The following is a 57,293-nucleotide window of genomic DNA, read 5'->3' as shown; positions in this document are numbered from 1 at the left end:
CGGCCCCGTTTAACGCGATCTGGCGGCAGGACCGAGAGATCCTTGAATCAGCAGTGGCCTCGAAGGCGGGTGGATCAGCCATGGACACACCGACGAGCATGCCTCGTGACTCCCTCACCTCCGCCGCGGCTCTTGCCGTGGCAGCTCCGGATGGGACGCTGACCAGCTGGAGCACCGGTGCGGAACGGTTGCTCGGGTACTCCGCCGGTGAGGCCGTCGGCCGGCTCGCGGCGGCGCTGCTTGCATCGCCCCTCCCCGTCGGCGTTCGTGAGCGTTTGGGTCGGCAGGAGGACTGGACCGGGCGGGTGGTACTCCGCCACCGGGACGGCAGCTCGGTCGAGTGCCGGTTGCGGGCGCGTCCGCTGCCCACGGGTGACGGGCGAGCCAGTTGGCTACTGGAGGGCGTCCCGGTGGTGGAGGAGGTGGACCGCGCCACGGACCCTCTGCTCTGCTGGTCGTTCGACCAGTCGCCGTTCGCCCTGGCGATCTACGACTCCGAGGGCCGGTTCCTGCGGGTCAACGAGCCCATGAGCAAGCAGCTCGCCGCCTCGGAGCGGGATCTTCGCGGCCTCCGGATCACCGAGCACATGCCCGATCCCGCCTTCCGGGCCTCCGAACAGTCCGTCGATCGCGTGTTGCATTCCGGTGAGCCCGAGCAGATCGAGAACTACGTCAAGGTGCCAGGAGAGACCCAGGCGCACGCCTGGATCATCCACTTCACCCCGCTCAAGGACTCCCTCGGGCTGGTGCACGGCGTGCAGTTGGCCGCCCTCGACTACTCCGAGCAGTACACGGCCCGCGAACGCCTGGCGCTGCTCGATGAGGCCAGCAGGCGTATCGGCAGCAGCCTGGACGTGGTCCGCACCGCCCAGGAACTGGCCGAACTGGCCGTGCCCACCCTCGCGGACGTCGTCTCGGTCGATCTTCTCGACGCCGTGCTGCACGGCGACGAGCCCCCGCCGGTTCCCATCGACGGCCCCTTGGTGCTGCGGCGCGTGGCCATCCGCCCCGACGTAAAGGTTGTCTTCGCGGTCGGCGAATTGTCGCGCTACCCGGAGTTTTCGCCGGTTACCCGCTGCCTGGCCACCGGTCGCGGCACTGTGCACCAGATCGGCGACCCCGAGATCACCCGCTGGCTGGCCCACGACCCGGACCGGACTGCCTGGGTGAGTCGGCACGGCCCGCGCTCGCTGATGATGGTGCCGCTGCGCGGCCGCGGCACCAACCTGGGCGTCGCGCTCTTCGCCCGACTGGATCCGTCCGCCGTGCCGTACGCGCAGGACGACCTGCAGATCGCCGAGGAACTTGCGGCGCGCGCCGCGGTCTGCCTCGACAACGCCCGCCGCTACACCCGCGAACACGCCGCGACTCTGGCCCTCCAGCACAGCCTTCTGCCGCAGGGGACGCCCGAGCAGGCCGCCGTCGACGTAGCCAGCCGCTACTTGCCCGCAGACTCGAAGGCCGGTGTCGGCGGTGACTGGTTCGACGTGATCCCGCTCTCCGGCGCCCGCGTCGCCCTCGTTGTCGGCGATGTGGTCGGTCACGGGATCCATGCCTCCGCCGCCATGGGTCGCCTTCGCACCGCCGTACGCGCCCTCGCCGACGTCGACCTGGCCCCGGACGAGCTGCTTGCGCATCTGGACGACCTGGTCGTCCGGCTCGGATCCGGGCCCGGGTCCGGAGCTGAGGCGCCCTTCGGAGAACTCGGAGCCACCTGCCTGTACGCGGTCTACGACCCCATCTCCCGCAAGTGCTCGCTCGCCAGCGCCGGCCACCTCTGGCCCGTTCTGGTGACCCCTGACGGCGAGGTGGACATCCTCGAACTGCCCACCGGCCCGCCGCTCGGCCTGGGCGGGCTGCCATTCGAATCCGTTGAACGCGAACTGCCCGAAGGCAGCCTCCTGTCCCTCTATACCGACGGCCTTGTCCTGGCGCGCCATCGCGATGTCGACGCCGGCCTGCACGCTCTGCGCACGGCCCTCGCCGACGCGGCTCCGTCGTTGGAGACCACCTGCAACCGCGTGCTCCATGCTCTGCTCTCCGAGCAGCCCGCCGATGATGTCGCGCTGCTCATCGCCCGTACCCGCGCCCTGGACAGCGGGCACGTCGCCGTCTGGGATCTTCCCGCCGATCCGGCCTTTGTGGCCGAAGCCCGCTCTCAGGCGACCACCCAACTCCACGCCTGGGGGCTGGACGACCTGGCCTACGTCACCGAACTCGTGGTCAGCGAGCTGGTGACCAACGCGATCCGCTACGCTACCGCGCCCATTCAGCTGCGGCTGATCAAGGAAAGGACACTGATCTGCGAGGTCTCCGACGCCAGCAGCACCGCACCGCACCTTCGCCGTGCCCGCATCTTTGACGAGGGCGGACGTGGCCTCATGCTGGTCGCCCAGCTCACCGAGCGCTGGGGAATGCGGCATACCGGCACAGGCAAGACCATCTGGGCCGAGCAACCCCTTCTCATGTAGGCGCTCGGGACCAGTGAAGGGGCGCACCGATCGGCCCGGAGACACAGGCCTCGCACACCGGCCGGCCGCAGAGGCAACGGCCTGCCTGGAGCGGACGCGGTGCAGCTTGGCCCGCACTCGTGCTGCGGTCCAGTCGGCACACGAAGCTGCCGGCAGAAACGGGTGATTTTGGTCGAGAATAACTCCTCGGCCACGGCCACGAAGTAGCGCAGCTTGCGCAGGTCGACATCCACGGCATCCCCTCCTGTACGGACGCCCCGCCTGAGAAGATTGTCGGCGTTGAGCTGTTCTGGCGGACCTCTCGAAGCGTCCGCCTCACAGATGCGGGAGCGACGTTCCAGCCACGGGCGAGGGACCTTCTGGGCCGTCTGGCAGCAGACCTCGATGAGGCCGGCCGTGTCGGGCGCGGCGAGGCCGGCCGCTTGGACGTCGCCTTCATCACCTCCGCCACCGCGATCGTCAGCGAACGGCTCCGTGAATTCTCCCGCCGCCGCCCAGACGTCCAAGTCAAGCTGCACGACGGCTTCACCGTCGACGTCCTGGCGGTCCTGGAGCGGGGCACAGCCGACGTCGGGATCGTGCGGGATGCCGAGGAGCAAGACGATATCGACCTTTCCCTGCTGACAACGGAACGGTTCGTCACCGTCATCCCCACAGAGCACCCCGCCGCAAGGGGTGACCATGTCGAAGCAACGGCGCTAGCCGCTGACCCGCTGATCCCGTTCCCGCGTTCAGCAGGAGCTCAAGCGTTCGACGTGAACACACAGCCGTTGCGGAACGCCGGCATCGACGTCCAGGTCGCGCAAGAGTGCTCGAACTGGCACACCATCATCATGTTCGTCGCCGCTGGCCTTCGCGTCACCATGGCCCCTACAGCGTCACGACGCTGCTCCCCGCAGGTGCCCAACGTCTCGAACTCGACGGGCCTCCCACAGTGAGCCGGATCTTCATGGCCACCCGCCGAGGAGACAACCGTTCCCTCGTGCAAGCCTTCATCACAGCATCTGAGTCCGTGACAGGTCGTGGCCACGACCGGACGACGAGAGCACGTTGACCTGCCGGGTGGGCACCTCCAAGTGCAAGGGCCACTTGAAGGCGTACCGTGCGTAGCCTCACCGGCCGCACCTGGAGCACCCACCGCTGGGACAACAGCCCAAGCCGACCACCCCCTGAAACCGCCCCTATCCGCGCAGCCTTTTACTCCTGGTCCGGCGTCGGTCGATGCGGTCGACCTGATAGATCGCGTCCAGGACCTGAACGCCCCCACCAGCGGATCCGTCACCGTTGGCGGGGTCCCCTTCTCGAGCCGCCCGCGCGGACTGCGCCACGTCGGCGCGCTCTTGGACGCCCAAGACATCCACGGCGGGCGCAGCGCCCAGGCGCACCTGTCGGCCCTGGCCCGCAGCAACCGCATCCCGCTCGCCCGCGTGGACGAGGTCCTCCAGGACGTCGGGCCGGCCAAAGCGGCGCGGCGCCGCATCGGAGGGTTCTCGCTGGGGATGAAGCAGCGCCTCGGCATCGCCGGTGCCCTCCTCGGCGACCCGCCTGTGCTCCTGTTCGACGAGCCGCTGAACGGTCTGGACCCCGAAGGAGTGCTGTGGGTACGCGGGCTGTTCCGCCGCGCTGATCGTTCCGGTCTGCGCGCTCATCGGGATGGCGTTCGGCGCCGTCCTGCGACACGCCACGGCAGCGATCGTGGGAGTCGTGGGGCTGCTGTTCATCGTCCCCCTGCTCTTCGGCGGCGAGCGCTACAAGCTCCTGAAGGAGATCGGCAACTATCTGCCTCTCCACGCCGCGGGCCGGCTGACTCTCAATCCAAACTCCCACAGGCCTGGGCAAGTATCCAGGAACGATCACCGGCTCGTGGATCGCGCTCGCGGCCTGGGCACTGGTCTCGGTGATCGTCGCTGTGGTTGTCGTGCGGCGCCGGGACGTGTGAATCCGGCCCTGCGTAGCCGGCAGCCGCAAACTTGTCGGCCCACTTCGGCTCGGCCGACACCTCCTGCAGCAGCAGCGTGTTGACGTGTTCTCTGAACTTCGAAGATCGCGAGCGTGGAAGCCTGAATCCTCATCTGCTACCGCGGATTCACCAATGAGGCGACCTCTAAAATGTGTTGCCGGTGCCGATGACCACCCAGTAGACATCTGATCATGGACGTCACCCGCATATCCGCCGAACCCGATGCCACGTCAGCCGCCGCCGCCGTCATGGCGGAGCTGGCCAGCCTCGGGAGCCGATCCTTCGCGCTGCCCGCTGACGCCGACCTGCGCCCGGTGCTGCCCGAAAGCGGGGGTGTGTCCGCGGTCTGGGTGACGGCGGGTGGGGCGTCGGTCGAGGAAGGTGTGGTGCTCTACGTCCACGGGGGCGGGTTCGAGCACCGCATGCCGGAGTTGATGAACCTGACGGCCCACCGGGTCTCCCGGGTAACCGCCCGTCCCGTGCTCGTCGTGCACTACCGCCTGGCCCCGGCCAACCCCTACCCGGCTCCGCTGGACGACGTCGTCGCCGTCTATCGGAGCCTGCTCGACCAGGGCGTGCCCGCCGCGAAGATCATCGTCTTCTGTGAGTCCTCCGGTGCCACGCTGGCGCTGTCCGCTCTGCTCACCCTCAAGGAGTCCGGCACCGCCCTCCCGGCCGCCGTCATCTCCAACTCCGCGGTCACCGACCTCACCCTGTCCAGCCCGTCCATCGACGCCAACGCCGCCCACGACTCGGGCGTCAACCGCGCGCTGCTCACCCGCCTCATCGGCCAGTACCTGGGCGGCACCCGGCCCGACCAGGCCCCGCAGTCGCCGATCCACGGCGCCCTCGACGGCCTGCCGCCGCTGCTGCTCACGGTCGGCGCGGCGGAGGCGCTCCTGGACGACACACTGCGTTTCGCGCAGGATGCCTCCGATGCCGGGACCAAGGTCTTCGTCGACGTGTACGAGGCGATGCCGCACGCCTTCCAGGTCACGATCTTGTCCGATGAGAATCCGACAGGCAGGAGATTGCTGGAACGCATCGCCGAGTGGGTCGCCGCCGCATAGGCATACAGCGGAGAGGTCTCGGTCACTGCAGCTGCGGCGTACGTCCCCGGAGCAACGATGCTCCGGGGACGTACGCGCCTGTGGCGTGCCGGCACTCGTCAGTGGTCGTGCGGCGCGGGGTAGGCCTTGGGCAGACGCATGCCGCGTTCGGCCATGATCTCCCGTACGTGGTTGGGGTAGTTGGTGATGATGCCGTCGACGCCCATGTCCATCAGCGCCTCGACCGTGGCGTTGTCGTCACAGGTCCACGGGATGACCTTCAGGCCACGGGCGTGGGCCTCGGAGATCATCTTCTCGTCGGGGTAGAAGCGGAAGTTCGGGTCCGCGACGGTGCCGTTCTGCGGGAAGCCGTAATTGGGGGAGAGCGCGGTGACACCTGGGACGGTGGAGGCGGCCTTGACGAAGTCGCCATCGTAGTCGTCCGCGTCGATGCCGCCCAGCCACGGGGAGGCGCCGGGCTTGCCGACCTGGAGGAAGTCGTAGTTGGTCAGTGCCACCAGCGGGTAGGACGGCGCGAGCTTGTGCATCTCCTTCAGCGCGCCCCAGTCGAAGGACTGGATGGTGACCTGCCGCTCGATCCCCGAGCGGTGGATCTCCTCGTGGACGCGGCGGACGAACAGCTCGCGCGGTGCGGTCTGCTCGGGTGCGCCCGCCTCGACCTTGGTCTCGATGTTGAGCTTGACCTGCTTGGCGTCGTAACTCTTGACCAGGTTGAGGACGTCCTTGAGCTCCACCATCCGGAAGCCCTTGACCTGCTCCTGCTCGGGGAAGCCGGGCAGCTGCTGGTAGCCGCAGTCCATTGTCTTGATCTGGGCCAGCGTCAGGTCCTTGATGTACTTCCCGACGTACGGGTACATCGGGTCGCCCGGCGTCACCGGCCCGGTGTCCTTGCACTTCTGGGCGCTGATCTGCCGGTCGTGGTTGACGACGACCTTCTGGTCCTTGGTGATCTGGGTGTCCAACTCCAAGGTGGTCACTCCGAGGCGCAGGGCCTTGCCGAAGCCCTCCAGGGACTCCTCGGTGGTCATGCCGATGCCACCGCGGTGGGCCTGGAGGTCGAAGTGGGTCTGCTGGGGCGGGACGTGGCCGTTGTGAGCCGTGGCCGCCTGGGCCGTCGCGGGGACCACGAGCGCGGGTACGACGGCCAGCGCGGCAACTGCATGCCGGAGGGACATGTGAACCTCATGTGCATCGGACGAACTGGACCCTGCGACACTAAGCCGCAGTTCCAGCCCGTACGAAGCCGAGACGTTAGGGCATCGTGAACGCCCGGGAACTGTTGTTCACCGGGCACCGGAGCGAATCGCCCGGCCGCACGGGAAGTAGCCCACGCCCGTCGAGGCCGCTGTCCGAGCGGCGGCTGACCCACGCCAGACCGTCGGCGACCTGGTGTGGAACCTCGGCAGGTATGCGAGCTCTCCAGGGCCGATGAGACAGTCCCCACTCCCCCGGCCGCCCACCACCCAATCGCTTGCTGGCACAGCTCCATCTCTGCCTTCAGACCCGCGTCCCCTTCGACGAAGGCATCGCTTTACCCCCAGTCGCCAAGCCTGATCGGCCCTTGGGGTCTTGCTGGTCAGGCGCTGAGTCATGAGCGTGCCCCAGGTGGGCTGGGGTCTCGCTGTGCTGGCCAGCCTCATCGCGGGGTCATGAGTCAGCGCGGCCCCAGGGTGAACAGCGCGACTATGAGCAGGACCAACATGGCCCAGCCGAGGACCCCGATTTTCCGGCGCTGCGGGTTGCGCCCCTGGCGCCATGCGTTGACCCCGTGCGGAGCGTCTCCCATAGTCGGCCATCCTACGACCTGACGTCCACGGCGGGGGCGGCTCGTGCCCCCCGTCCATGGGCGGGGTCCTCGTGGGCCCCTTGCGGACCAGGGGCCCCTCTCGGCTGTCGGGCAGTCAGTGGCGCGGCATCGCCACCCGCTACGAATACGCCCCGTCCACCACCGAAAGGCCATCGTCATCGCCGGTACCGCTCGTCCGGCTGACAACATGATCGGAAAGACGCTCTCCAGCCGGAGGGGACGTGGTTGATGAGTTGATGATCTGGGTGAGGAGGTCGTGCCAGTTCTCCATGACGGTGAGAACCGCGCCGGATTTCCATCGGGCGATGGCAGTTGTCCCTCCGGTGCGGGTGACGGGTCCTCCACGATGGCCCAGCCGGTGATCTCAGAGCCACCGCGCCGGTGGCGGGCCAATCCGCGAAAGCGGCCCTTCCCGACCGGGGGCGGCAGCGGCTCAACCCGGCGGTGACTGAGAGAGAAGGGGCACACAACACCCCGAATGGCGCTATACGCGCAGATGGGTGATTTCGACTACCCTCAAAAGGTGTGCAGAGAGCCGCCTGAGCACGAACTCTGGACAGCGAGGCCAGGACATGACCAAACCGCCGAAGCCATCCCAGCCCCCACACGGCGAGGGGCCGAGCAGGCACAAGGGGGGCGGCAGAGCGCGATCTGCGCGCCCGCGAGCCAGGGCACGACGACCTCGACCTGAAGCCGCCGGCCTCGACTGCCCGTCAGCAGTACACGCAGGACCGGAGCAGCGTGCAGAAGCACTCCGTGAACCGTCCGGAAGAGGCGGTCGGTGAGGCGCACCGGCTGGTGTGTCGATACCTCGATGATTGAGGAAGCGGCCACCCGCCGCTCGTGAACTGCAGGCCCGGCCCGCCCGGGCGCTGCCCGATCCGGCCGTTGAGGACCTGGCGAAGCCCTGTCCGTCGGCTGACCGTCCGGCAGCATCACCGCACACAGAGAAGGTGTTCCACCATGGAGCGAGGAAGCAACCAGGTCAGCCCGCACAAGGACGATGCGAGGAAGCATGAACTGCAGGGCTACCTGAGGTCCGGCCACCCCACCCATGCCGAGGAGACCTACGATCCCGAGCCGGCAGCCGACGACGACGTGCGAGTGGACGCGGGTGGCCCCGTCCCCCCACCCGGCAGGGAAAGGGACCGGATGCGTGCCGAGAGGGCGGCCGAAGCCCTGAGGTCCGATCTGGCGCGCCACCTGAATCGCACGGCCTTCCCGGGCGACCGTTCGTCACTCCTGCAGACCTTGTCGAAGGAGCACGCTCCGGACACTCTGGTCGATGCGGTGCGTGAACTGCCCGGCGGCGAGCGCTACCAGAACGCGGGGCAGATCGTCCGGGCGCTGGGCCACCGGCCCCACGCCTGACCACGGGGAATCGTCGCATCGTTGTCCCCGCCCACGCATCGATGTGCCGCCTCCACCCTCAGCGGTGGGAACCGGCCTTCGCCAGCGAGCGGGCAGACCGACCACGGACCCCGGGCGCTTCCTGCGCCTCAACGCCTGGATGCGCCGGAACTCCCCCGTCGACGGCTTCGGCACTGCCCACCCAGCGGCTCGATGCCCCGTGCCCACCGCTGGGAGGAAACGGGGCGGCTCGCTCCTGGCCTGGCTGAACCTGCTGCGGAGAGATCCCGTGCGGTCATCGTGTCCGCAATCCTCTTGAAATTTCATTGAAACTTGAATCATTCCCGCACTGGTTCCGCCGTCGGGGAGGAAACGCAGAAGGGGCGGCGAGGTGAAGCCGTGAGTGCGGCCGCTGCCCTTCGAAGGGACCAGCTCCGAGGCGCCCGGCCCCGCGCAGCAGCGCGCCGTTCTCCAACCACATGGCGCCCTGCTCCAGCTTCCCGACTCGGGTGAGGGCGATGTACGGGGGCGTCCGCACATCGAGAGACGGGTGTCGAGGGCCGGGGCGGAAGAGTCTCGGTGCGCTGGTGAGCGGCGTGTCTTCCTGCAGAGTGAGCGAACCCTGCGCCGGGCCCGGCAAGAATGACGCAGCGCAGCGCAGCACCAGCGGCAGAACCGATACTTCTATTTCGCCTGATGAGTGGTCGAGGTCAGTGCCCAGTCCGCTTCCGGAACTGGTCGGCTGTCTTGTGGGCGATCTCCTGCGCCTTCCCGCGCAGCTGCTCGCCCAGACCATGCCGCTGCACTGATTTATCGCCGATTGCCTTGCCAAGGGTCTCCTTCATCTTGCCCTTGACCTGTTTCGCCTTCGCCGTGCCCTTGGTCATCAGAATCCCTGTCCTTCCGAGAGTTCGGCAGGGGTGAGGTAAGCGGGGCTGTCATCCCACCCTGCCTCCGCCACCGAAGTGCTGCAAACCGGCTCGTTCGGGGCGGGCCCGTCGTCCGGCACGCACGGTCCCCATGAGCCGACCCAATGCTCACCCCGGCCTTCGTCCTGGCTGAGGAAGGCGCCTTCCTCAGCCAGGTCCGTCCGCTGCAGACGACGCCGTGGGCTGACGATGACGGCGGGACGGCCGACCGTGCACTGCTGCACGTCGTCGCGCTCTCTGTCGCAGGGCTGTTCGCGAGCACCGGTCCTCATGCTGACACCCCACACACGCATCCCGGGACCACGCCCGGCCAGAGGACGTCGCGGCCCGTCAGGGTCATGCGTGCAGGTGATCTCGGAAGCGGCCACGCCTGACGCACACCGTCCCGGCGCTGCGGTCACAGCGGCAGACAACCGAGCCGTCGCTTACTGGACATGTGCGGCGATGGCCCGTGCGCACTCCATCGACTCGGCATGCGCGGTGTCCACCTCCAGGTCGTAGACCATGCCCCGGTGGACCACATCGGCCTGGGACACGGCCATACCGGTGACCCGATCTCCTCGTGCGATCTCACGGTCTGCGGCAATCACACTGTCGCACCGGACGCCGACCCACAGCACCCGCAGTTCGCCCAGAGCCTTCTGCCATCGCTGCTGTGAGTCCGCGCCGCCGAGGAAGACCTCATCGATGATGACCCGGGCGCCCGCACGGGCCATCGCGGCGACTCCCTCGATCCAGGCTGCTTCCAGAGTCCGGAACTCCGGCCCGACGATCACCTCGCCGTCTCGAGCGAACTCGATTCCGGCATCCGATGCCCGCATGGACGCGGGCATCGCCTCAACCAGCGTGTCGACCCCGAAGGCCAGCCACGGCCCCGGCAGGACCGCCTGCAGACACCGCACGATCCCGGACTTCCCCGAGCTGGAACCACCATTGAGAAAGATCACCTGAGTCATCACCGCGCCACAGTAGCGGCACCGCAACAACGCTCGAAACGGATTTCAGCGAACGCCGCACCGCCGGCCACAACCCGTGAACCTTCCCGGTCACAACACCAGGAAGATGGAATCGCGAAGAAGCCCCGGGATCACGGTGACCTCCGTTTCGGGGCTTCCTGCTGAGATCTTTATGGCCGGTGCAAGGCGGCATCACTCCGACGCCGGGTCGCTGAATGGTTCCGGTCGCTGGGGCAGCTGACGGACCATGTAAGGGTACGGACTCCGGTCGGCGGCAGTGCGTCGTGTTCCGTCTGCGGGTGATCGCAATGAAGGGTTCGATCCGGATCGGGAGTGTGCGGGGGCTGGAGCTGCGTGCGCATTGGAGCGTGCCGCTGATCATGCTGCTCTTCGCGTACGGTCTGGGCAGCCGCACACTGCCTGCGTACGCGCCGGGCCTGGCGTCGGTGGTGTACGCGGTGGCTGGAGTTATCGGTGCTCTGCTGTTGCTGGTGAGTCTGGTGGTGCATGAGGTGGCGCACGCGCTCACGGCCCGCAGGTCCGCGATCCCCGTGCGGGACATTACGTTGTGGGCGCTGGGTGGAATAACCCGGATGCAGCGGCCTGCGACGGCACGGGCGGCGCTCGCGGTCGCCGTGAGCGGGCCGCTGGCCAGCCTGGTGCTCGGCGGGGCCGCGCTGGGGGCCGCGGCCGGGGCCGGGGCCGGGGCCGGGGGCTGGCGGATACCAGCTGTTGTGCTGGGCTGGCTGGGCGGCACGAACCTGCTGCTGGGCGTCTTTAATCTGCTTCCCGCCGCGCCCTTGGACGGGGGCCGGGTCCTGCAGGCCGCGCTGTGGTGGTGTACGGGTGACGAGGACCGGGCCCAGCGGGTGGCCGGGCGCAGCGGACAAGTCCTCGGCATGGGTCTCGCCGTGGTCGGGTGGCTGGCTTTTGTGAGGGGGGTGTCGGGTGGCTTGTGGCTGATGGTCATCGGCTGGTTCGTAGCGCTCACCGCCGCGGCCGAACGACGGTGGGCCGAGCTCCGCACGGTCCTGCGCGGCGTACGCGTGAGGGAGGCGATGACCAGTCCGGCCGCCACCGGTCCGGACTGGCTGACGGTAAACCGTTTCCTGTCCGACGTGGCCGCACAGGCGGGTCATTCGGTCCTACCATTGGTGGACTTCGAAGGCCGTCCCAGCGGCGTCGTACGGCTGCGCCGACTTGGTGCCGTGCCGTCCCAGCAGCGGGAGACGCTGCGCATACGGGAAGTGGCGACCCCGCTGTCGCAGTGCACGCTCGCAACACCGGACGAGCTCCTCACGGGGGTCCTGGACCGCCTCGGCTCGGGCGGCGGACTGCCCATCCTGGTCACGGACGGCGGCCGACTCGACGGGATCGTCACCGCCCACGACATCAACCGAGTCGCCCACCAGCGGCACACAGCGGGCCCGGATGGCGCTACTCCGGCTCCCGGCGGATGACTTCCAGCACGGCCTGCCGTACGCGGATCAATCCCGGAACGGCCTGCCGCATCGGGACGCGCGAAGAAACGGGTACGTTCGCGCACTGCATCGGGTTCCAGGGCGACCGGGCGGCGCCGACTGCACGTCACCGCCTCCCCCTGCGCCGTGCGCTCGACGATTGGGCGCGGCTCGGCGGGGCGGCGACAGCGGATTCGGCATCGGCGGCTGTCGCGGCGCGGAGGGCAGTCGACGAGCACAGCTCATGGACCTGGTGTTCATGGTGGGGGCGTACGGATTGCTCGTGATGGCGTTCAACACGGGTTCGACGTGCAGCTGCTGGACGGGGAGTTCGACGCCGTGCCCGGACCGGTTAGTGGGCACGCGACCGCCCCGGGACACCGACGTCCCGGAGCGGACGGCCCCTGCCGATACGCCTCCGTCAGGCCTTGACAGCGGGCTCGGCAGTAACAGCGTTCCCCGCCTCACCGTCCTGTGCAGCGGCGGAGTGGGCAACGCCCGGGAGGGCCGTGGCCACCGCGGCTGCCAAGAGCGCGACGCCGCCGCCGATCAGCAGGCCGACGCGGAAGCCGTCCTCGGAGGCGAACGTGAAGCCGCCCATGGTGACCGTCATCTGCGAGAGGACGACACCGATCACGGCGGCGCCGATCGAGGTGCCGAGCGAGCGCATCAGCGTGTTGAAGCCGTTCGCGGCGGCCGTCTCGGACATCGGGACCGCACTCATGATCAGGGCGGGCATCGCGCCGTAGGCGAGACCGACGCCACCGCTGATCACGACGGTGACGATCAGCAGGCCCCAGGTCGAGCCCATCAGCGCCATCGACAGGCCATAGCCGGCCGCGATGACGAGGGAACCGGAGACGAGGGTGAACTTCGGGCCGCGCGCGTTGGTCAGCTTCCCGCCGAACGGCGAGACGACCATCATGACGAGGCCGGCGGGTGCCATCCACAGGCCCATCGCCAGCATCGACTGGCCGAGGCCGTAGCCGGTCGCCTCGGGGAACTGCAGCAGCTGCGGCACGATCAGCATCTGCGCGTACATTCCGACGCCGATCAGGACCGAGGCGGCGTTGGTGAGCAGCACCCGGGGGCGGGCGGTGGTGCGCAGGTCGATCAGCGGGTCGCGGGTGCGCAGCTCCCAGAAACCCCAGGCCAGCAGGACCACGACCGCGGCGGCGAGAAGGCCGAGCGTGCTGCCCGAGCCCCAGCCCCAGTCCGCGCCCTTGGAGATCGCGAGCAGCAGAGAGACCAGGCCCACGCCGAGACCGAGCGCGCCGGCCAGGTCGAAGCGCTGCCCCTTCGCCGCGGCCGGTACGTTGGGAATGAAGGACCAGATCATCACGGCAATCAGTGCGGCGAGGACGGCCGACCCCCAGAACAGTGCCCGCCAGCTCGTGTACTCCGCGACTGCGGCGGCGATCGGCAGGCCGAGGCCGCCGCCGATGCCCATGGAGGCGCTCACCAGTGCAATGGAAGAGCTGAGCTTTTCGGCCGGCAGCAGGTCACGCAGCAGGCTGATGCCGAGCGGCACCACGCCCATGCCCATCCCCTGCAGACCGCGCCCGACGATCATCATGGCGACGGACGAGGTCAGGGCGCACACCACCGAGCCCGCGATCAGCGGCACACAGGAGGCGAGCAGCATCTTGCGCTTACCCAGCAGGTCGCCGAGGCGGCCGGCGACGGGGACGCAGACCGCTGCCGACAGGAGCGTGACGGTGATCACCCACGTGGCATTGGAGGACGTGGTGTGCAGGATCTGCGGCAGATCCGCGATCAGCGGCGTCACCAGGGTCTGCATGATCGCGGCGACAGTGCCGGCCAGCGCGAGCGTGGCGACGACGCCGCCCGATCGGGAGGTCGGCTGGGGGCCGTCCATGAAGGGCTCCTCTACGTGTTCGACATTCGAGGCTGGAAGGGAGTATGCATAATACACATCTCATGCATCAACCATGTTGCATGTATCATGCATGGGGCAGGATCATTGCGACATCGCATGCACCGTCCGGCATGCACGGGACCGTCGAGGAGATCCGATGAACAGGGCCACGCGCCAGGTGGAGTACGAGCAGATGCTGCAGAGCCGCTACCTTCACCTGCACAAGTCGAAGGGGCGGCGCAAGGGCAGCACCCTGGAGCGCAGCGCGTACATCCTGCTCAGCCGCATCCGGGTGCAGGGCCCGATGTCCATCGGTCAGCTCGGTGACGCCTTCGGCCTCGACGCGTCCACCCTGAACCGGCAGACCGCGGCTGCCATGCGCGCCGGACTCGTCGAGCGCATCCCGGACCCCGACGGTGGCATGGCGCGCAAGTTCCGCATCACTGCGGAAGGCGAGCAGCGTCTCGACGAGGAGCGCGAGGGCACCATCCACACCCTGGAACAGATCATGGCCGACTGGTCCGACGAGGACATCGCTGCCTTCGCCGGCTACCTCAAGCGCTTCAACACCGACATCGAGCGCCTGGACGGTAGGCCCTGGCCGCGGCCGCGAGACGGCAGCGCAGGTGCCTGAGAGCTGCGCACGGCGCTCAGTGCCGCCTGAGCCGTTCTACCGGCCACCCGTGCCTTGTTGCCGATGTGTCGGCCGACCGGGAGGGACGCCGTCACCGGCGCCGATGCACACCCACTGGAGGGAGCCGGCTACGCCTGGCGCACCTGGGTGGACGAAACTGTCGTCAGCCGGGCGGCCTACCTGCTGGCCGACGCCGATCTCGCCACCGTGGCAGTGGCCTGCCCGGCCGCAACCCACCATGACGCGGACCGTGTGGGCGATGCGCGTCGGCTGACAATTCCCAGCTCTCGCGATCACCGTGCGGCGCCGCTGTTGCACCACACGGACCTTGTCAGCCCGATCGCAGACCTCCACCGCGATACACTGCTCACCCGAACGAAGGTAACCACGAAGCCTGCGTACCGGTCGCCCAACTGTGCGCGGCCGCGCCGTCAGGCTTACGCGACGCCGACCCGATGCGCACCGCGAATCAAATGCCGGAAACCCTGGCCCGATTCCGGCGGGCCAGGGTTTCCATGCTGTGCGGGCATTGCCATTACCACTTGTCGCGGAAGCGGTCCTCGATCACTCGGAAGCTGCCCACGACACCGTTCTTGACCCACACGCCGCCGTGGACGAAGCGCGGCGTGACACCGTTGCTGGTGCTGAACGGGCCGACCGTGGCAACGGGAGAGCCGTTGTCACAGGTCGCGCCGCGGAAGACCTCAACGGTCCGGCGGCTGTCGTTGCGGACGTTGAGAGTCCTGGAGCCCAGACCGCTCACCACGGTGATGCAGCCGTCGGGGTGGGCGGAGTAGGACCGCTCGTTGAAGAAAATCCTTCCCCTGTCGTAGTCGCCGCCGTAGCCGCCACCTCGGCCGCCGCCACCGTTGCCGCCGTAGCCGCCACCGTTGCCGCCACCCTTGCCACCGTTGCCGCCACCGTTGTCGCCACCTCGGCCGCCACCACCGTTGCCGCCACCCTTGCCGCCGTTGCCGCCACCGTTGTCGCCACCTCGGCCGCCACCACCGTTGCCGCCGTAGCCGCCACCGTTGTCGCCACCACCGTTGCCGCCGTAGCCGCCACCGTTGTCGCCACCTCGGCCGCCACCACCGTTGTCGCCGTAGCCGCCACCGTTGTCGCCACCTCGGCCGCCACCACCGTTGTCGCCGTAGCCGCCACCTCCGTTGCTGTTGCCCTTCCCGCCGCCGCCCTCTTCCAGCGGAGCGGCGGCCTGTTGCTGGACAACGGGCGCGGCTGCGGGGGTATCCGCGGCCGTGGCGTAGTTGATACCGGTTGCCGCCAGGGCCGCGGCGCCTACGACGGCGGCGGTCACGACGACAGTACGCGTGGTCATATCACTTCTCCTGTCTCAGAGACATCGGCTGGTGCCGATACGTGACAAACATACTGAACAATGTTTTTATCTGTCATATCGGACACCTCTAAGGTGTGATGCCCAACGGCCGATCGGGTGAATTTGCGCTGTTTGCGCATATGAGCTTCGTCTATTTGAAAAATAGTCATGTCGACCTCTATCTGAATGGCTGTCATTCTTCTTCTGTCGCAGCGTTCTGAGTGGTGGTCAGTGCCCGATCTGCCGCAGTAGGGGGCGAGGGCAGAGACCGGGGCCGGCTCCAGAGGTGAAGGGGCGCCCTGAACATCGGTTACGGCGTGGATCAGGACGTCATCGCCGAGCAGGACGGGACCCCCCGGCGCTGTACTGCAAGCGGGTGGCGCGTCACGCCCACGGCTGCACCGCCTGCTCGGGGCACGGATCGAGCCTCGTTCCGACAGAGGGCCGACTGGCGGGCTGGCGCTGGTTCCACTCACGGTGGTCGCCACGGGCCGTCCGCCGCAGATGGTCAGCACGGCCACCGAAGCGGACCACGCTGCTCCGGGCCCAGGTCAGGAGCATCCGAAATTGGCGCTTCAGTCGGCAAGTCCCGCCAACCGCGACGTGAGGTTGGCCCTCCCGGCGTTTCTTGTCGTAGTAGGCCCGTGAGGTCGGCTGCCACAGTGAGGCGAAGGCGGCGAGTACGTCTTCGACGACACGTTCGGCCATGCGGGGGGCCTTGGGCCGCAGCAGGGTGACCGGTCCTCGCCGTCCTGCCTTCCTCAACTCGCCGCCTGGGGAGCCGCACGTTCGAGCAGGGCCAGCACGGCCGGATGGTCAGGACGGGGGCCCAGGACCCGCTCAGGGAAGGGGGATCTGGGCGAGAAGCCCGCGCGTCCGGTTCTTGACGCGTGTCACCCCATCGGCCACGTCGCCGCAGCAGCCTTGCCCTGCCAGCCGTCGCGACCTGACAGGCAGTGGCACTGACGAGTCAGAGCTTCTCCTGCGAAGGCTCACTTGGAAGCCGGTCGAGGAGCGACTCGACTCCGTCCAGCATCCGCGCGAGCCCGAATTCGAAGAGGGTGCCGAGGTCGAGTTCGAACCCGTCCTGGTCGAAGAGCGTGGACAGGATCGGATACGACTGGGTGGTCTGGATTGCTTCCATCCGTGGCTCATTGGATGTCATCCACTCCTCAGGTGTCATTCCGGTGTCCTGTCGCGCCTGGGATTCCAGCTCAACGGCCATCGCAACGCCTTGGGCGTATCCGAGAAGAGTGAGGTGGACATGGATCACCTGATCCGGGGTAAGTCCGAGCCCGCTCAAGGCGCTCAGGGCCCGCTCGGTGTACTGCATCGCATGGGGCGAAGCCATCGGCCGAGTGAGGGCGGCCATGGCTCGCGCCAGCCAGGGATGTTGCTCGTACTGACCCCACAACCACCGTGCCTCCCGCTCCAGCCGCGGACGCCAACCAGCCGGTGGTGGGCCGGACGGTCCCCCGCTGAACACCACTTCCGACATCAGCCGTACGAGCTCTCCCTTGTTCGGGACATGACGGTAGAGCGCCATGGTGGAGGTCCCGAACTCGGTTGCGACTCGCCTCATGGAGAGCGCGGCAAGACCCTCCGCGTCGACGAGCGCGATCGCGGTACGGATGATGCGCTCGCGGGTGAGTCGCTGACCGGGGGCCGTGTTGCGCTCTCGCCCTGTCTCCGCAACTACCGTGCCGACACCAGGCACAGCTCGCACCAGTCCTTCCTGGTTCAGCGTGGTGAGCGCCTTTGTCGCGGTCGCCATCGCGACGCCCCACTCCTGCGTGATACGCCGGGTGGAGGGGACTCGGTCGCCAGGGGCGAGCTCGCCCGAGGCGATGCGACGGCGGAGATCCCCGGCGATGCGAAGGTAGGGCGGTTCGGTGGCCATGCCCTCACCGTACTAGTGCACTGGTTGCCCTACCTGCCCCTTTCGACAGGGGGTACGGCAGAGTGCACTAGGCATCTGTTTGCGGCGTACGCGATGACCCGATTCCGTAAGGCCATGGAGAACACACCCGGCCCCCGCGCGGGCCGCAAGGACTGGGTCGCCCTCGGTGTCCTGATGCTGCCACTGCTCCTCGTCTCGATGGACGTCTCGATCCTGTACTTCGCGATCCCGTACATCAGCCAGGACCTGAAGCCCAGCGCCACACAGCAGTTGTGGATTCTCGACATGTACGGCTTCGTACTCGCCGGGCTGCTCATCACGATGGGCGCGCTCGGCGACCGGATCGGGCGGCGCATGCTGGTCCTCACGGGAGCCGCAGTCTTCGGCGCGGCCTCGGTGGCCGCCGCGTACGCACACTCCGCCGACCTGCTCGTCGCCGTGCGCGCGCTGCTCGGACTTGGCGGCGCCGCCCTGATGCCCTCGACCCTCGCCCTGATCCGCAACCTCTTCCGTGACGAGAAGCAGCGCGGGAAGGCGGTGACCATCTGGACGGCCGTCATGACCACCGGTGTCTCACTGGGACCAGTAGTCAGTGGTCTGCTGCTGGAACACTTCTGGTGGGGCTCGGTGTTCTTGATCAACCTGCCTGCCATGGTGTTGCTGCTCGCGCTGGTGCCCTTGTTGGTACCAGAGTCCACACCAGCCGTCCGAGGCCGCTTGGACCCGCTGAGTGCAGCACTCTCACTCGGCGCATTGCTCCCGGTCATCTACGGCATCAAGGAGTGGGCCCGGCACGGCTACGAACCGCTGCCCGCTCTCGGCATCACCGTGGGACTCGTGCTCGGCTTCGCATTCGTACGCCGCCAGAGGCACCTCGCCCACCCCATGATCGACCTCGGCCTCCTGGGCCGGCGCGCCTTCGGCGGCCCGGTGCTCGCCAATCTGCTCGCTATGTTCGCCACGGTGGGCATGGCCGTCTTCCTCACGCAGTATCTGCAGTCCGTGCTCGGCCTGAGCCCGTTGACAGCCGCACTGTGGAGCCTGGTGCCGGCCGCGGGCGTAGCCGTCATGGCCCCGACCGGGGCGGCAGTCGCCCAGCGGTTCGACCGTGCGTACGTCATGGGCGGCGGCTTCCTCGTCTCCGCCTGCGGTTTCCTCTGGCTGACCCAGGTACGTACTGACTCGGCCCTTTGGTTCACCCTCGTCGGCGCCTCCGTCTATGCGGGCGGGCTGGTCGCCGCCATGACCCTCGCCAACGAACTCGCCCTGGGCGCGGCCCCACCGGAGCGCGCGGGGTCGGCCGCGGCCGTACTTGAGTCGGGCCAGGAACTGGGCGGAGCCCTGGGCATGGCCATCCTCGGTTCCATCGGAGCCGCGGTCTACAGCCGGGACATGTCCGACGCCCTGCCATCCGACATGCCGCACGCCGAAGCAGTACGCGAAACCCTGGGCGGCGCGACAGCGGCCAAGCTCCCCGCCCCCATGGCAGACGCCGCATTGGCTGCTGCACGTGACGCATTCACCCACGGAATGGGCGTCGCGTCAGTCGGCGCGGCCGTCGTCATGGCCGGAGCGGGTCTCTTCTCACTCGGCCTCCTGCGAGGCGTAGGCAAGACGAAACGCTCGACGCAATCGCCCACCGAACCGGGACTCACCACGCTCCTCTAAAGCGTGTTGCAGAAGGCTGTGTGTGAGCGGGCTGGCGCTGGACTGCGGTCCTGTTTGATCATGCGGCGAGCGCGTGGTTGTGCATGGTGGCGACTGCCGGGACCGCGTGGTGGAGGCCATCGCCGTGCTGTCGGCAGTCGCGGAAGATCTTGTAGTTCTTCAAGCGGGCGAAGGCGTGCTCGACGCGGGCGCGGACTTTGCGATGGGCGGCGTCGTCCTCTTCCTCACCGGGCGGCAACGCCCGACCGGGGCGTTTTCCATGCGGGACGACGAGGCCGGTGTTGATATACGCGCCGTCGCCAAGGACCGTTACACCATGGCAGTGCTCCGCGAGCCCGGATTCGCGCCAGACGCGGGCATCGGCCCGGTTGCCCGGCACCGGAGGGGACGTGGCGATGATCAGACGTGTGTCCGCGTCGATGATGACCTGCACGTTTGCCGAGAACCGGTAGTTGCGTGAGGAGGCTGCAACCTTCCGGTCCCGGACCGGGATCAAGGTCCCGTCCACGATCCACAGGCGGTCGACCGGCTCGTCCCGACGGGCAACCGGCTCCAGAGCGAGCTGTGGGCCCACCCGCTGAATGACCCGGCACACCGTTGCCGGCGAGACCCCGAACAGTGGCGCAAGCTGCCGCATGGTGAGATTCCACTGCCCGTTCGTCAGATCACCACACAACACGGCGAGTGATCATTTCACGACCTTGATCCACTTTCGCAACAGACCCTCAGCGGTTTCTTACGGATCACCACTTCTCTGAACTACGAGTTGCGAGGGTCGGGCCCGACGCCATGCAGTCGCCGGCCCCGCACGATGATTGTCCCCGCTCTCGGCACCCCGGCACGGCTTGTTCAGCCGACGGTCGTGTTGCTGTAGAGGTTCGTCGTCGCCAGACCGACATGCCCGGTCACCCTCCGATGAAGCTCACTGTTTCTGTCATGTCTGCCCGCCCGGTACGCAGCCGTGGCACGCCCTCCTTCTCGAATCCCACCGCGACACCACAGAACAGCACGAGCCCATCATCGGCTCCGACGATCTGGCCGACAGTCTTGCGATACATCGTCCACATCACCTGAGGGCAGCTGTGCAGCCCTTCCGCCCTCAGTAGCAGCATGACCGTCTGCAAGTGCATCCCCGTGTCCCCCCACTGCCCGGGCCCCATCGTCCGGTCGAGGTAGCAGAACAGCACGACCGGCGCCCCGAACGCCTCCGAGTTCAAGGCGGCGATCTTCATGGGCCTGTCAGGGTCGTCGCGCTCGATCCCCAGCGCCTTGTACCGCTGGGCAGCCGCGGCGGAAAAACGGTCCACATACGGCGAGGTCAGTTCGGCCGGGTACATCGGATACTCCCGCTCATCCCCCGGGTCTCCCGCCAGTGCCCTGGCCGTTGCGCGCCTCTTCAGCTCGGCCAAGGGCTCGCCGGTCACGACATACACATGCCACGGCTGGAGGTTCCCACTCGACGGAGCCCGCGTCGCTGCGGCCAGCACACGTTCGAGTATCTCTTTGGATACCGGATCATCGCTGAACGCCCGCACAGCCCGGCGACTTTCCACAGCTTCATACACATCCACGTCTTCTCGTCCTCTCACTCAACGACAACCACCTCTCTACCGTCTTCAGCACGCACAAGAGGCAACAGGTGAGGGAGTGTAAAACTAACGGCGGATCTGCTGATCAAGGAAGAGACGCCAAGTGACTGTGCAGGGTGCGGAGTTGGATTCGATCGAGGCCACTGGTCCGGCGGTTCCCGGAGGGGTGCCGGATGACCACCTGATCTCGAGGCTGATAGACCGGGCCCGGTCGGAGGGCCTGCAGCTGACTGGGGAGGGCGGGCTGCTGCAGGACCGTGCGGGAGGCGCTGCAGCGCCCTGACAGGTCGGGGGCGGTTCTTCGTCCTGGCCCGTGGGGAGAGAACGAGGACACGTTCGCGGCCCCTCAGTCGAGACAGAACTCGTTGCCCTCGATGTCTTGCATCCCGAGGCACGACTCGTTGTCGTCATCGGCAAGCAGTAGTCGCCCGCGTACCGCGCCGAGCGGGACCAGTCGTGCGCACTCGGCCTCGAGTGCGGCGAGGCGCTCTTCACCCACGAGCCCGGTGCCGACCCGCACGTCAAGATGCAGCCGATTCTTGACAGCCTTGCCTTCGGGAACGCGCTGGAAGTACAGTCGCGGGCCCACGCCCAAGGGATCAACGCAGGCGAACGCTGAACCCTGCCGCTCAGGTGGCAGAGAGCGATCGAAATCGTCCCAAGTAGCAAACCCCTCCGGTGGCGGCGGTACGACGTACCCCAACACCTCGCACCAGAAACGAGCGACCCGCTCAGGTTCTGCGCAGTCGAAGGTGACTTGGAACTGCTTGATCGATGCCATCAGTCCTCCATAACGCGTACTGTTCACCGAAACCCCGGATGTCATCGCCGCGTGGAGAGCAGACGCGCCACCAGGGATGCATCGATGTCCACCCCGTCGTCTGGCAACTTGGTGATCTCGGTCAAGGCTGGCGAGCCTGCCACATGATCACCCGAGGCTCAACCAATTTTCCACCCGCTGACCGGGGTCGTGCCTAACGTGCCTGGGGGCAGCCGTGCCATCCGACGCGGACAGATATGACAGCTATAGATAACGCTCGACCCCGAAGCAGAGATCGCCGCCTTCAACCGCATCCGCCAACTCGCCGGGCCACACCGGGCCGTGGTCCTGGTCACCCACCGCATGTCCGGTGTCCGCCACGCCGACACCATCTACGTCCTCACCCAGGGACGCCTGCGCGAGCACAGCACCCACGATGAACTGATCGCCGCAGACGGACGGTAAGCAGCCATGTTCCACACCCAGGCCGCCCAGTACGCACCGGATTCCCGCGCCCAGGTACCGAACCCCAGCACCCCGCCCGTCCCGGACCACTCCTGACCCCGCAGACCGGCTGACCGCCCAGGCGCCCTCCCCCGGTACTCGGCAGGACTGCGCCGCTGCCTCATGCTGCGGCGCGCCGCAGCATGAGGCATTCGGGCCGACCAGGGCCGGTGGCGCTCCCGGGACGCGGGCGATCGCGCCCTCGCCGGTGTCGTCCGGACCCGCTTCGGTGGCCAGGCGGCGGACGTGTTGAGGGGGCCCTCGGCCAGGGGCGCGGGCCGGGAGCCGGGTATCACCGCATGGACGCGGTGGGCGGACGTTCGCGTACCGCGCCGTAGGCGATGAAGTACGCCGGCACTCGCTTGAGCCACCGCGAGGTGGTGAACAGTTCAGTAATCCGCTGTGACCGCTTGGGGCTACCGAAGGGCGGGCGTCCCGCCAGTACGGGTGCGATGACCCGCGCATGGGCGAAACGCTGCAGCGCCTGCGTCGCGGCTGTGGTCGGCCACCGGCGGCGCTGAACGGCGCGGACGTCCCCCAGGCCGACCGCACCCCTGCGCAGCGGCTCGACGAGATACCGGGCGGTGGCGACCGCGTCTTCGACAGCAAGGTTGATGCCGATACCGAAGACCGGCGACATCGCGTGCGCCGCGTCACCGATGCACAGCAGTCCCGGGCGGTGCCAGCGCCGGAGGCGGTCGAGCCGTACCTCGAGCATCTTCACCTCGTCCCACGACCGCAGCGCGTGCACCCGGTCCGCGAGCCAGGGGACGGCGGCCGAGAAGTCGGCCATGAACCGCTCAAGACCGGCGGCACGGCGCTCGGCATCGGTCCCCTTGGGGATCAGCACCGCGCACTGCCAGTAGTCCCCGCGGTCGATCATGGCGGTGAGGAACCGGTCGCCGACGCCTCCCACGAGCCCGTGCGGATCGCCCTCCCGCCGCGGCAGCCGGAACCACCAGGCGTCCATGGGGCAGGCGAATCTCCGCAGGGCCAGTTCGGGCCGAGACCGGGCCAGCGAGCCCCGGCCGTCGCAGGCCACCGTGAGGGTGGCCCGCAGTTCACCGGTGCGGCCGTCGGGCGTGCGGTACCGCACCCCCATGACCCGTCCGCGCTCCACCAGGAAGGAAGTCGCCTCGGTGCTCATCCGCACGGAGAACGACGGCTCTCGACCGGCCTCGTCCACGAGGAGGTCGAGCAGGTCCCACTGCGGCACCATCGCCACGTAGTTGTACGGGCCCCGCAGCGCGCCGATGTCTCCGACGGTGACCAGCGAACGGTCAGGGCCGAGCGGCAACTGCACCGTCGTCACCCGCCGCTGCGGCAGACGGGCAAACCGCTCCGCCAGGCCGAGGTCGTCCAGCAGCGCCAGGGTAGACGGATGCACCGTGTCGCCGCGGAAGTCGCGCAGGAAGTCGCCGTGCTTCTCCAGGACCGTGACCGCCACTCCGGCCCGCGCCAGCAGCAGGCCGAGGACCATTCCGGCGGGGCCGCCGCCCACAACACAGCACGTGGTCCGTTCCATCGCAGCCCCTGCCCTCGGTGAAATCCCTGCATCCGTCACGATGGGACATATACCATCAAAACCTGCAAATCTGCCGCAAAGATTTGCGGATCCTTCTGGGAGGCATGATGAGCCAGCAGCCAGTCCTTCTGCCCTACGCCGACCCGGCCTTCGTAGCAGACCCCTTCCCGCTCTACCGATGGCTGCGCGAGGACGGCCCGGTACGGCGCGCCGTCATCGCCGGCGGCCTGGAAGCCTGGCTCGTCACGCGCTACGAAGACGGCATCGTGGCCCTGTCCGACCCCCGGTTCAGCAGCGACGTCCGTGACGCGTCGGATCCACGGCTCATGCAGCGGCTGCCCGCGACGGAACGCGAGTCCATGCTGCGCAACATGCTCCGCTCCGACCCGCCCGACCACACCCGCCTACGCCGCCTGGTCTCCAAAGCGTTCACAGCGCGGAGGGTGGCCGAGCTGCGGCCTCGCGTCCAGGCCATCACCGACCGACTGCTCGACGCGATCGTGCCGGTCGGCCGCGCCGACCTCGTCGAGGACTTCGCGCTGCCGCTTCCGGTCACGGTGATCAGCGAATTGCTCGGGGTGCCTGTGGCCGACCGGCACGACTTCCAGCGGTGGACCGACGACATGATCCTCCAGGGAGTGGAGCCGCCGGATCCGGCCCAGGTGGACGCGGTGTGGCGGCAGATGCGCTCGTACCTGACCAGGCTCCTGGAGGCCAAACGGGCCCGGCCCGGGGACGACCTGCTCAGTGCGCTGATCACCACCCGGGACGAGGAGCACCGGCTGGACGAGGACGAGCTGATCGCCATGGCCTTCCTGCTGCTGGTGGCCGGATACATCACCACGGTCAACCTGATCGGCAGCGGCATCGCCGCGCTGCTCGCCCACCCGGACCAGCTTCAGATGCTGCGGGAAGATCCGGCGCTTCTGCCGGGCGCGATCGAGGAGTTCCTCCGCTACGACGGACCGGTCAACCCCGGGATCGCGCGGTTCGCGCGCGAGGACGTCTCCATCGCGGGCGTGACCGTCCCACGCGGCGCAACCGTGCTGGTCGCCTCCGCCATCGCCGACCGCGACCCGGCACGGTTCTCCGACCCCGATCGTCTGGACATCACCCGACAGGACAACACCCACCTCGGGTTCGGGCACGGCATCCATTACTGCCTGGGGGCGCCGCTGGCCCGGCTCGAGGGCCAGATCGCCATCGGAACCGCCCTGCGCCGCCTTCCCCACCTCGCCCTGGCCGTGCCGCCCGGCGAGCTGCAATGGCGGCCGGGCGGGCTGCGCGGCCCCGAGCGGCTGCCCGTCACCTTCACGTCGGCCGACCCGAACTGAACAAGCGAACGCCGGCCTGGCGCGAGTAACGGGCGGAACGCCGCCGGCTGCGACCCCACCCGGAGCTACTCCGCCGATGACGTCAGCGCAGGCTGAAGGCCCGGGTGATCATCCGGAAGACGCTGTTGTCGGCGCTGTGCCGGGCAGTGCCCCGGAGCGTGACGAAGCCCGCGGACTTCGACGCCTTCAGGGCCGTCCGCCATGCGCCGCCGTCCCGGTCCAGCCCGGGCCGCCGCCAGGTGGTCCTGCACACCGGGATCACGGCCCGGGGTCTGGGGTTCAGGTGTGGGTGTCGTCGCCGGGGACGATGCGGCGCCAGATCTCGCGTTGGAATTGTTGGGCGGTCATGTCGATGTGTTCGGTCATCAGGGCTTCGGCGCGGCTGGTGTCTCCGGCGGCGATGGCTTCGGCGATGGCCTCGTGCTGTTCGGCGGCCACGTGCAGGGATCCGCCTGCGATGCCAGCCAGTCCTATGGTGGTGACCTGGCGCTGCAGACGTCGCATCGCGTCGAGGGTGGAGGCGAAGAACATGTTGGCGGCGGCGGCCGCGATGCCGGTGTGGAAGGCCTCGTCGGCGAGGGTGAAGGCGTCGATGTCGCCGTGCTGTGCTGCTTGCGTGGACTGTTGTGCGGCTTCGCGTACCGCCTTGACCTGTGCGGGGGTGGCTCGCTGCGCGGCCAGGTTGGTGGTGGTGGTCTCCAGGTGGCGGCGGAATTCGAAGAGTTCGTCGACCTGGCGCAGGTCCGCGGGCAGGAAGTTGGCGAGCGACTGCTGCCAGGAGGACTGCTCGGGCTCGGCCACGAAGATGCCGCGGCCCTTCTGCACGGACAGCCGCCCCAGGGCGGAGAGGATCTTCACCGCTTCCCGGACCACGGTCCGGCTCATCTGCACCTCGTCGGCCAGGTCCTTCTCCGTGGGCAGCCGGTCGCCGGGCTGAAGTCCTCCCCGGACGACGTACTCGAGGATGCGTTCGGCCGCGACCTCGTACCCGGGGCGGTAACCGCGGCCCGTGCCCGCAGGCACGGGCGCGGAGGTCTTCTCTGAGTGGGTCAACGACTCTCCCTCGCTTCCCTCTTGGGCCGCTGGTCGGCACACCCTAGCCTCAACGCCCGCAAGTATTTCCGATACATCATGTGATCTGCGCTCAGTGAATCACATCCACCCCCTTGACGCCAGGATCCGCTAACCCCAGACTCTTCCCTGCCCCACTCAGGCCGTTCCACCTCGCTCAACGAGGTTGTTCCACCCCCGTCCAGTCGCGGCGCACCCCTGGATAGCCTGCCCTCGAACCCCCATAACCGCGACAGACCCCCACAGGAGAGCCAGCACAGTTCAGTCTCGCGAATCTGTCATGTATCAGATCTATCTCCAATGCATCGTAGCGCAGATGGCAACGGCTAAGGGCTTCCCGTAATCCCTGGCGGGACAGCGCGCGGCGTCGGATGCGGTGCATCGCAAGGCGGAGAGGCGTCCACATACTGGATGTATTCGGACGTTCCGACAACGCGGCGAGGTGCCGTAGCTGTCGTCGTACGCCCGTCAGGGGTTACGGGACAGCCCTTAGCTCATCGAAATCCCCTGAAAGGACAAACGCATTGGACGACATCACGCTCGGCGTCATCGGCCTTGGCAACCGCAGCGACCTGGTCGAGCTGGCCCACCTGCCCGGCTCGGGCTCGCTGGTGGCCGCCGTCTGCGACCACGACCCGCGGATCCTGGCACGCGCCGAGGAGCGCTTCGGCACCCAGGTGAGGACCACCGCGGACCACCACGAGCTGCTCGATGCCGGGATTGACGGCGTGTTCGTGCTGACCCCGGACCACACGCACGAGCAGATCGGCCTGGACTTCCTCACGGCCGGAATCCCGGTCTTCCTGGACAAGCCGATGGCGATCACCACCGAGGGCTGCGACCGGCTGCTCGCGGCGGCCCGCGAGCACCGGACCCCGTTGTACGTCGGCCACAACATGCGGCACATGCCGGTCGTGGTGGCCATCCGCGAGCTGATCACCAGCGGCGCCATCGGCGAGGTCAAGGCCATCTGGTGCCGCCACTTCGTCGGCCACGGCGGGGACTTCTACTTCAAGGACTGGCATGCCGATCGGCGCAACACCACCGGTCTGCTGCTGCAGAAGGGGGCCCACGACATCGATGTCATCCACTGGCTGGCCGGCGGCTACACCCGGCGGGTGAACGCCATGGGCGGACTGACAGTCTACGGCGGCATCAGCTCGCGCCGCGACCGCAGCGGGGAGCGGATGACCGAGTGGCTGTCGACGGAGAACTGGCCGCCACTCAGCCTCACCGGTCTCAACCCGGTGGTGGACGTGGAGGACCTGAGCATGATGCAGATGCAGCTGGACAACGGCGTTTTCGCGAGCTACCAGCAGTGCCACTACACACCTGACTACTGGCGCAACTACATGGTGATCGGCACCGAGGGGCGGCTGGAGAACTTCGGCGACTCCGAGGGGGCGGAGGTCCGGGTGTGGAACCGCCGTTCCGACTACCGCGCCGAGGCGGACCTGGTGGTGCCCGTCCACACCCCGCCCGGCACGCACGGTGGCGCCGACCCGGTGCTGGTCGCGGAGTTCCTGCGGTTCGTGCGGGAGGGCGGGGCCACCGTCACCTCGCCGCTGGCGGCCCGCGAAGCGGTGGCCGCCGGGTACGCGGCGACCATGTCGCTGCGAGACGGGGGAAGGGCCATCGACGTCGCTCCCGTGGAGCCGGAAATGGCCGCATACTTCGCACACGGTCAGAAGTGAGCCCGCCGGAGGGCGAGTAGGGACTCGGGTTCGCTCCCTTGAGTCGTTCACCCCCCAACACCTTCGGCGCCGCCCAGGGCTGGGGCGGCGGTCGATGCCCCGCGCGCGCGGTCCGGGGCCGACGACCTCCTCGGCCGCACCGAAGGGGCGCTACTGACCGGTTCTACGTGGACCGTGGTCGGTGAGGTCCGCAGGTCGCGGACGCCTCGGCGTCTCCGCGTTGAGGCGTCCGCGACTGAGACCTCAGGAGGCCGTTGCCATTCCGAAGATGTGGAGGTAGCCCGACGCCGGCTTGGGTAGCTGGACCATCTCAATCGTCTTGCTCGGGTCGATCGGAACCGACGTCGAGAAGACGTAGGTCTTGATGTTTTCCGGGCCGGACGCCTTGTTGCGGTAGGCCGTCTTCGCTACGACGCTGTTGGTCGGCAGCACGCTGCCGCTACCGCCGCCCAGGGTCCAGTCGCTGAAGCCCGCCGAGAACGTCTGCGTCGTGCCGTCGGTGTACGTCACCGTGCCCGTGCCGGTCAGCGGCCCGTACACGCCGGAACCCAGGAACGCGAGCTTCGAACCCTTGCCGGAGAACTCGATCTTCTGCCCGGTGGAGTTGACGTTGTCCGCGACACCGGCCGGCACATTTGGCCAGGTGAACGTGGCACCCTCTGCCGTGACGGTGGCTCCCGGGGTCAGGTTCTGCGCCGCGAGCGCCTGCGCGGAGTAGCTGTGACCGGTGATGTCGAAGCCTCCCGCGGACGCGTTCTTATCGTCGCTGATACCACGGCTGTTGAACGCGGCCGCGAGGGACGTGTACGGAACGTCGACCGAGGCGGTGCCGTTGTCGCTGCTCTTGGCGTTCTTGAAGGTGGCCTGCGCGGACAGTGCGTAGGGACCGGGCTTTGCGTCCGCGGGGGCGGTGGCCGTCCAGGTGGTCTTCACCGACTGGCCGGGCTTGACCGTGGTGAACGTGGTGGGCGAGGTGGCTTCGGCCGTCCAGCCGCTGGGCACGGTGAGGTTGACGGAGGCGTCCGAAAGCGCAACGGGGCTGCCGTCGTTGGTGTAGGTGGTCGTCACCGTGGCGGTGGAGCCGGGCTTGACGGTCGTGGGCGTGTCGACCGTAAGCGAGTGGTGCGCGTTGTAGCTGGGCACGATCCACTTCTGGTGGAGCTTGCCGTCGCAGTTCTGGAGTTCGGCCGGGGTACCGTTGGCGACGTTAGCGCCGGGGACGGTCAGGCAGCGGCCGGAAGCCGGGTTGAGCAGGGAACCATCGGCTTTGGGCTGCCAGTTCTGCGCGGGGGTGCCGTCGCAGTCGGCGAGCTCGGTCCCCTTCCCGTCCGCGGTCGCGGCAAGGCACTTGTCGGAGTGGTGGATCGTGCCGTCCGCGTGCCGGATCCACTGCTGGTTGGCGGCGGCTTCGCAGTGCCACAGGCCGAGCGAGCCCGGCTCCGCCGGATCGGTCTGGTGGTTCTCCAGGCAGCGCCCGGCCATGCCGCGCAGGCGCGCGGTCTTCGACATGTCCCACACGTCGGTGATCGTCGAGACGTCCGCGTCGGCCGTGTGGTTGATGTGGTCCAGGCCGTACATGTCCAGCATCGTGCGCAGGACGTTGTAGTGGTTGATCTTCTGGTCGTACTCGCCGGCCTTGGCCATCGGCCCGACCATGATCGTCGGGATGTGGTTGGCCGGGGTGAAGTCGTCCTCGTCCCAGGTCAGCACGAAGAGGCTGTTGTGCGTCTTGGCCCACTGGATGTACGAGTCGAAGGTGTTCTTGACGAAGGCGTCGCCCTGCGCGAGGGTGCCGTCATGCATGCTCTGCTGGCCGTTGCCCACGTAGAAGGAGACGGTGGGCAGCTTGGCGAAACCGTCCGGCGTGGTCGGGAATTCCTCCTGCCGCTTGTCCATCGGGTTCAGGTTGCCCGGGGTGCCCGGGATGTTCTTGTAGCGGAGCCACTGCGTGGGCAGGCCCTGGTTGGCGTAGTTCGCGAAGCTGTACCCGTGGGTCACGAGCTGGTTGGGCAGGTTGTCGGTGTCGACGGACTGCGGATCGGGCCAGGCGCTGGACTTCACGATGTCCGAGGCGGACAGCAGCGCGTAGTAGTTGGGCAGGCTCGGGTGCGTGACACCGTACGAATTGGTGAACGACGCGCCCTGGGCCTCCAGGGACTTGATGTACGGCACCTGGTCCTGAGGCCTGGTGGACGGGTTCCGGAGGATGTCGTCGTAGCCCTTGTTCTCCATCATGACCATGACCACGTGGTCCGGCTTGGGAACCGCGGTGGATCCCACGACAACCGAAGAGCGGGCGTCCGAAGACCCGGCGTCCGCAGTTGCCGCGGTCGCGGAAACCGTACCCGGAAGGGCGATGCATGCCAGCAGGGCCGAGGCCATCACGCCTCGGATGCTTGGGCGAGGTATGCGCATCCCGATGCTTCCTTATCACTTGATTTAAGATTCTTCGAAATGGCCTGCGAAATCGCCTGCGCGCCGGTTCGTGAACCAGCCAGGCGACAGCACAAGGTCAAAGCTGGAGCGAAGACCACCATGGATTACAAGCCGCTGTGGTTTTTGTGACGCTTTTCGCGTCAATCGCGACCGTCGGCCAGCCTAGTTGTGATCTATTTTGGGCGCCTTAACGATCAGTGAACTTCCCTCAAACATGCCTGGACATGCTCTGTTTAACCTCGATCGTTCATGAACCCGCGTCAGCTTTCTGGCGACAACGTCACGCTTTACGGATGGCGTTCTAAAACAGGAACATCAGCAACCCTTGCTCTCACAGGTCAAAAGACCTCTTCTGTATCGCCGACCGTCTGCCAGACAGCCCGCTTCGCGAAACGAGCGGTTTGTCGTCGGACCGAACACCGGCCTACTCGCGCGGTACAGGCAGTCCTGTACAGACCCGCCCGTCGGGCAGGGTGGACGCGCGTCAGTCGACACTCAGTTCGCGATGGCCACCGCGCACCCCGAGCACTTGGTCGTGCTCGGGGCATCGCGCGGTCAGTGAGGCCGCCGTCCGATGGGAAGAGGCTCAGCTTCCGGCCTCAGTGGGATTGGGGTCCGTCCAATAGACGGCGGGAGCGGAGGACCGTTACGCGGCCGCCGACCCTGACACCCGGCGCCACGCGCGTTCCCGGGCCGATCGCCTCCACCACGCCGGTGGACTCCAGGCCGGCCGGAACCGGCTGTGCAGCCTTCCCTGGGTAGGCATCGATGGCCTGGAGATCACCAGGGTGCACCGTGAAGGCTGTGGTCCGGATGAGGACCTGGCCGCGCTCGGGCGCTGCCAGCTCCGGCTCGTCGATGATGGTCAGGACGTCTGCGGGTGACCCGCCACGGGTGTAGACGACACGACGGTTCTCCTGGGCGTTGGTGTGTGCGGAGCTTGGCCGGGGCGTCAGCCGGGGATCTGCAGCAGCAGGTGCTTTCCGCTGAGCGCACTGTCCAACTGCATCGGCCGCCCGCCCTCACGCAGACCGTCAAGGTCCAGGGCGGCGAATCCGTATTGGTTCGGCAAGCCGGCCGCGGCTGCCTTCGCATCGGCGTCGTCGCCCGCTCTCAAGGGGCGGGCGGAACCGCGCGTCCTCGGCGCAGGGTGCTGCGGCCGGTGACACCCGGGCCTGAAGGCGTTCCCCGACTCGTCACCGAGGGCAAACCGGGGGGAAGGGCATCAGACGGATCGGTTTTCCGCGCTGACCATCCAGGCGTGCTTCTCCAGGGAGTCGATGATCGCGTGCAGCAGGTCGGCCGTGGAGGGATCCTCGCTGTCGACCTGGTCATGGAGGGTGCGCAGGGTATCGACGGTGGCGCGCAGCCCCACGGCGACAAGGTCGACAACGGCGCTCACACTCAGCTCGCCCTCCGGGAACGGGGGGAGAGTGGTGGTTGCTGCCACGGTGTTGGAGCGGCCGTCCGGGCAGGTCGTGAGAGCGCGCATGCGTTCGGCGATGGTGTCGGCCGCCTCCCGGGCGTCGTCGACGATCTCGTCCAGTTGCAGGTGCAGGTCCCGGAAGTTGTGGCCGACCACGTTCCAGTGGGCCTGTTTCCCCTGGAGGTGCAGTTCGACGAGGTCCACCACGATCTGTTGCAAGGCTTGGGCAAGCTGCGGCGAGGCCGTGAACCCGGCGACATCGGACTCCGAACGTCGTGCAGAGGAAGCGGTCATGGCGTCTTTTCCTTTGAGAGCACAAGAGAGCGGGCGGAACAGGAAGCCTGTTGGCCGACCCCATCAAGCCTACGAAGGTCTCTCTCTGTCGCCGCCGGGCGTTTGTCGGTCCGCATGGCCGAATGCGTCTGTCCGGCGCTGCCCCGCCAGTTGGCGCGCACTCACCCGAGCTCTCTGGACCGCGGAACGGTCGCCCGCTCGGACGCACCCATCGGGACCGTGCGGCGTGGTGCCGTCCGAGACACCGGGGCAAGCGCTGACGGAACTTCATTGCTTGGGCGGCAGACGGCGCCCGAAGACTTGCAGCTGGGCGTAGCCATGGCTCGTGATGCCGTAGAAGAGCGGTAGAAGCACGAAGATCGCGAGCGCGAGGGCAGGGATGGTCAGCACGCCGACAAGGCCGGCGGCCGCGTAAAGCAGGGCCCCGGCGAAGGCTCGAAGGCGTTCGCCGAGGAAGAAGGTCTCCTCCACGCTGTCCTCGAGGAGCTCGGGGTGGCGGAAGAGCACATGGAAGAAGACCATCCAGCTCACCCACAGCATCGCGCCGATGAGCGCATAGAGCCCGACGGCTACACGGTCGTCCGGGGGGGTTGCCCTCCGCGATGGCTTCAGAGACGAGCGCGGTGGGCCAGGGCAGCAGCGCAGTGGAAAACAGCACACCGAGGTTGGCCCAGTGCAGGCCACGGGTCATGACCTTGATGCGCTGGAATGCCGCCTTGTGGTTGAGCCATACGACAGCGATGTAGAGGTACGAGGCGACATAGGCCAGATAGGTCGGCCACTGGTTGAGCAGCTGGGCCAGCAGGCCACCCGAAGCGATTGAGGGAGGCTTCAGATGGAGCACCAGAAGCGTGATGACGATCGCCAGGACGCCGTCACTGAAGGCCTCGGCGCGCCCTGTGTCCGAATGCGGAACTTCCTCACCGAGTTGCGCCTCCAGCCGCAACTATCGCTTCTCGGCAAACGTGCAGGTCATCCTCGATGCCGATACGAAGCTGGTCGTGGCTACCGCCCGGCCGGCCCCGGGCAACAAGGCCGACGCTCACGTCTGGCGGAACTCCAGCCTGCCGGCCCAGGGCCAGGGCGTCACCGTGCTCGGTGACGGCGCCTACATCAACACCGGCCTGGTGGTACCGCATCGCAAACGCCCAGGCGGCCACTCCTCCCGGGTGAGGAAGCGGACAATTTCGAGCATCGCAAAGTCCGAGCCCGCGTGGAACATGCCTTCTCCCGCATGAAGAATTACAAGTCCGCGACTGCCGGCAGCATGGCGACGGCGTCCACCATGCAGTCCGGGCCGTCGCACACATGCACAACCTTGCCCTGGGCATGATCAGAACCGTCGAAACCGGGCACTGCCCTGCCAGATCACAGCCTTCTGCAACACGCTTTAGTTTAGGTGGACCATTTTCTTGGGGTCGACGATGCGGTCGAAGTCCTGTGCTGCGATGTAGCCGGTGGCGAGGGCGGCTTCGCGCAGGGTGGTCCCTTCGTGGTCCGCCTTGTGTGCGATCTGGCTGGCTTTGTCGTAGCCGATCTCCGGCGAGAGCGCGGTGACGAGCATCAAGGAGCGGGAGAGGTAGTCGTCGATCTGCTGGCGCTGCAGTTCGGCGCCTTCGATGCAGTAGGTGCGCAGCTTCTCGCTGGCGTCTCCGAGAATGCGGGCGGAGTGGAGGAAGTTGTTGATGATGACGGGCCGCATGGCGTTGAGTTCGAAGTTGCCCTGGGTGCCGGCGAACGCAATGGCGGTGTCCTCGGCCAGGACTTGGATGCAGACCATGACCATCGCTTCGCACTGGGTCGGGTTGACCTTGCCGGGCATGATGGAGCTGCCTGGTTCGTTGGCGGGCAGGGCGAGTTCGCTGATGCCGCAGCGGGGGCCGGAGGCCAGCCAGCGGATGTCGTTGGCGATCTTCATCAGCGGCACGGCGAGAGCCCTCAGTCCGGCCGAGGCCGCCACCATGGCATCCAGGCTGCCTTGGGCGGCGAAGGAGTTGGAGGTCGTGTGGAACGGTTGGTCGGTCAGCTGTGCGATCTCCTGCGCCACCTGGGCACCGAAGCCCTCGGGGGCGTTGAGACCGGTGCCGACCGCGGTCCCTCCTACGGCCAGTTCGTACAGGGCCGGCAGGGTGGCCTCGATGCGGTCGTTGGCGTCGGAGATCTGGGCAGCGTAGCCAGACCACTCCTGGCCTACGGACAGCGGGACGGCGTCCTCCAAGTGAGTGCGCCCGATCTTGACGATGTCCCACCACGCTTGGGACTTGGCGTCCAGAGCGTGCTGAAGTTCCCTCACCTTCGGGAGCATGTGCTCGTAGATCTGGCGGACGGCGGCGATGTGCATTGCGGTGGGGAAGGTGTCGTTGGAGGACTGGCCCATGTTGACGTGATCGTTGGGATGGACCGGTGTCTTGGATCCCAGCGTGCCATCGACCAGCTGGACTGCCCGGTTGCCAATGACTTCGTTGACGTTCATGTTGCTCTGCGTGCCGGACCCGGTCTGCCACACGTACAGCGGGAAGTGATCGTCCAGCGCGCCGGAGATCACCTCGTCGGCAACGCGGGCGATCAGATCGGCCTTCCACCCGGGCAGGCGGCCCTCGCGCCCGTTGACCAGCGCGGCGGCCTTCTTGACGTAGCCGTACGCGTGGTAGACGGCTTTCGGCATGCGGTCGTCGCCGATGGAGAAGTGGATCAGGGACCGCTGCGTCTGGGCACCCCAGTACCGGTCGGCGGGCACTTCGATGGCGCCCATCGAGTCTGTTTCGCGGCGGGTGCCAGTGGCGTCGATGCCGATCGGGACGTCTCGCACCTTCGGTGGCTGCTCGGTGGCGGCGTGCTGGTGCCCGGAGGTCATGGCGACGCCTCTTTCTCGGAGAGCGGTCCATAGACCGGCTGCCGCATGGCGTCCTGCACGGCCTGGACCAGATCGGCCGGCTGGCGGGTGGCGACCTTGTCCTCGACAGCAGCGCGTACTACCGCCACCGCTACCGTCGCCGAGGAAGCGCGCAGATTCGCCACCGGGGGCAGCAGTGGCGCGCCGGGGGCCCTGGCATCGACCTGCCCGGCGACCGCCTCCGCGGCGGCGAGCAGCATCCCGGCGGTGAGCCGTTCAGCGCCGGCGACGACGGTGCCCAGGCCCAGACCGGGGTAGAGCAGTGCGTTGTTGGCCTGCCCGATGACGTGGCGGACTCCGCCGTATTCGACCGGGTCGACCGGGATGCCCGTCGCCGTGAGCACCTTGCCGTCGGTCCAGGCCAGGAGGTCGGCCGGCATGGCCTCGATCTTCTCGGTGGGGTTGGACAGCGGGAAGATGATCGGCCGGTCAACGTGCTCGGCCATTGCGCTGACGACCTGCTGGTCGAAGGCGCCCGGCGAGGTGGAGGTGCCTATCAGCATGGTGGGATGGACGTGCCGGACGGTGGCCAGGAGGTCGATCCTTCCGTCCGCCCAGCCCTGCACCTCCGCGGCGGGCCGGGCGTAGGGGGCCTGGTAGTCGCGTAGGTCCGGCATACCCTCGACGAGCAGCCCCTGCTTGTCGACCAGCCACACCCGACGGGTGGCCTCCTTGGGGTCCAGTCCGTCGCGGACCATCGCGTCACGCAGCTGGTCGGCAATGCCCACCCCGGCGGTTCCGGCGCCGAAGACCACGAGACGCTGGTCGCGGAAGGACTGGCCGGTGATCTTCAAGGCCGACACCGCGGCGGCCAGGGTGATGGCGCCGGTGCCCTGCATGTCGTCGTTGAACATGCGGTAGCGATCCCCGTAGGTCTCGAGGATGCGGCGGGCATTGCCCGGCCCGAAGTCCTCGAAGTGCAGCAGCGCATTGGGATACAGCTCCGACACCGTCTCCAGGTAAGTCTCGATGAATGCGTCGTACTGCTGCCCGCGGACCCGGCTGTGGCGCACGCCCAAGTAGAGGGGATCGTTGAGCAGGTTCTCGTTGTCGGTTCCGACGTCCATGACCACCGGCAGGCAGCGGGCGGGATGCAGCCCTGCCGCAGCGGTGTAGACGGCGAGCTTGCCCACCGAGATCTGGATACCCTGCACACCCCAGTCACCGATCCCCAGGATCTCCTCGGCATCGCTGACCACCACCAGGTCGACCTCATCCCGGTGGAGCTGAAGTGCCTCGAACGAGCGGCGCACATCCTGCGGCCGGTCGATGGACAAGAAAACCCCGCGCGGGCGCCGGTACTCGTGGCTGTACTGCTCGATCGCCTCACCCACGGTCGGGTCATAGACGACCGGCAGCAACTCGGCAAGGTGATCTTGCAGCAGCCGGTAGTACAGCACCTCATTGCGGTCGTGCACTTGCTCAAGGTTGATGAACTTCGCCAGATCGGTCGGCTCTTGCTGCAACTGTTCGTACGCACGAATCGCCTGCTGGTCAAGGGTGAGCACGGCATCGGGCAGCCGACCCACCAGGCCGAGGCACTCACGCTCCTCGGCCGTGAAAGCGGTGCCATGATCGGCCAGAGGATCCAACAGGACAGAACGTACATGTATGGGCATGAGAACCCCTCAAGTGGGTATGACTCCGCCGGTCCAGCCCCTTGTTCCCATGCTTGACCCGCTCGCTGGGCGTCGCCACTGGAGGAGCGGCATTCCTCCGCCCCGTTCCCACGCGATGGGCGAGCAGACCGCGAACGCGGAACGCGGTCCGGAGTGGCTGAGTCGCCGCACGGGAGAGGGCAACGGGAAGGAACGGGACCAGGGAACGTGTCGGTCTCAGCCGCGCTCGGGCCGCACCTGTCACCCGAGTGCCACGTCCGCTCGTACGCCGACGAGTATGCGACGCCGCGGGATCGATCGCAGATGACCAACCACCAGCGTCGACGGGCGCAGCGCCAGCGCCTGGGACCGGAATGTCCGGCTGGCGCAGGCGATGGACGCGCTGCGCTGCCCACCGCCGGAGGGCTCCTTGCCAGGAATGGCTCGGGTTGCCGGCGGAACATGGGCATGGGGGAAACAGAGAAGAGGTGTTTTTCATGTCTCACGCTTCCACCGTCGCTGTTCTCGGAGCAGGCGCACTCGGCGCCGCGATGGCGATGCGTCTCGGAGATACCGGCCACGAGGTACGACTGTGGAACCGTACGGAGGAGAGGGCCCGTGCGGTGGCTGAGCACGCTGCCGGGGTCACGGCAGTGAGGGCGGTGGGAGATGCGGTCTCCGGCGCGTCCGTCGTCGTCACTGTGCTCCGTGACGGCGATGCGGTCGCGCAGGTCATGTCAGATGCCATCGGTCGGCTCGACAACGATGCCGTCTGGGTGCAGGCGAGCACGGTAGGGCCACGGTACGCCGGCGCGCTGGCCGGTCTGGCTCGTGATCACGGTGTTGCGTACCTCGACGCGCCGGTCTCGGGAAGCACCGCTCCCGCTCGGCAGGGCAAGCTTGTCTGGCTGGTTGCCGGCGCCGAGGACGTCCTTTCGCGGGCGCGTCCGCTGCTCGACGATCTCGGCTCGTCCGTGCTCCACGTCGGGACGGGGGTCGAGGGCAGCGCCGTCAAGCTCGTGGTCAACGCTTGGATGGCTGCCTCGACGGTCGCCATGAGCGACGTCCTTGCGCTGTGCGACGCTCTCGGCGTCGACCACGCGACGTTTGTCCGGGTGCTTGAGGCGGGCCCTCTCGCCATGCCGTACGAGTTGCAGAAAGTAGGCGTCATGGACGACGCCTCGTACGCGCCGGGATTTGCGGTGCAACTCGCCCTGAAGGACATCGAACTGGCCGCGGCAGCCGCCACCCCCACCCCTCTGCTCCAGGCCGTCCGGGACCGCCTGCAAGCGACCGTCGCGGCCGGCCACGACCACGACGACCTCGCTGCCGTCGACTATCTGAGGAGGCCGCCGTCGTAGCCTGTATGGGGGCGTCGTTCCGGTCCGGGCCGCCTGGGGTCCCCCCGAGCGACAGCAGGGCGGTAGTTGGTGCGACGGTCAGTATGACGCCTGCTGCCAGTGGTCCTCCGGTCCGGCCGACGGCGCGCAGCCGTTCCTGTCGGCTGCGGCGTTCCGGCAGCGCACTGGGCGTAGGCCGGCCCGGCCTCTCCGACCGCCATCGACAGAGCTCCTGCGGCCAGTGACCGGGTATGGCCGTATTCGATGAACTTGGCCACGGCCAGCCCGAGCGCCGTAGCGCGGGAACGCGGGCCAGGCCCGTGTCGGGCATTCTTCGGTCGAAGGTCTCCGTCAGGGTGCTGTCTGCGCACCACGATCCAGTCACTCCGCAGGCCGGCCAACGGATCGTCATACCGGCTGTCCAGAGCCTCGCTGTCGGGCCAACTGCAGGCATTTGCTGACGTCTACGGCGAGCATGATCCGCTCACCCGCCGCAACGCGGCAGAATGGCTCCACCGGCTACAAATCGGTGGGCGATGCGGCTGGGGTTCTGAGTCTGTGTGCCACCGGAGTGGACCGGACCAGCTGCGCCACCGCTGAATCTTGCTTGTACGGAATTCCTCGCCAGCCACCCGTCGACCTGAACGGACCACTGGATCGTGACCACCTCGATCATCGTCGGAGGAAGCAGCGGACTGGGCCGCGCCGTAGCCCAGCGATTTGCCGACCGCGGCGACACCGTCCTCATCACCAGCCGCGCCGCGGCGCACGCCGACACCGTGGCCGGCGAAATCGGCGGCCTGACCAGAGGCCTGACCGTTGACCTGTCGCAGCCGGAGACGATCGCCGCCGCGCTCGACGATGTGCGCGAGGTCGACAACCTGGTGATCACCGCCATCAAACAGGGCGTCAACTCCCTCGCTGACTTCGATATCGCCGCAGCCATCGAGTCCGTGACCACCAAACTGGTGGGCTACACCGAGACCGTGCGAGCCCTGCGTGACCGGTTCAACCCCGGTGCTTCGGTCGTGCTCTTCGGTGGCCTGGCCAAGGAACGCCCCTACCCCGGTTCCACCATGGTGACCGCCTTCAACGGCGGCATCACCGGCCTGGTGAAAACCCTGGCCGTGGAAATCGCACCCCACCGCATCAATGCGATCCATCCGGGCGTGGTGGGAGACAGCGCCAAGTGGCGCGACGCGCCCGAGCACCCCCACCTGGCGCGGACCCCTATCGGACGCCTCGTGACCACGGCGGAGGTCGTCGATGCCACCGACTTCGTCCTTCGCAACACCGGCGTCAACGCCCTCGACCTGTTCGTCGACGGCGGACTGCGCGTCACCTGACACGACTGTCCTGTCCGACGGTTTGAGTGCGATCACTGGAGGTGGGCTCCAAACAACGGCCCGGGGCCGCACCTCGCCCTGTCGTCGGCTGTCAGTTTTGCGAATCCTGACCTTTGCGGACGATGTCGAGGACGGCCATCATGGGGTCTGTACGGTGACCGGCTCTGTCTCACATCCGGTGGTGACGCCGAGTAGCCATCCGCGATCATGATCTTGTGATGGATGTCAACTCCCTTGTCGGGACGGTGTTTCCGGGATGTCGGTGCTCGTCGTCGAGGACGTGGTGGACGGTGGTGACGCAGTGGTGGTCACGGCCCGCACGCGGGATGTGGCGGTGCCGTGTCCGGCGTGCCGGACGCCGACGGCGAAGGTGCACGGGTATCACCGCCGGACGGTGACGGACGTGCCGGTCGACGGCCGCCCGGTCGTCGTCCACCTGCGGGTACGGCGGCTGGTCTGTCCAGCCCTGGGCTGCCGGAGACAGACCTTCCGCGAGCAGATTTCCGGACTGCTGGAGCGCCATCAGCGCCGCACGGTGCGGCTTGCCTGGCAGATATCCCAGGTGGCGCGCGAGTTATGCGGCCGGGCGGCCGCACGCCTCGCCGGTCTAATGGCCGTGCCCGTTTCCCGCAGCACCGCGCTGCGCCATCTGCGGCGCCTGCCGCTGCCGCAGCAGGCGGTCCCGCGGGTGATCGGCGTGGACGATTTCGCCCTGCGCCGCCGCCACCGCTACGCCACGATCATCACGGATGCCGAAACCAGCAGACGCGTCGAAGTCCTGCCCGACCGCGAGATGGCCACCCTCGAGTCCTGGCTGCGCGAACATCCTGGTGTCGAGGTCGTGTGCCGGGACGACTCGGCCACCTACGCCGAGGCAGTCCGCCGCACCCTGCCCGACGCGGTGCAGGTCAGCGACCGATGGCAGTGCGCCATGAGGCGCCGCCGGGCAGCGCGCGCAGTTCGGCCAGGACGTCGGTGACTGCGGGAGAGGTCAGGTCCGTCCAGCCGACGACGCCGGCCACCAGCGGGTCGCCGGCGGCCAGGGCCAGGTACTCGGGCGTCTCCTCGGGTACGCAGATTGTCTGCACGAGCACGGTGGCGTCGACTCCGGCGGCCGCGGCTGGGGATGCAGGTCATCGAGAGTGAAGTCGCGGCGTAGCGGCGCGAGTTCGGGGCCAGTGAGCCAGTCCTGATCGCGGACCGACAGGTCCCAGACGTGCTGGTGGGCGTCGATGGTGGTCATGGACGCCTTCCCTCTCCAGGTATGCGGGTCCGTGCCGCAGGTGAGGACAGTGCAATCCACATCAGGGGCGTCTTTCGTCATGACGTCGGGCGGGCACCGGCACGTCATAGGGCAGCAGGCCCGGGGAACGCAGTGCGAGCCACATGTCCGGGGGGATGGGATGGCTGATCATTGCAGCGGCGTCCGCCACCTCGGCGGCGCTGCGCGCCCCGAGCAGGACACCGGCGACCGCCGGATGGCCGAGCGGGAACTGCAGTACGGCTGCCCGCAGCGGGACCTCGAAGCTCTCGCACAGGGTTCCCAGGGCCAGGGCTCGGTCCAGCATTCGTGCTGAGGCCGGGGCGTAGTCAAAGGTCGCGCCCGGCTTGGGATCGGCCAGGAGGCCCGAGTTGAACACTCCGCCGACCAACACGGACACCCGGCGCTGCGCGGCCTGTGGCAGGAGCGAGGCCAGCCCACTCTGGTCGAGCAGGGAGTAGCGGCCGGCCAGCAGGACCACATCGACGTCGGTGTCACGGATGAACCGTGCCGGCATCGCAGTCTGGTCAGCTTCGCCTTGCCGGTGACAGTTTGACCATCGCCCAGTGCGGGGGGACTTGCTCGATGGGGACGCGGCACAGCGGGGCGGGGGTTTCAATGGTCCCCGCCCCGCAGCCACCTGCTCAGCCCTTCGTCGCTCCACCAGTGAGGCCTTTGACGAATTGCTTCTGGAAGGCCAGGTAGAAGACGAGGATGGGCAGCGTTGCCAGGAACATGAGGGCGAAGACCGAGCCGAAGTCCGCTTGGTGTTCGCCGATGGCGCGATAGATTCCGACAGTTACCGTGGTGCCGGTGGCCGGCCCCAAGATGATCAGCGGGTTGAGAAAGTCATTCCAGATCCACACGCCGAGGAAGATCAGCACGCTGGCCGATGCCGGTCGCATCAGGGGAAACACCACTTGCCAGAAGACACGGAATGCACCGGCGCCGTCGAGCGCCGCTGCCTCTTCGAGTTCACGTGGGATCGTCTTGACGAATCCGGCGAAGACGAGGACTCCGAACGGCATGTAATAGCCGACGTACGCCAGAATCAGACCCGGCACAGTGCTCATGAGACCAAGAGCCCGGAGTACTTCGGTGATCGGGGTGAGGATGACCGCCGGCGGCACCATGAGGCCACACAACAGCGCGACCATGGCGACCTTGGCCAGGATGCCGGTCGACCGCGCGAGGTAGTGGCCGAGCATGGCCGAGATCGCGGTAATGATGAGGATGGAGATCACGGTGACCTCCGTGCTGTTGATCAGCCCGTACCAGAAGAGATGGTCTGGTCTGGAGAGCACGCTTTGAATGTTGTCCAAGGTGGGTGGGATCGGGAGCCCCACCGGGTTCGACACGATCGCTGAACCGTCCTTGAACACGTTGACCAGCACGAGGTAGATCGGCAGGAAGAAAAGGAAGCCTGCGAGCAACGCGGCAAGCGGACGACGGGTCGGTCCATGGCCTTCGGCCTCGCCGACGCTTCACCTCGGGGAAACTCTGTCCGGCGACACTCGGGATCATGTCGTATCCGAGCCGCCGGGGGAAGATGCGGTTCCGGATCTCCCACTGAACTTGCACGTCCGTCATGTCGATGTGTCTGACCATGAGGGGGCGGCCTGCTGCTGCTCACCGGCCCCGATCGCTTCTGCGATCGGCATGGCCGGCCTGGGGCATCCTCGTACATAAATAGATCCTAACTAAGTCTTGACTCGCTGAGCTGCCAGCTGCACGCTAGATCGCATCTGCGCTGAGCGTCTACCCGGGAGAGGCAAGGGATTTCCGTCCTGGCGGGGCTGCGGGAGTGCCGGCCCACCGTCACCCTTGTTCCCCATCCCATGGAAGAGTATGAACTATTTGGGTGACATCGCTCGTCACCTACTTCCCCTCGGTCTCGAGCGGAGCGGACGGCGACGGGACCCGGCGCGAGATCCCGCCCTCGCGGCTCCAGGGCAGACGATCAGCAATCACATGCTTCGTTGAGATTCGCCTCACTGAGGAGGAGCTATGGACAGACGTCGCTTTCTGGTCGCCAGCGGCCTGAGTTCGATCACGGCGATGGGGCTTACCGCCACCCCCGCTCAGGCGGTGCAAGCGACCAACGACGGGGCGTCCCAGCCACGGCGGATCATCGCGGGCTTCCTGTCGGTGGGTGTGAGCGGCTCTGGTCAGGTGAGCAGCCTGGTGGATCTGCGGAATGGCACCGACTATCTCGCGACGGGCACATCGGTGCCGCTGGTCAGTGTGGTGGCCGATGGCACGCATGAGGTTCCTGCCGAGGTGAGGGTCTCGTCGAGCGACCGGCGGGTCCTGGAATTCGGCAGCGACAAGGTGACGATCGAAGTGAAGGTCGTCACGCTCCCGACTCACTCCACACTTGAGGTCGTCGGTCTGACGGCCGCTCCGGGCGTGGATGTGCAGACGTTGCTATGGGGCCCGCTGCCGACGAAGATCACCCAGACGATCGGTGAGACAGCCGGTGTGGTCGGTAACGGCGATTTCGTCTTGGGGGTTCGTCCGCTCAACGACAAGACCGTGGGTGGGTGGCCGAACGAGCACTTGGCCTACGGGTTCGGCCCGGATCTCATCTGGAATCCCTATGGCCTGCAGACCGGCGAGAAGGATGAGTGGCTGGCGAGCAACGTTGCGGCGAAGACGACATGGGGCAGCATCCTGCGCGCCACCACCTACGACTACAGCCGGGAGCGGGTCCGGCAACGCACCAACGGGTACAAGATCCCGCTCGGGCCACTGCCGGCGCCGGAGGGCCGGATCGTCGGGTCGAAGATCGCGCTCTTCGGCAGTGCTCCGGATCTCGCACTTACCGTGCTCAGTCAGATCGCCAAGCAGCACGGTCAGGCATACCCGACCCTCGACGGCCAGTGGCAGAAGGCGGCCCAGCGCACTTCGCAATCCCACTTCTGGATCTACGACCTCAACACGAGCAACGTCACCGCCGCCAGCCAGTACGCCAAGCAGGCCGGGATCAGGAACATCTATGCGATCGCCGGCGACGGACCATGGGTATCGCACGGGCACTACCAGTTCAGAGACGTGTTCGGCGGATCCGACGCGGCGGCGGCCCAGTTGGTGGCTACGGCGAGGAAGGAGGGAATCGAGGTCGGTGTACACACCCTCTCCAGCTTCATCGACGCCCACGACCCGTATGTGAAGGCGCCGGCTGATCCGCGGCTGGCCCTGGGAGGGAAAGCCAAGCTGACCCGCCCGCTCGGCCAGTCGGACACCACGCTGTACCTGGACGCCGAGGCCCCGCTGGAGCCCGGCGTTGACGGACAGCGGCTGCGTATCGGCGACGAGTTCATCACCTACGGCACCGTCACGAAGGTGAGCGACAGCGAATGGCAGGTCAGCGGCCTGAAGCGGGCGCAGTGGGGATCAGCCGCGCAGTCCTACCCGGCCGGCACCAGCTCCGCCCGGCTCATCCAGAACGGCTACGGCGGCGCGCTGGGCAGTCTGCCGATCATCGACGAGATCGCGACCCGGCTGGCCACCGCGTACAACGACACCAGTATCCGGGCCACGTCCTACGACGGGTTGGAGTCGGCGGGCTACAACGGCTGGGGCGGCTATGGTTTCGCGCACCTGGTCAACGGCGTCTACCGGCAGCTCGACTCCAAGGAGTTCGTCACCGAGTGCAGCAACCTCGCGTCCAACACCTGGGACGCCCAGTCCCGAGCCAGTTGGGGCGAGATCGGCAGGACGGACTACGCGCAGCTCCTTCGGAGCAACACGTTCTACCGCGCCAACTATCTGCCCGGCATGATGGGCCAGCAGGGGTTGTCCGGCAACGACAGCCTTCAGAAGATCGAATCCACCATGGCGCGCGCGGCCTCCCTCAACGCCGGCATCAACTTCGAGACCAGCGTGAACAGCCTCGCATCCGGATCGAACTCCGCCGCGTTGCTGCAAGCGATCACGACGTGGGAGTCCGCACGCGCCATGGGTGCGTTCGCACCCGATCAGAAGAAGCAGTTGGGCGACCCGAGCAAGTTCTGGCATTTGAGTACCGTCACGCCGAATCAGGAGTGGACGCTGCGGCAGGTGGACTCGTCCGGTCAGCCAATCGGCGAGCCGCAGCAGGTCAAGGCTCCCACGCCGGGCTTCACCACGCCGGAACCGTCTGATGCTCAGGTCGGTGTGTTGTACGAGTTCAAGGTGACCTCGAGTACTCCACAGACCACCCAATACGAAGTCACGTCCGGCAGCCTTCCGCCGGGACTGACCCTCAACAAGGACACCGGCGGCATCACGGGCATTCCCGCCACCGAGGGCGCCAGCCAGTTCACCATCACCGCCCGCAACGGTGGGAGCATCGCCGACGCCGAGATCAGCTACAAGGTGATCACCAGGCCGGGAAAGAGGCCCTGATGGTACTTCTTGAAAGTACCTCTGCCCGCAGTTCCGGATGCTGTTGGTGATCTTCACTCGGGACGGTGACGTCGGGCGGGTGGGCCTGCGTTGATGTCTCGGCAGTGCTCGATTGGTGGGTGCGGACGGTTTCGGCGGTTGGCGGAGTGGCCACGGTGCCGATGCCGTCCGTGCGGCCCGCGCTCAGGGCAACACCCGCGCGGCCGGCGGATCGTCCGTCACTGCTCCCCCTGAGACATCCACTCCCGGCTCCATCATCGAGTTCGGGAGCGGCTGCCTGCCTGTCGCGGGGCCAACCAGGGCAAGGAAGTTCTGATGCGCCGGCGAGACGCTCGGGGCACGACTGCCGACACCCTGGGCTCCTGTTCGCGGACATGGGTGTAGCCCCGCGTGGGCGTCGCGCCGCTATGTGGACATCTGCGACCTGTTGATCAGGTGTGGGTGATACAGGGGCGGGTGGTGCTGGCCGATCGCGCCGAGCGGCTGCGCAAGGAGCTCGCCGAGATCGATGCCGAGGCGGTCCGGCTGGAGGCCGCGAAAGTCGTGGTCGGGCAGTTCATCGACGTCGAGCGGTCCGGGCAGGCGGATGATCCGGCCTTGGCCGAGGAGTTGGAGCGGATCTCAGCCTGGAGGCGCTGACCGATCTCGGCTTCGCCGGCCTGGACGACGACCCCGACGACCCGGTGATCGTCACCCGCCGCCGGGCGACTCGTGGCCATCCGCTCACCGCCGCCCAGAAGCAGGCGAACCGGCTGGTCAGCCGCGAGCGCGCGGCAAACGAGCGCGCTACTTCCTCTGGAACCTCATGTCCCAGTCTCCAGGTGTCCTCGAGCAAGGGGAAGCTTCAGAGCGGTAGTTTCCCCAGCTCGACCTCGTGAAGCCTGATACGCCGTGACGAGAGCCTTCTGCTTCTGGGCAGAGTGCGGAGGGCTGCCCCGCGGCCGGAGGTGTGGGCGCTCACTTCTGGCCGAGCTTGATGCGTTCGGTCAGGTCACCGACCTCGCTGCCGAGTTTCTGCACAGGGGCGGCGAGGGAGGCCAGCGCGGACTCGATATCGACTGCTGCGGCCGTGTACTTGTCCATGCTGGCTGCGTGCTCCAGCCGTGCCCACACGGCGGCTTCGGCCACCAGGGCGTCGCGCTGGGGGCTGGCGATCGGGTGCTGGGATGCCTTGGTGAGCAATTCGCGGGCCTGCTGGCCCGGGGCGCTGTCAGTCATGGCCGGAATCCTTCCAGCGGGCCTGAGTCGATGGGCGGATTTCGGACGGTGGAATGCAGCGAAGAAGTACGACCTGCCCGCCTATCTGCTCGCAGGGGTGGCGTACAACGAGGTCGGAGGCGATCCGCCGAGCACGGACGACACCCAAGAACATCCTCACCAACGACCCCAACACCTCGTGCGCGGTAGGCGTTCCTTGGCTTCGACATCGATGTTCCGACGTCAGCGCAGTTCCGAACGTGAACTCGTGATGTCGGTCGGAGCAGGGCGTCGTCTCGATCGGAGCTCACCGCCCGATGCCAACTGATCGCGCCCGAAGCGTTGTCCCGTAAGTGATCTCCGTGCTCGTGCGGACAGCAACATGTCCTGCTGCTGGTCAGAGATGTGGGGCAGACTTCGGTGAACAGGCGTGGCTGAGCGTGCAGGGAGGGCGCATGGAACGCATCGGTGGGTCGCTGAGGGGCTGCGAGCCCTCGGTGCTGGACGCGCTCAGCGTTGCCGGGTGGACAGCGGGTCGCCGGATCGCCACTGCGGACTGGACACAGGAACTGACAGCGGCGGGGTTCGAGCTCAACGAAGTGGCGCTGGGGGTTTGGGCGGAGTTCGGCGGGCTGAGGATCGCGAGCTCCCCGACCCGCGTCCCCGGCTCGTCACTGGACATAGACCCCGTTGACGCCTGAGTGACGGCCACGTCCACACCGGCCCAGAGATCATTTACGGGACAGCCCTTAGCTGCGCATCATCGACATCAGCAGCCCGTGAGTCTCCGCGTCGGCGGCCACCAACAGTCCGCGGCCTGCCGGCCCGATCGGGGCGCCGTCGATCCCGGTGACTACACAGCCGGCGGCCCGGCACACAGCGATGCCGGCGGCGAAATGCACGCTCCCAGACAGGTCACCGCCATCAGTGACGTACGCGGCCCGCTTGCCGGCCGCGACCCAGGCCAACGCCAGCGTCGTGGACACGACACGCGGCCGGAACCGCTCGACGAACTCGGGGTGGGCCAACAGGTCCACGGCCCGGAAGCCGGGCGCGCTCGGGAACGGCGGATCCAGGTTGACGTCCACCAGCCGGGTAGCAGGCGTGGGCGCCAGCTGCGCATCGGCCCCGTCGTGCCGCACCCAGGCGGTCTCACCGTCGGTGAAGAAGACCTCGCCGCTGAACGGGTCGGCCACCGCCGCCGCCCCGTTGCGCAGCGCCACGTTGACGGCGGCCAGCATGTTGCCCACGGCGTAGTTCAGCGTGCCGCACAAGGGATCCACCAACCACTGGCGCACGGCGTCGGCCGCACCGTGCCGCCCACCTTCCTCGCCGAGCACCGCATCATCGGGCCGAGCGGCACGGATGACGCCGAGGATCGTCTTCTCAGCCTCCACATCGGCGGCGGTGGCGAAGTCCCCAGCACCCTTGTCGATGCGGGTGAGCCGCTGTCCGTACATGGTGCGCACCACATCCGCGCCGGCACGTGCCCCAGCTATCGCAACCCCGGCATCGTCAAAACTCGCGTATGAGTTGATCACGCTGTGCAGAATATCGAGACGGAGTCATGCGCTGGCCGGGGTCAGTACCCAGGGGGCCTGACCGCGACGATGTCGCCCGGGCCGATTCCCCGGTCGTCGAAGTGACGGGCATACCGGTCGATCAGCTCCGCGAAGGCGGCAGACCGCCGCGCCCGCGAGTCGGGGAACGGCGGGAGGCATCAGCCAGTGGTTCATGGGGCCTCGAGAGTGATGCGTCGGCAGCTCGGTGAAAGGTCTCAGGCTTCCAGTACGACGACGGCCTCGTCCGTGTACGTCGGGAACGTCCGCGTCTCGTGGACGTACAGCTCGATACCACTCGCGTCGTGCCCGGTGCAGCCGATCCTGCGCGCGCAGGCCGAGAGCGCGGCCGCCGACGCTTCCGTACCCGTAGAGGTCCGCGCCGGTCGGGCCGAGGAACTGCCCGTTGCCGACAGCTCCACCGACGGGATGGTGGCCTCGCTCATGCCGTGCACCGTCACAGCCCATCGCGCCACCGCCAGGGGCGCAGATGGATGAGCCGATCACCAGCGCAGCGCCCTGCCGCCATCAATCCCGCCGGTGGCATAGCCGACGGGACGCACCGATCGCCGCGGTCTGTGATCGTCGGCCCGAACCGCCGATACTGCTGAAGGCGCTGTGGCTGCACCTGCAAACCGGTCGAACCCGGCCGGCGACCTGACAATCCGTCATGAAAGTCAGTATTAGGTCAGCATCAGTACCGCCACCCACCGCTGCCGACGGCCAACAACCGCCAAGATCTACAACTGACGTCACTCACTCCGACCAGGAAAGACACCGGTCAGAGCCACATCTGCCAGCGTTGCCAGGAGACACGTATGAGAATGCTGATCAACGTCCCCGAGACCGTCGTCGCGGACGCCCTGCGCGGCATCGCCGCCGCCCATCCCGAGCTGACTGTGGATGTGGACAACCGTGTCGTCGTACGGCGTGACGCACCCGTCGCCGGAAAGGTGGGGCTCGTCTCCGGGGGCGGGTCCGGGCATGAGCCGTTGCATGCCGGGTTCGTCGGGCCCGGGATGCTGTCCGCCGCCTGTCCCGGGGAAGTGTTCACGTCGCCCGTTCCGGACCAGATGGTGCGCGCCGCCGCCGCCGTCGACAGTGGTGCGGGGGTGCTGTTCGTCGTCAAGAACTACACCGGCGATGTGCTGAACTTCGAAATGGCCGCCGAACTCGCCGAGGACGAGGGCGTGCAGATCGCGAAGGTGCTCGTCAACGACGACGTGGCCGTGACGGACAGCCTGTTCACGGCGGGGCGGCGGGGCACTGGGGCGACCCTGTTCGTCGAGAAGATCGCCGGGGCGGCGGCCGAGGAGGGTGCTCCGCTGGAGCGGGTGGAGGCCATCGGCCGGCGGGTGAACGAGGCGTCGCGGAGTTTCGGGGTGGCGCTGAGCTCCGTCACCACCCCGGCCAAGGGCTCTCCCACTTTCGATCTGCCGCCGGGCGAGCTCGAACTGGGCATCGGCATCCACGGCGAGCCGGGGCGGGAGCGGCGTCCGATGATGACGTCGGGGGAGATCGCGGACTTCGCAGTGGACGCGATTCTGGAGGATCTGCGGCCGGACAATCCGGTGCTCCTGCTGGTCAACGGGATGGGGGCGACGCCGCTGCTGGAGCTGTACGGGTTCAATGCCGAGGTGCAGCGGGTGCTGTCCGAGCGGCATGTCGTCGTGGCTCGTACGCTCGTGGGGAACTACGTGACCTCGCTCGACATGGCGGGCTGTTCGGTGACGCTCTGCCAGGTGGACGAGGAGCTGCTGCGGCTCTGGGACGCGCCGGTCGAGACGCCCGCGCTTCGCTGGGGCCGTTGAGGAGCGGCCGTGCTCCCATGACATTGTTCCAGGGACAAGGAGATCCATGTGCTCGACGTTGACTTCTTCCGCCGGTGGATGGCCGCCGCCGCGGCCGCTGTGGACCGTGAGGCGGACCGCCTCACCGAACTCGACTCGGCGATCGGGGACGCCGATCACGGCACCAATATGCAGCGCGGATTCGCCGCGGTGACCGCGGTACTGGAGAAGGAGGACCCGCAGACGCCGGGGGCCGTACTGATGCTTGCGGGGCGGCAGTTGATCTCGACTGTCGGCGGGGCGTCGGGGCCGTTGTACGGGACGCTGCTGCGACGTACGGGGAAGGCGCTGGGCGATGCGCCCGCCGTGACGGATCAGCAATTGGCCGAGGCGTTCGCCGCGGGTGTCGCCGCCGTGGGACAGCTGGGCGGTGCGCGGGCCGGGGACAAGACGATGCTCGACGCGCTGCTGCCGGGCGTGGAAGCGCTCGGTACGTCGTACGCCGCTGCCCGGGACGCGGCCGATGCGGGTGCGACCGCGACCGTGCCGATGCGGGCGCGCAAGGGCCGGGCCAGCTATCTGGGTGAGCGCAGCATCGGGCATCAGGATCCGGGTGCGACGTCGTCCGCACTGCTGATCGCCACGCTGGCGGAGTCGTACGAGCGCAGTGGAGGCGGCTCGTGAGCGAGGAGAAGCAGGTAGGAATCGTGCTGGTGTCGCACAGCGGGCCGGTGGCCGAGGCGGTGGCCGAGCTGGCCAAGGGGCTGGCAGCCGGTGGTGCGACGGCGCCCGTGGCCGCAGCCGGCGGTACGCCGTCGGGTGCGCTCGGAACCAGTGCGGAGCTCATCGCCGAGGCGGCCCGGAAGGTCGACGGCGGCGTGGGCATCGCGGTGCTGGTCGACCTGGGCAGTGCGGTGCTCACGGTGAAAGCGATGCTGGCCGAGGGGGACGAACTGCCGGACGGGGCACGGCTGGTGGACGCGCCGTTCGTGGAGGGCGCGGTCGCCGCACTCGTCACGGCGTCGGCGGGCGGTGATCTTGCCGCCGTGGAGGCCGCGGCGACGGAGGCGTACGGCTACCGCAAGGTGTGAGGGACCGGAAGTACGGGGTCCCGCACCCGGTTCGTGGAACCGGGTGCGGGACCGCCGTGTGGTGCGCGTGTTCCGTCAGGCTGCCGAGGCGGTGCCTGCCGCGGCGATCCGGATCCGGGTCAGCTGCGTCGTGCCGTTGACCGTCACCGCGAGCGTGATCGTGCCCGGCCGAAGCGCCGTGAGGGTGCCGGTGGACGGGTCGAAGACCGCCGTGTGCCGGTGCCGGGCACTGTCCCGGTCGCCGATGTGGACGTTCGTCGACCCGGTCCAGTCGGCGGCCAGCGGGAACGCGACCGGGACGCTGCGGGCGCCCTGGGTGACGGTCGCCGCGATCTTCGCAGTGTGTCCCGCGCCGAGCGCGGACGGGGCGTCCAGTGTCAGTGTGTCGACATGCGCCCGGGTCTGCACCGAGACCCAGTCGGGCGCGCCCTTCCACGGCTTCTCCCGCGCGGTGGCCTGTTCGCCGGGCGAGACGTGGTCCGCGCCGACGAGGGACCAGCCGGTGAAGCCTCCCTCGTCCGCCGGTCCGGCCGGTGCCTTCCCGGAGTTGCCGTTGATCAGATACGGCACGCCGTCGACGTGCGAGGCGTGGAAGACCCCGACATGGCTGCCGATGAATGCGGCGCCCTTGCCCGTCGTACGGCGGAAGTCGGCGAGCCACTGTTCGACCAGGGCCGCCTCCTTGCGGTCCCCGAGCTGGCTGCCCTTCTGAACGGTCGGATCGCGCGGCGGAACGTGCTCGATCATCATCACCGAGTCGACGTCAGGGTCCTTCGCCACCGCGTCGAGCTGGGCGCGCACCTCCTTGATCTGGGCGAAGCCTCCGCCGCGCAGGGTGAGGCCGGAGGTGTCGAGCGTGATGATCCGGGTGCCCTTGTGGTCGAACGTCCGCTGGGCGGGTCCGAATTGGGTGATGAAGTTGTCGATCTTCCCGCCCATCACTTCATGGTTGCCGGGCACGTAGTACCAGGGCAGGAAGTCGCCGAGTTCCTCGGTCAGGATCTGGCGCGCGAAGGCGAGGTCCGCGGGTGATCCCTCGTCGACGAGGTCGCCGTTGATGACCAGGAAGTCGGGCCGTGCCGCTTTGATCTCGCGCAGGGTGCGCCGCGCCTGGGTGACGATGGCGCTGTCGGGGTCGCGGGCGACGAACTGGGCGTCCGACATCACCGCGAACTGCCAGTCCCGGGCTTCGGTGACCGCGGCCGGATCGATCAACGGGTCAGTGGTCACGGCCTGTTCGGGCAGGTCGACGGCGGGCGGCACCTGGGCGGTGAGGTCGTCGATGACGATCCCACCGGTGTACTGCTGGGCGGCCGCCGTCTCGGCGAGGTAGAAGCGGTACACGCTGAGCGGCATGGCCGCGCCCGCCGGCACGGCGAAGGTGACCTGCCGCCAGCCGGTCCAGGTGACGTACGGTCCGCGGAGCAACTGGTCGGAGCCCGCAGCGTCCTTGAGGTGCAGCGTCGGCCAGGCGCCCTTGCCGTCGCCCTTGATCCAGAGCTTGAACGACTGGGGCTGTCCGGGCACGGTGACCGGCTGGGGCGGGGCGGCGTACGCGGCGCGCGTCGCGGTCGACTGGGTGAAGTCGTACGTGAGTCCGAGTCCGGTGCCGCTGTGGCCTTCGGGGGTGGCGGAGAGGGATCCGCTCGCCCGCGCCTGGCTGAACTTCCAGGACCCGGCGTCGTCGAAGTCGGAGACGGCCTGCTCGGCGAGGCCGACGCTGACGGCGAGGACGGTGGTGGTGCCCGCGACGGTCGCCCTGATCTGTCCGGCGCCGCCGCCGGTGCGTGAGGTGACGGTGAAGTTGCCCTTGCCGCCGTCGCGGATGTCGAAGAGCGCGTGGTCGTAGTCGAGGGTGACGTCGCGGGGTTCGACGGGGGCGCTGGTGCCGTGCGCGTCGAGTCCGACGATGCCGAAGGTACCGGTGGCTTCGGCGTTCGCGAGACCCACCCGCTGTGTGGTCGGCTCGATCCGGGCCAGACTGTCAAGGACGGTCAGCGCGGTGCTGCCGCGGGCGGATCCCAGTTCGGCGCGCGCCTCCGTGGTGCCGCTGTGGCGTGCGGTGAAGAGCCCGTTGCCGTCGACTGTACCGACGTTGTTGCGGGCGGTGCGCCAGTGCGGGATGCCGGTGGCCGGGCCGTACGTCTCGTCGTATCCGATCGCGGTGAGGCGGCGGGTGAGTCCGGGGAAGACCCGCTCGGGGTGGCCGCCCTTGACGGGGTCGACGCCCGGTGCGGTACCGGCCGGGGTGCGGGTCTCGACCCAGAAGCCCTTGAGGCGGCCGCTGCCGTCGGGGGCGGTGAGGGCGAGGCCGTTGGGGACGGTGCGCTCGGTGCCGTCGGACGGGCTGTTCTCCACCTGCAGGGCGTCGCTGCCGGGCACGCGGGCGACGAGGGTCGAGGAGCCGCCGCCGTCCAGGTTGAGTGCGCTGTACGAGCCTGCCCGCCGCATCATCTGGCCGAGTTCGGTGAGTGTGACACCGCCGCTGTCGGCCTGCCGGCCGTCGATGGTGAGGATCTGCATCGTGCTGCCGTCCCGGGAGAAGCCGACGGCGGTGCGCGGGGCGGCGGTGTTGTTGCCCTCTCCGTCGTGGTTCTGTGCGACGCCGTCGACGACGAGGAGTTCCCGGCCGCCGACGGCGGTGCGGGGTACGTCTCCGCTGTCGGTGCGTGCCCGGTAGGTCAGCGACACGGGGTCGCCCGGCCGGAGCGACGTGAGTGCGGCGGCTCCGGCCTCGCGCCCGACGAGGACCGTGGTGTCGTCGGGGACGGCGCCGGAGCCGGGGGTGTGCGACACGGAGACGACCTTGCCGTCGCGTACGACCGCTTCGGCGACGGGAGTCGCCTTGTCGACAGTGAGTGCACGGTCGGCGGTTCCCCAGGCCGGGGTGTAGGCGCCCACTCCCCCGCTCGGCACATTGGCGGCGTTGTACGCGGCGAGCGGCCGCTGCCCGGAGTGCAGGGTGAGTGTCCCCTCGAAGTACAGGTTCAGGATGCGGCCCGCGCTGCCCGGGCCGATGCCGACCGCCCGGTTGACTCCGGGGGCGGGTGACTGGACGGGCACGCCGTCCTTGATTCCGACGCCTTCGGGCGCACCCGTCTGGTTGATGTCGAAGAAGTCGGCGTTGATCGCGGCGACGGTCCGGCGGCCGGGGCCCGCGTCGTGCCCGGCGGCGAGTTGTGAGACCGTGCGCCGGTCGGAGACCTTTCCGGTGGAGAGGTAGTCGGCCTGCACGCCACTGCCGTCGAGGTCGACGGAGAGGGAGTCGACCCGCAGCCACTTGTCGGATTCGAGCCGGTCGTACGAGCTGAGGCGGACTCCGGGGGCGATCGGGCGCGAGGTCCGGGCGGTCTCGATGCCGTCGCCGTCCACGACGGATCGGGATTGGCCTGCCGCATGGCTCGCCGCCGGCGGGGCGACGGGTCTGAGTACTTCGGCGGAGTTACGGGGACGGGGGTCGGGAGTCGAATCGGCGACGGCAGGGGCGATGGCTCCCACCGTCATCGCGGACACCGTCGCGAGGATCACGAGCGGACGCGTTGCTTTGCCGACTGTGCCAGGGCCCACAAATCCTCCTGGAATGGCGATGGTTGCACGGGCAGTAAGCGCTGTCGGCGGACAGCATGGCCGCGCGTACCGCCGCGCACCAGGGGGCCTCGGGAACCTCGGGGGAAACAGGGTGCGGCGAGTCGATGACACCCGTGATCATTGGGAAGACTTGACGGCATGTCATCTCAAAAGCGCAGTGCGGGACTTCTCCTGTTCCGGTCGGCGGGCGGGGGCGTCGGGTTCGAGGTGTTCCTCGGGCACATGGGCGGCCCCTTCTGGGCGGGCCGCGAGGCTGCCTCGTGGTCCGTCCCCAAGGGTGAGTACGGGCCCGGCGAGGAACCCGAGGCCGCTGCCCGCCGTGAGTTCGAGGAGGAGTTCGGCCATCCGGCGCCGGACGGGGAGTGGGTGCCGCTCGGTGAGTCCCGCCAGGCCGGAGGCAAGACGGTGGTGGTGTGGGCTCTGGAGGGTGATGCCGATCCGGCCCGGGCCGAGCCGGGGACGTTCACCATGGAGTGGCCCCGGGGGTCGGGCGTGCAGCGGGAGTTCCCGGAGATCGACCGGTTCGCCTGGTGCACACCGGAGGAGGCGGCGGAGCGTCTCGTCGCGGGCCAACGAGTCTTTGTCGACCGGTTGCGGGACCATGTGCGAGGTGGGTCGGCGCAGGACGGGCCCTGAGCCGCTCAGTCTCGATCCACCGATCAACAGCCGGTCCAGGGGCTGAACATGAAGGCGCGAATGCCCACTGAGCTGGCACGATGAGGGCTTCCTACGGTCCGACATACGCAGATCGAGAGAGCATCCGCGAGATGCCACCCTTCCCAAGCTGCTTCCGCGATCTCCGTCGGGTTCGGCGAGCCGAACCCAGTGGGGGATGCGGGGCTGCTGCTGGCAGTGCGCCTGGCAGAGCGTGGGCGGCTGCCGCAAAATGACCGTAAGCGCGATCACCCCCTACCCTGCAACGACCGACAATTCACCTATACGTCACGGGCGATGGCGATAAAGCGTTCGAGCTCGCCGGGGATGTCGGGGCCGGTGGGCTGGTAGACCATTTCGGTGACGCCGTCTCGTGCGTAGGCGCTGAGCTGGTCGCGGATACGGTCGGGGGTTCCGGTGACGGTGGTGGAGGTGATTGCCTGCCAGCCTCCCGCGCTCCAGGCGGCGTTGTCCGCTGCGTTGAGGTCGGTGAGGTGCTGATCGTGTACGGCGAGGTGGCGTTCGGTGCGGGGGTGGGCGGTGACGGCGTCGAGCCAGGCTTGTCCGCCGGGCAGGGTGGTGGGGTCGCCGCCGAATTCGTAGGCGGCATGATAGGCCAGAGCGTTACCGGGGCCGGCGGCGGCGCGGACGCGGGGGGAGTCGAGTGGTTCGTCCTCGCTCAGGACGGTGCCGTGGACGCCCAGGGCGGCCCAGGTGAATTCGTGGGCGTGGGCGGTTTCGCCGTTGACGCTGAAGAGGCCGTCAGCGATCTCAAGGGTGACAGCGAGACCTTTGGGGCCGAGAGCGGATACCAACGCAGGGATGTCGATGGGTCGCTGCGGCGCGTTCGTGCCGGGATGCATCATGCGCATGGGGGCGCCGTCCCATTCCACGGTGTCACCGCGCAGCAGACCGCGTACCGTCCGGACGTACGTGCTGAGGTAGGACCAGGTGGCCGGGGGTGAGCCGAGGGCGCGCGTGCCGTTGAACCCGGTGCCGAAGGCGAGGGCCACTCGGCCGGGTGCGAGAGCGGCGAGGGTGGCGGCGCCGGAGGCGTTGACCATCGGATGGCGCAGCGTCGGGACGAGGACACCGGGGGCAAGACCGATGCGGTGGGTGCGTTCGGCTGCCAGCGCAAGCATCGCCCAGACGTCGGGGCTCTGGGCGGGGGTGTCGTGGAGCCAGGCGCGATGGTAGCCCAACTGCTCTGCGATGGCGATGTGTTCGGGAGAGTGCAGAGATGTGGCGAACTGGCAGGACACGTCCATTGGTCAGGCTCCTCGGGGAGGAAGGAAGTCCCCACCCCCCAGGTTCACGTCTGGGACTCCGAGCTGGGCGGGAACTTGGCGTTCACGAAAACGCTGTCGCTGTGGCAGGTTCGCGGACGTCCACGGCAACCCGCACGTGGCCGGGGCCTGGCTGTGGCATCTCACGATCGATGATCTCGAACGGCCCGCCGATGGCGGTCACCTGCGCGAATCGAGAGGCACTCGCCTGTATCCCTGTCCTTGGGAGTGGCTCTGAATCTGAAGTTCTACGCCGGCATGTGGTCACGACGGGCCCCGCGACCAGAACAACACTGTCGATGCGCCGTTGCAGTATTAGATTTGCGCTCTGCCGCCATCGACGAACAGTTCGATTCCCGTGACGAAGCTGGAGTCATCTGAGGCCAGAAAAAGCGCCGCCTTGGCAACTTCGTCGGGCTCCCCTATGCGGCCCATCGGAATGGTGGACGCAATTTTCGTGATGGCGTCTTGAGGCTGCCTCGCCGCAAGCGACGTTTCGATCGGGCCAGGGCTGAGGACGTTGGACCGGATGCGGCGATCCTTCAGCTCCACCGTCCACCCTCGAACGAAATTTCGGATGGCAGCCTTGCTCGCACCGTAGACCGAGAACGCGGGGGTTCCCTTGACACTCGCAACGGAGCCCGTGAGAATGATGGAGGCGCCATCATTCAATAGCGGTAGGGCCTTTTGTACCGTGAAGAGCGCCCCCTTCACGTTGATGTTGAAAATTTTGTCGAAATGCTCTTCCGTGACGTCTCCCAACGAAGCGAACTCAGCTAGACCGGCGTTGGCGAAAACGATATCGATTCGCCCCTTCGTCCTGACGGTCTCGTAGAGGCGGTCAAGGTCTGCCAGTTCGGCGACGTCCCCCTGAACGCCGGACACGTTGCCACCGATTGCCTTCACACCTTCATCGAGTTCTTTCCGGCGGCGGCCCGTGATGAAGACATATGCCCCCTCTCTGACGAAGAGCCTTGCTGTGGCCAGTCCGATCCCCGTGGTGCCGCCGGTGATGACCGCCACTTTTCCCTGCAACTTGCCCATAGTCACCACAACATTCTCAAAATATGATTGGCCGGATGGTCTGGGTTCATCCCGGATGTCGCAGACATCTTAGTCCGGAAAGGTCAGCTCAAGCCGATATACCCACGCCCAATGGCGAATTAAAGCGCCAATCGGTGGTCCTGTGCCTTAGTCTCGCCGTTTCGGTTGAGGCTGGTCCGGATGCTGGCCGGATACGCGAAAGTG

General features: G+C 67.8%; 44 protein-coding genes and 9 pseudogenes. 22 read left to right on the top strand and 31 right to left on the bottom strand.

Annotated elements, in window-relative coordinates; translation table 11 throughout:
- The first annotated feature begins 98 nt into the window (after positions 1-98).
- From OH809_RS40070 to OH809_RS40055, 4 genes and pseudogenes are all read left to right on the top strand, one after another.
- Complete coding sequence (locus OH809_RS40070; protein ID WP_406416144.1) at positions 99-2,471, top strand: SpoIIE family protein phosphatase; 2,373 nt, start codon at positions 99-101, stop codon at positions 2,469-2,471.
- A gap of 227 nt (positions 2,472-2,698) precedes the next feature.
- Positions 2,699-3,409, top strand: coding sequence for a LysR substrate-binding domain-containing protein (locus tag OH809_RS40065; protein WP_406516323.1), 711 nt, complete (start codon positions 2,699-2,701; stop codon positions 3,407-3,409).
- A gap of 294 nt (positions 3,410-3,703) precedes the next feature.
- Positions 3,704-4,108: pseudogene (locus tag OH809_RS40060) on the top strand (ATP-binding cassette domain-containing protein); the annotation flags it as partial.
- Positions 4,109-4,622: 514 nt separating this feature from the next.
- The gene (locus OH809_RS40055; RefSeq protein WP_406416146.1) at positions 4,623-5,501 is read left to right on the top strand and encodes an alpha/beta hydrolase fold domain-containing protein; all 879 of its coding nucleotides are present in this window, start codon (positions 4,623-4,625) and stop codon (positions 5,499-5,501) included.
- Positions 5,502-5,599: 98 nt separating this feature from the next.
- Here the strand turns inward: OH809_RS40055 and OH809_RS40050 are convergent, their stop codons facing one another.
- The gene (locus OH809_RS40050; RefSeq protein ID WP_406416148.1) at positions 5,600-6,676 is read right to left on the bottom strand and encodes a glycerophosphodiester phosphodiesterase family protein; all 1,077 of its coding nucleotides are present in this window, start codon (positions 6,674-6,676) and stop codon (positions 5,600-5,602) included.
- A 479-nt stretch (positions 6,677-7,155) separates the two neighbouring features.
- Positions 7,156-7,287, bottom strand: coding sequence for a hypothetical protein (locus OH809_RS40045; RefSeq protein ID WP_406416149.1), 132 nt, complete (start codon positions 7,285-7,287; stop codon positions 7,156-7,158).
- A gap of 984 nt (positions 7,288-8,271) precedes the next feature.
- On the opposite strand from OH809_RS40045, the gene OH809_RS40040 reads away from it, so the two are divergent.
- Positions 8,272-8,679, top strand: coding sequence for a DUF2795 domain-containing protein (locus OH809_RS40040; RefSeq protein ID WP_406416150.1), 408 nt, complete (start codon positions 8,272-8,274; stop codon positions 8,677-8,679).
- Between the two features lie 689 nt (positions 8,680-9,368).
- On the opposite strand, the gene OH809_RS40035 is transcribed toward OH809_RS40040, so the two are convergent.
- Positions 9,369-9,545, bottom strand: a complete 177-nt coding sequence (locus tag OH809_RS40035) for a CsbD family protein (RefSeq protein WP_406416152.1) — start codon at positions 9,543-9,545, stop codon at positions 9,369-9,371.
- Between the two features lie 467 nt (positions 9,546-10,012).
- On the bottom strand, positions 10,013-10,543 hold the full coding sequence (cpt, locus tag OH809_RS40030; protein WP_406416153.1) for a chloramphenicol phosphotransferase CPT: 531 nt from the start codon (positions 10,541-10,543) through the stop codon (positions 10,013-10,015).
- A 308-nt stretch (positions 10,544-10,851) separates the two neighbouring features.
- Here cpt and OH809_RS40025 point away from each other — a divergent pair, with 308 nt between their 5' ends.
- Entirely contained in the window at positions 10,852-12,003 is a 1,152-nt protein-coding gene (locus tag OH809_RS40025) for a site-2 protease family protein (protein WP_406424710.1), read from the top strand.
- Positions 12,004-12,424: 421 nt separating this feature from the next.
- Here the strand turns inward: OH809_RS40025 and OH809_RS40020 are convergent, their stop codons facing one another.
- Complete coding sequence (locus OH809_RS40020) at positions 12,425-13,882, bottom strand: MFS transporter (RefSeq protein WP_406416155.1); 1,458 nt, start codon at positions 13,880-13,882, stop codon at positions 12,425-12,427.
- 157 nt (positions 13,883-14,039) lie between these two features.
- Here OH809_RS40020 and OH809_RS40015 point away from each other — a divergent pair, with 157 nt between their 5' ends.
- Complete coding sequence (locus OH809_RS40015; RefSeq protein WP_406416157.1) at positions 14,040-14,516, top strand: MarR family winged helix-turn-helix transcriptional regulator; 477 nt, start codon at positions 14,040-14,042, stop codon at positions 14,514-14,516.
- A 535-nt stretch (positions 14,517-15,051) separates the two neighbouring features.
- On the opposite strand, the gene OH809_RS40010 is transcribed toward OH809_RS40015, so the two are convergent.
- The 3 genes and pseudogenes from OH809_RS40010 to OH809_RS40000 all read right to left on the bottom strand — a co-directional run bounded on the left by OH809_RS40010 (position 15,052) and on the right by OH809_RS40000 (position 17,752).
- Entirely contained in the window at positions 15,052-15,852 is an 801-nt protein-coding gene (locus tag OH809_RS40010; protein ID WP_406516171.1) for a hypothetical protein, read from the bottom strand.
- Positions 15,853-16,524: 672 nt separating this feature from the next.
- Positions 16,525-16,764 (bottom strand): annotated as a pseudogene (locus OH809_RS40005) (IS110 family transposase); the annotation flags it as partial.
- A 58-nt stretch (positions 16,765-16,822) separates the two neighbouring features.
- Positions 16,823-17,752: a TetR/AcrR family transcriptional regulator C-terminal domain-containing protein gene (locus OH809_RS40000; RefSeq protein WP_406416161.1), complete on the bottom strand. Its 930-nt coding sequence runs from the start codon at positions 17,750-17,752 to the stop codon at positions 16,823-16,825.
- A 114-nt stretch (positions 17,753-17,866) separates the two neighbouring features.
- Here OH809_RS40000 and OH809_RS39995 point away from each other — a divergent pair, with 114 nt between their 5' ends.
- Positions 17,867-19,420 carry an MFS transporter gene (locus OH809_RS39995; RefSeq protein ID WP_406416162.1) on the top strand — a complete coding sequence of 518 codons (1,554 nt, stop codon included), beginning with the start codon at positions 17,867-17,869 and terminating at the stop codon, positions 19,418-19,420.
- A gap of 58 nt (positions 19,421-19,478) precedes the next feature.
- Here the strand turns inward: OH809_RS39995 and OH809_RS39990 are convergent.
- The 3 genes and pseudogenes from OH809_RS39990 to OH809_RS39980 all read right to left on the bottom strand — a co-directional run.
- Positions 19,479-20,066, bottom strand: a pseudogene (locus tag OH809_RS39990) (transposase family protein); the annotation flags it as partial.
- Positions 20,067-20,325: 259 nt separating this feature from the next.
- Positions 20,326-20,991: a nitroreductase gene (locus OH809_RS39985; RefSeq protein ID WP_406416164.1), complete on the bottom strand. Its 666-nt coding sequence runs from the start codon at positions 20,989-20,991 to the stop codon at positions 20,326-20,328.
- A 364-nt stretch (positions 20,992-21,355) separates the two neighbouring features.
- On the bottom strand, positions 21,356-21,790 hold the full coding sequence (locus OH809_RS39980; protein WP_406516170.1) for a VOC family protein: 435 nt from the start codon (positions 21,788-21,790) through the stop codon (positions 21,356-21,358).
- Positions 21,791-22,045: 255 nt separating this feature from the next.
- Here OH809_RS39980 and OH809_RS39975 point away from each other — a divergent pair.
- Positions 22,046-22,330 (top strand): annotated as a pseudogene (locus OH809_RS39975) (ABC transporter ATP-binding protein); the annotation flags it as partial.
- Between the two features lie 235 nt (positions 22,331-22,565).
- Here OH809_RS39975 and OH809_RS39970 read toward each other — a convergent pair.
- Positions 22,566-23,798, bottom strand: coding sequence for an FAD-dependent oxidoreductase (locus tag OH809_RS39970; RefSeq protein WP_406416165.1), 1,233 nt, complete (start codon positions 23,796-23,798; stop codon positions 22,566-22,568).
- Positions 23,799-23,905: 107 nt separating this feature from the next.
- Between OH809_RS39970 and OH809_RS39965 the strand changes: the two genes are divergently transcribed.
- Complete coding sequence (locus tag OH809_RS39965; RefSeq protein ID WP_406416166.1) at positions 23,906-25,132, top strand: cytochrome P450; 1,227 nt, start codon at positions 23,906-23,908, stop codon at positions 25,130-25,132.
- Positions 25,133-25,214: 82 nt separating this feature from the next.
- Here the strand turns inward: OH809_RS39965 and OH809_RS39960 are convergent, their stop codons facing one another.
- Complete coding sequence (locus OH809_RS39960) at positions 25,215-25,394, bottom strand: hypothetical protein (protein ID WP_406416167.1); 180 nt, start codon at positions 25,392-25,394, stop codon at positions 25,215-25,217.
- A gap of 17 nt (positions 25,395-25,411) precedes the next feature.
- Positions 25,412-26,185, bottom strand: a complete 774-nt coding sequence (locus OH809_RS39955; RefSeq protein WP_406416169.1) for a FadR/GntR family transcriptional regulator — start codon at positions 26,183-26,185, stop codon at positions 25,412-25,414.
- Positions 26,186-26,727: 542 nt separating this feature from the next.
- Between OH809_RS39955 and OH809_RS39950 the strand changes: the two genes are divergently transcribed.
- Positions 26,728-27,897 carry a Gfo/Idh/MocA family protein gene (locus tag OH809_RS39950; RefSeq protein WP_406516169.1) on the top strand — a complete coding sequence of 390 codons (1,170 nt, stop codon included), beginning with the start codon at positions 26,728-26,730 and terminating at the stop codon, positions 27,895-27,897.
- 243 nt (positions 27,898-28,140) lie between these two features.
- On the opposite strand, the gene OH809_RS39945 is transcribed toward OH809_RS39950, so the two are convergent.
- The 6 genes and pseudogenes from OH809_RS39945 to OH809_RS39920 all read right to left on the bottom strand — a co-directional run.
- A complete protein-coding gene (locus OH809_RS39945; protein ID WP_406416173.1) occupies positions 28,141-30,177 on the bottom strand; it encodes an alkaline phosphatase family protein in 2,037 nt (678 codons plus the stop codon).
- A gap of 755 nt (positions 30,178-30,932) precedes the next feature.
- Complete coding sequence (locus OH809_RS39940) at positions 30,933-31,178, bottom strand: alcohol dehydrogenase catalytic domain-containing protein (RefSeq protein WP_406516322.1); 246 nt, start codon at positions 31,176-31,178, stop codon at positions 30,933-30,935.
- A gap of 107 nt (positions 31,179-31,285) precedes the next feature.
- Complete coding sequence (locus OH809_RS39935) at positions 31,286-31,450, bottom strand: hypothetical protein (RefSeq protein WP_406416175.1); 165 nt, start codon at positions 31,448-31,450, stop codon at positions 31,286-31,288.
- A 108-nt stretch (positions 31,451-31,558) separates the two neighbouring features.
- Complete coding sequence (locus tag OH809_RS39930) at positions 31,559-32,053, bottom strand: Dps family protein (RefSeq protein ID WP_406416177.1); 495 nt, start codon at positions 32,051-32,053, stop codon at positions 31,559-31,561.
- 267 nt (positions 32,054-32,320) lie between these two features.
- Positions 32,321-32,593 (bottom strand): hypothetical protein, encoded by a 273-nt coding sequence (locus OH809_RS39925; protein ID WP_406416179.1) that lies wholly within the window; start codon positions 32,591-32,593, stop codon positions 32,321-32,323.
- Positions 32,594-32,744: 151 nt separating this feature from the next.
- Positions 32,745-32,897: pseudogene (locus tag OH809_RS39920) on the bottom strand (TMEM175 family protein); the annotation flags it as partial.
- Between the two features lie 88 nt (positions 32,898-32,985).
- Here OH809_RS39920 and OH809_RS39915 point away from each other — a divergent pair.
- Positions 32,986-33,379 (top strand): annotated as a pseudogene (locus tag OH809_RS39915) (transposase family protein); the annotation flags it as partial.
- 64 nt (positions 33,380-33,443) lie between these two features.
- Here the strand turns inward: OH809_RS39915 and fumC are convergent.
- On the bottom strand, positions 33,444-34,907 hold the full coding sequence (fumC, locus tag OH809_RS39910; protein ID WP_406416181.1) for a class II fumarate hydratase: 1,464 nt from the start codon (positions 34,905-34,907) through the stop codon (positions 33,444-33,446).
- Complete coding sequence (locus OH809_RS39905; RefSeq protein WP_406416182.1) at positions 34,904-36,565, bottom strand: NAD-dependent malic enzyme; 1,662 nt, start codon at positions 36,563-36,565, stop codon at positions 34,904-34,906. The genes fumC and OH809_RS39905 overlap by 4 nt, the downstream gene beginning before the upstream one ends.
- A 476-nt stretch (positions 36,566-37,041) precedes the next feature.
- Here OH809_RS39905 and OH809_RS39900 point away from each other — a divergent pair, with 476 nt between their 5' ends.
- The 3 genes and pseudogenes from OH809_RS39900 to OH809_RS39890 all read left to right on the top strand — a co-directional run.
- Positions 37,042-37,905 (top strand): NAD(P)-dependent oxidoreductase, encoded by an 864-nt coding sequence (locus OH809_RS39900; RefSeq protein ID WP_406516168.1) that lies wholly within the window; start codon positions 37,042-37,044, stop codon positions 37,903-37,905.
- A 638-nt stretch (positions 37,906-38,543) separates the two neighbouring features.
- Positions 38,544-39,230: an SDR family oxidoreductase gene (locus tag OH809_RS39895; protein ID WP_406516167.1), complete on the top strand. Its 687-nt coding sequence runs from the start codon at positions 38,544-38,546 to the stop codon at positions 39,228-39,230.
- A gap of 256 nt (positions 39,231-39,486) precedes the next feature.
- Positions 39,487-40,152, top strand: a pseudogene (locus tag OH809_RS39890) (ISL3 family transposase); the annotation flags it as partial.
- Between the two features lie 16 nt (positions 40,153-40,168).
- Here OH809_RS39890 and OH809_RS39885 read toward each other — a convergent pair.
- The 3 genes and pseudogenes from OH809_RS39885 to OH809_RS39875 form a co-directional block, all read right to left on the bottom strand.
- Positions 40,169-40,473 (bottom strand): annotated as a pseudogene (locus OH809_RS39885) (amidohydrolase family protein); the annotation flags it as partial.
- A gap of 61 nt (positions 40,474-40,534) precedes the next feature.
- Positions 40,535-41,020: pseudogene (locus tag OH809_RS39880) on the bottom strand (aldo/keto reductase); the annotation flags it as partial.
- A 115-nt stretch (positions 41,021-41,135) separates the two neighbouring features.
- Positions 41,136-41,924 (bottom strand): carbohydrate ABC transporter permease, encoded by a 789-nt coding sequence (locus OH809_RS39875; protein ID WP_406516166.1) that lies wholly within the window; start codon positions 41,922-41,924, stop codon positions 41,136-41,138.
- A 574-nt stretch (positions 41,925-42,498) separates the two neighbouring features.
- Between OH809_RS39875 and OH809_RS39870 the strand changes: the two genes are divergently transcribed.
- Entirely contained in the window at positions 42,499-44,880 is a 2,382-nt protein-coding gene (locus OH809_RS39870; RefSeq protein ID WP_406416188.1) for an Ig domain-containing protein, read from the top strand.
- Positions 44,881-45,336: 456 nt separating this feature from the next.
- Complete coding sequence (locus OH809_RS39865; RefSeq protein ID WP_406416190.1) at positions 45,337-45,519, top strand: hypothetical protein; 183 nt, start codon at positions 45,337-45,339, stop codon at positions 45,517-45,519.
- A gap of 318 nt (positions 45,520-45,837) precedes the next feature.
- On the opposite strand, the gene OH809_RS39860 is transcribed toward OH809_RS39865, so the two are convergent.
- A complete protein-coding gene (locus OH809_RS39860) occupies positions 45,838-46,098 on the bottom strand; it encodes a hypothetical protein (RefSeq protein WP_406416192.1) in 261 nt (86 codons plus the stop codon).
- Positions 46,099-46,532: 434 nt separating this feature from the next.
- On the opposite strand from OH809_RS39860, the gene OH809_RS39855 reads away from it, so the two are divergent.
- Complete coding sequence (locus OH809_RS39855) at positions 46,533-46,778, top strand: SUKH-3 domain-containing protein (protein ID WP_406516165.1); 246 nt, start codon at positions 46,533-46,535, stop codon at positions 46,776-46,778.
- Positions 46,779-46,826: 48 nt separating this feature from the next.
- On the opposite strand, the gene OH809_RS39850 is transcribed toward OH809_RS39855, so the two are convergent.
- Complete coding sequence (locus tag OH809_RS39850; protein WP_406516164.1) at positions 46,827-47,618, bottom strand: inositol monophosphatase family protein; 792 nt, start codon at positions 47,616-47,618, stop codon at positions 46,827-46,829.
- A gap of 236 nt (positions 47,619-47,854) precedes the next feature.
- Positions 47,855-48,082, bottom strand: a complete 228-nt coding sequence (locus OH809_RS39845) for a hypothetical protein (protein ID WP_406416196.1) — start codon at positions 48,080-48,082, stop codon at positions 47,855-47,857.
- A 372-nt stretch (positions 48,083-48,454) separates the two neighbouring features.
- Here OH809_RS39845 and dhaK point away from each other — a divergent pair, with 372 nt between their 5' ends.
- From dhaK to OH809_RS39830, 3 genes are read left to right on the top strand one after another with little or no spacing between them, the layout of a single operon-like run.
- Positions 48,455-49,447, top strand: a complete 993-nt coding sequence (gene dhaK / locus OH809_RS39840; RefSeq protein ID WP_266989266.1) for a dihydroxyacetone kinase subunit DhaK — start codon at positions 48,455-48,457, stop codon at positions 49,445-49,447.
- 48 nt (positions 49,448-49,495) lie between these two features.
- Complete coding sequence (gene dhaL / locus OH809_RS39835; protein ID WP_406416198.1) at positions 49,496-50,110, top strand: dihydroxyacetone kinase subunit DhaL; 615 nt, start codon at positions 49,496-49,498, stop codon at positions 50,108-50,110.
- Positions 50,107-50,517: a PTS-dependent dihydroxyacetone kinase phosphotransferase subunit DhaM gene (locus OH809_RS39830; RefSeq protein WP_406416200.1), complete on the top strand. Its 411-nt coding sequence runs from the start codon at positions 50,107-50,109 to the stop codon at positions 50,515-50,517. The genes dhaL and OH809_RS39830 overlap by 4 nt, the downstream gene beginning before the upstream one ends.
- Positions 50,518-50,592: 75 nt before the next feature.
- Here the strand turns inward: OH809_RS39830 and OH809_RS39825 are convergent, their stop codons facing one another.
- Positions 50,593-54,021, bottom strand: a complete 3,429-nt coding sequence (locus OH809_RS39825) for a phosphodiester glycosidase family protein (RefSeq protein WP_406516163.1) — start codon at positions 54,019-54,021, stop codon at positions 50,593-50,595.
- A gap of 222 nt (positions 54,022-54,243) precedes the next feature.
- Between OH809_RS39825 and OH809_RS39820 the strand changes: the two genes are divergently transcribed.
- Positions 54,244-54,741, top strand: coding sequence for an NUDIX domain-containing protein (locus OH809_RS39820; RefSeq protein WP_406516162.1), 498 nt, complete (start codon positions 54,244-54,246; stop codon positions 54,739-54,741).
- 299 nt (positions 54,742-55,040) lie between these two features.
- Here OH809_RS39820 and OH809_RS39815 read toward each other — a convergent pair whose 3' ends face one another.
- Together OH809_RS39815 and OH809_RS39810 are read right to left on the bottom strand one after the other, a co-directional pair.
- Positions 55,041-56,027, bottom strand: coding sequence for an LLM class flavin-dependent oxidoreductase (locus OH809_RS39815; protein WP_406516161.1), 987 nt, complete (start codon positions 56,025-56,027; stop codon positions 55,041-55,043).
- A 333-nt stretch (positions 56,028-56,360) separates the two neighbouring features.
- Positions 56,361-57,089: an SDR family NAD(P)-dependent oxidoreductase gene (locus tag OH809_RS39810; RefSeq protein WP_406424714.1), complete on the bottom strand. Its 729-nt coding sequence runs from the start codon at positions 57,087-57,089 to the stop codon at positions 56,361-56,363.
- Positions 57,090-57,293 lie beyond the last annotated feature (204 nt).

This window comes from Streptomyces sp. NBC_00873 (assembly GCF_045207415.1).
Taxonomy (GTDB): domain Bacteria; phylum Actinomycetota; class Actinomycetes; order Streptomycetales; family Streptomycetaceae; genus Streptomyces.
The sequence above is the reverse complement of the archived record's forward strand: the minus strand, read 5'-3'. Positions and strand labels throughout refer to the sequence as shown.

Excerpts from the sequence above, each read along its gene's own strand:
- OH809_RS39825 (WP_406516163.1), bottom strand. The coding sequence starts at position 54,021 with ATGACGGTGGGAGCCATCGCCCCTGCCGTCGCCGATTCGACTCCCGAC.
- OH809_RS39810 (WP_406424714.1), bottom strand. The coding sequence starts at position 57,089 with ATGGGCAAGTTGCAGGGAAAAGTGGCGGTCATCACCGGCGGCACCACG.
- OH809_RS40010 (WP_406516171.1), bottom strand. The coding sequence starts at position 15,852 with ATGACCACGCGTACTGTCGTCGTGACCGCCGCCGTCGTAGGCGCCGCG.
- OH809_RS39870 (WP_406416188.1), top strand. The coding sequence starts at position 42,499 with ATGGACAGACGTCGCTTTCTGGTCGCCAGCGGCCTGAGTTCGATCACG.
- OH809_RS39980 (WP_406516170.1), bottom strand. The coding sequence starts at position 21,790 with ATGGCATCGATCAAGCAGTTCCAAGTCACCTTCGACTGCGCAGAACCT.
- OH809_RS39860 (WP_406416192.1), bottom strand. The coding sequence starts at position 46,098 with ATGACTGACAGCGCCCCGGGCCAGCAGGCCCGCGAATTGCTCACCAAG.
- OH809_RS40055 (WP_406416146.1), top strand. The coding sequence starts at position 4,623 with ATGGACGTCACCCGCATATCCGCCGAACCCGATGCCACGTCAGCCGCC.
- OH809_RS39815 (WP_406516161.1), bottom strand. The coding sequence starts at position 56,027 with ATGGACGTGTCCTGCCAGTTCGCCACATCTCTGCACTCTCCCGAACAC.
- OH809_RS39925 (WP_406416179.1), bottom strand. The coding sequence starts at position 32,593 with ATGCTGTGGGTGAGCTGGATGGTCTTCTTCCATGTGCTCTTCCGCCAC.
- OH809_RS39965 (WP_406416166.1), top strand. The coding sequence starts at position 23,906 with ATGAGCCAGCAGCCAGTCCTTCTGCCCTACGCCGACCCGGCCTTCGTA.
- OH809_RS40000 (WP_406416161.1), bottom strand. The coding sequence starts at position 17,752 with ATGGCCACCGAACCGCCCTACCTTCGCATCGCCGGGGATCTCCGCCGT.
- OH809_RS40035 (WP_406416152.1), bottom strand. The coding sequence starts at position 9,545 with ATGACCAAGGGCACGGCGAAGGCGAAACAGGTCAAGGGCAAGATGAAG.
- OH809_RS40025 (WP_406424710.1), top strand. The coding sequence starts at position 10,852 with ATGAAGGGTTCGATCCGGATCGGGAGTGTGCGGGGGCTGGAGCTGCGT.
- OH809_RS40015 (WP_406416157.1), top strand. The coding sequence starts at position 14,040 with ATGAACAGGGCCACGCGCCAGGTGGAGTACGAGCAGATGCTGCAGAGC.
- OH809_RS39900 (WP_406516168.1), top strand. The coding sequence starts at position 37,042 with ATGTCTCACGCTTCCACCGTCGCTGTTCTCGGAGCAGGCGCACTCGGC.
- OH809_RS40040 (WP_406416150.1), top strand. The coding sequence starts at position 8,272 with ATGGAGCGAGGAAGCAACCAGGTCAGCCCGCACAAGGACGATGCGAGG.
- cpt (WP_406416153.1), bottom strand. The coding sequence starts at position 10,543 with ATGACTCAGGTGATCTTTCTCAATGGTGGTTCCAGCTCGGGGAAGTCC.
- OH809_RS39995 (WP_406416162.1), top strand. The coding sequence starts at position 17,867 with ATGGAGAACACACCCGGCCCCCGCGCGGGCCGCAAGGACTGGGTCGCC.
- OH809_RS40050 (WP_406416148.1), bottom strand. The coding sequence starts at position 6,676 with ATGTCCCTCCGGCATGCAGTTGCCGCGCTGGCCGTCGTACCCGCGCTC.
- OH809_RS40045 (WP_406416149.1), bottom strand. The coding sequence starts at position 7,287 with ATGGGAGACGCTCCGCACGGGGTCAACGCATGGCGCCAGGGGCGCAAC.
- OH809_RS39855 (WP_406516165.1), top strand. The coding sequence starts at position 46,533 with ATGGAACGCATCGGTGGGTCGCTGAGGGGCTGCGAGCCCTCGGTGCTG.
- OH809_RS39905 (WP_406416182.1), bottom strand. The coding sequence starts at position 36,565 with ATGCCCATACATGTACGTTCTGTCCTGTTGGATCCTCTGGCCGATCAT.
- dhaK (WP_266989266.1), top strand. The coding sequence starts at position 48,455 with ATGAGAATGCTGATCAACGTCCCCGAGACCGTCGTCGCGGACGCCCTG.
- fumC (WP_406416181.1), bottom strand. The coding sequence starts at position 34,907 with ATGACCTCCGGGCACCAGCACGCCGCCACCGAGCAGCCACCGAAGGTG.
- OH809_RS39970 (WP_406416165.1), bottom strand. The coding sequence starts at position 23,798 with ATGGAACGGACCACGTGCTGTGTTGTGGGCGGCGGCCCCGCCGGAATG.
- OH809_RS40020 (WP_406416155.1), bottom strand. The coding sequence starts at position 13,882 with ATGGACGGCCCCCAGCCGACCTCCCGATCGGGCGGCGTCGTCGCCACG.
- OH809_RS40070 (WP_406416144.1), top strand. The coding sequence starts at position 99 with ATGCCTCGTGACTCCCTCACCTCCGCCGCGGCTCTTGCCGTGGCAGCT.
- OH809_RS39845 (WP_406416196.1), bottom strand. The coding sequence starts at position 48,082 with ATGAGCGAGGCCACCATCCCGTCGGTGGAGCTGTCGGCAACGGGCAGT.
- OH809_RS39820 (WP_406516162.1), top strand. The coding sequence starts at position 54,244 with ATGTCATCTCAAAAGCGCAGTGCGGGACTTCTCCTGTTCCGGTCGGCG.
- OH809_RS39930 (WP_406416177.1), bottom strand. The coding sequence starts at position 32,053 with ATGACCGCTTCCTCTGCACGACGTTCGGAGTCCGATGTCGCCGGGTTC.